This is a genomic window from Neorhizobium petrolearium (assembly GCF_017873175.1).
Classification (GTDB): domain Bacteria; phylum Pseudomonadota; class Alphaproteobacteria; order Rhizobiales; family Rhizobiaceae; genus Neorhizobium; species Neorhizobium petrolearium.
In genome coordinates, this window is sequence record NZ_JAGGJW010000018.1 from 56606 (window position 1) to 114276 (window position 57671).

Annotated in this window: 44 protein-coding genes and 2 pseudogenes (2 of these 46 running past the window's edge); 16 read left to right on the forward strand and 30 right to left on the reverse strand. The window is 60.3% G+C overall.

Annotation, left to right across the window (positions count from 1 at the left end; all coding sequences use genetic code 11):
* The 5 genes from galE to J2046_RS28215 all read left to right on the forward strand — a co-directional run.
* Positions 1-739, forward strand: partial view of a UDP-glucose 4-epimerase GalE gene (galE, locus tag J2046_RS28195; RefSeq protein ID WP_210057448.1) — the 3' portion only. Its footprint begins 248 nt before the window's first position; the window shows 739 of its 987 coding nt (coding positions 249-987); the start codon falls outside the window, past its left edge; its stop codon occupies positions 737-739.
* Complete coding sequence (locus tag J2046_RS28200; RefSeq protein WP_210057450.1) at positions 736-2646, forward strand: glycosyltransferase family 2 protein; 1911 nt, start codon at positions 736-738, stop codon at positions 2644-2646. Before galE ends, J2046_RS28200 begins: the two co-directional genes overlap by 4 nt.
* Positions 2639-3604 (forward strand): glycoside hydrolase family 26 protein, encoded by a 966-nt coding sequence (locus J2046_RS28205; RefSeq protein ID WP_210057452.1) that lies wholly within the window; start codon positions 2639-2641, stop codon positions 3602-3604. Before J2046_RS28200 ends, J2046_RS28205 begins: the two co-directional genes overlap by 8 nt.
* Positions 3605-3622: 18 nt before the next feature.
* Positions 3623-4132 (forward strand): DUF995 domain-containing protein, encoded by a 510-nt coding sequence (locus J2046_RS28210; RefSeq protein ID WP_210057454.1) that lies wholly within the window; start codon positions 3623-3625, stop codon positions 4130-4132.
* A 144-nt stretch (positions 4133-4276) separates the two neighbouring features.
* Entirely contained in the window at positions 4277-4492 is a 216-nt protein-coding gene (locus J2046_RS28215) for a hypothetical protein (RefSeq protein WP_210057456.1), read from the forward strand.
* Between the two features lie 95 nt (positions 4493-4587).
* On the opposite strand, the gene J2046_RS28220 is transcribed toward J2046_RS28215, so the two are convergent.
* Entirely contained in the window at positions 4588-5205 is a 618-nt protein-coding gene (locus J2046_RS28220) for a TetR/AcrR family transcriptional regulator (protein ID WP_233470349.1), read from the reverse strand.
* A gap of 80 nt (positions 5206-5285) precedes the next feature.
* Between J2046_RS28220 and J2046_RS28225 the strand changes: the two genes are divergently transcribed.
* Positions 5286-5993, forward strand: coding sequence for an NIPSNAP family protein (locus J2046_RS28225; RefSeq protein ID WP_210057460.1), 708 nt, complete (start codon positions 5286-5288; stop codon positions 5991-5993).
* Positions 5994-6169: 176 nt separating this feature from the next.
* On the opposite strand, the gene J2046_RS28230 is transcribed toward J2046_RS28225, so the two are convergent.
* From J2046_RS28230 to J2046_RS28255, 6 genes are all read right to left on the reverse strand, one after another.
* Positions 6170-7840 carry a ShlB/FhaC/HecB family hemolysin secretion/activation protein gene (locus J2046_RS28230; protein WP_210057461.1) on the reverse strand — a complete coding sequence of 557 codons (1671 nt, stop codon included), beginning with the start codon at positions 7838-7840 and terminating at the stop codon, positions 6170-6172.
* Between the two features lie 85 nt (positions 7841-7925).
* Positions 7926-13469, reverse strand: coding sequence for a beta strand repeat-containing protein (locus J2046_RS28235; RefSeq protein ID WP_325169796.1), 5544 nt, complete (start codon positions 13467-13469; stop codon positions 7926-7928).
* Between the two features lie 245 nt (positions 13470-13714).
* On the reverse strand, positions 13715-14554 hold the full coding sequence (locus J2046_RS28240) for a MarR family transcriptional regulator (protein ID WP_210057465.1): 840 nt from the start codon (positions 14552-14554) through the stop codon (positions 13715-13717).
* Positions 14555-15760: 1206 nt separating this feature from the next.
* Positions 15761-16618, reverse strand: coding sequence for a helix-turn-helix transcriptional regulator (locus J2046_RS28245; protein ID WP_210057467.1), 858 nt, complete (start codon positions 16616-16618; stop codon positions 15761-15763).
* Between the two features lie 329 nt (positions 16619-16947).
* Positions 16948-20724, reverse strand: coding sequence for a TonB-dependent receptor (locus J2046_RS28250; protein WP_210057468.1), 3777 nt, complete (start codon positions 20722-20724; stop codon positions 16948-16950).
* Entirely contained in the window at positions 20721-28199 is a 7479-nt protein-coding gene (locus tag J2046_RS28255; RefSeq protein WP_210057471.1) for a DUF11 domain-containing protein, read from the reverse strand. Before J2046_RS28255 ends, J2046_RS28250 begins: the two co-directional genes overlap by 4 nt.
* A gap of 731 nt (positions 28200-28930) precedes the next feature.
* On the opposite strand from J2046_RS28255, the pseudogene J2046_RS33995 reads away from it, so the two are divergent.
* Positions 28931-29104 (forward strand): annotated as a pseudogene (locus J2046_RS33995) (phospholipid methyltransferase); the annotation flags it as partial.
* Here J2046_RS33995 and J2046_RS28260 read toward each other — a convergent pair.
* Entirely contained in the window at positions 29100-29744 is a 645-nt protein-coding gene (locus tag J2046_RS28260) for a TetR/AcrR family transcriptional regulator (RefSeq protein ID WP_210057472.1), read from the reverse strand. The pseudogene J2046_RS33995 and the gene J2046_RS28260 overlap by 5 nt on opposite strands.
* A gap of 116 nt (positions 29745-29860) precedes the next feature.
* On the opposite strand from J2046_RS28260, the gene J2046_RS28265 reads away from it, so the two are divergent.
* On the forward strand, positions 29861-30601 hold the full coding sequence (locus J2046_RS28265) for an SDR family NAD(P)-dependent oxidoreductase (RefSeq protein ID WP_210057560.1): 741 nt from the start codon (positions 29861-29863) through the stop codon (positions 30599-30601).
* Between the two features lie 133 nt (positions 30602-30734).
* On the opposite strand, the gene J2046_RS28270 is transcribed toward J2046_RS28265, so the two are convergent.
* Genes J2046_RS28270 through J2046_RS28280 form a run of 3 tightly spaced genes read right to left on the reverse strand, consistent with a single transcriptional unit; the run spans position 30735 to position 33482 of the window.
* Positions 30735-31319: a dioxygenase family protein gene (locus J2046_RS28270; protein WP_210057474.1), complete on the reverse strand. Its 585-nt coding sequence runs from the start codon at positions 31317-31319 to the stop codon at positions 30735-30737.
* Positions 31320-31370: 51 nt separating this feature from the next.
* The gene (locus J2046_RS28275) at positions 31371-32459 is read right to left on the reverse strand and encodes an aldo/keto reductase (protein ID WP_210057476.1); all 1089 of its coding nucleotides are present in this window, start codon (positions 32457-32459) and stop codon (positions 31371-31373) included.
* Positions 32460-32489: 30 nt separating this feature from the next.
* Complete coding sequence (locus tag J2046_RS28280) at positions 32490-33482, reverse strand: MBL fold metallo-hydrolase (RefSeq protein WP_210057478.1); 993 nt, start codon at positions 33480-33482, stop codon at positions 32490-32492.
* A gap of 176 nt (positions 33483-33658) precedes the next feature.
* On the opposite strand from J2046_RS28280, the gene J2046_RS28285 reads away from it, so the two are divergent.
* Complete coding sequence (locus tag J2046_RS28285; RefSeq protein WP_210057480.1) at positions 33659-34564, forward strand: LysR family transcriptional regulator; 906 nt, start codon at positions 33659-33661, stop codon at positions 34562-34564.
* Between the two features lie 42 nt (positions 34565-34606).
* Here J2046_RS28285 and J2046_RS28290 read toward each other — a convergent pair.
* From J2046_RS28290 to J2046_RS28300, 3 genes and pseudogenes are all read right to left on the reverse strand, one after another.
* Positions 34607-35584: pseudogene (locus J2046_RS28290) on the reverse strand (MBL fold metallo-hydrolase).
* Between the two features lie 106 nt (positions 35585-35690).
* The gene (locus tag J2046_RS28295; protein ID WP_210057482.1) at positions 35691-36188 is read right to left on the reverse strand and encodes a lipocalin-like domain-containing protein; all 498 of its coding nucleotides are present in this window, start codon (positions 36186-36188) and stop codon (positions 35691-35693) included.
* A 48-nt stretch (positions 36189-36236) separates the two neighbouring features.
* A complete protein-coding gene (locus J2046_RS28300) occupies positions 36237-37070 on the reverse strand; it encodes an SDR family oxidoreductase (protein WP_210057484.1) in 834 nt (277 codons plus the stop codon).
* 94 nt (positions 37071-37164) lie between these two features.
* On the opposite strand from J2046_RS28300, the gene J2046_RS28305 reads away from it, so the two are divergent.
* The gene (locus J2046_RS28305; protein WP_210057486.1) at positions 37165-38076 is read left to right on the forward strand and encodes a LysR family transcriptional regulator; all 912 of its coding nucleotides are present in this window, start codon (positions 37165-37167) and stop codon (positions 38074-38076) included.
* An 86-nt stretch (positions 38077-38162) separates the two neighbouring features.
* On the opposite strand, the gene J2046_RS28310 is transcribed toward J2046_RS28305, so the two are convergent.
* The 3 genes from J2046_RS28310 to J2046_RS28320 form a co-directional block, all read right to left on the reverse strand.
* Positions 38163-38489, reverse strand: coding sequence for an Atu4866 domain-containing protein (locus J2046_RS28310; protein WP_210057487.1), 327 nt, complete (start codon positions 38487-38489; stop codon positions 38163-38165).
* 104 nt (positions 38490-38593) lie between these two features.
* Complete coding sequence (locus tag J2046_RS28315; RefSeq protein ID WP_210057489.1) at positions 38594-39148, reverse strand: nuclear transport factor 2 family protein; 555 nt, start codon at positions 39146-39148, stop codon at positions 38594-38596.
* A 98-nt stretch (positions 39149-39246) separates the two neighbouring features.
* Complete coding sequence (locus J2046_RS28320; protein ID WP_210057490.1) at positions 39247-40305, reverse strand: aldo/keto reductase; 1059 nt, start codon at positions 40303-40305, stop codon at positions 39247-39249.
* 96 nt (positions 40306-40401) lie between these two features.
* Here J2046_RS28320 and J2046_RS28325 point away from each other — a divergent pair, with 96 nt between their 5' ends.
* Positions 40402-41292, forward strand: coding sequence for a LysR family transcriptional regulator (locus J2046_RS28325; protein WP_210057491.1), 891 nt, complete (start codon positions 40402-40404; stop codon positions 41290-41292).
* Between the two features lie 77 nt (positions 41293-41369).
* Here J2046_RS28325 and J2046_RS28330 read toward each other — a convergent pair whose 3' ends face one another.
* A complete protein-coding gene (locus J2046_RS28330; RefSeq protein ID WP_210057492.1) occupies positions 41370-41549 on the reverse strand; it encodes a hypothetical protein in 180 nt (59 codons plus the stop codon).
* Between the two features lie 123 nt (positions 41550-41672).
* Here J2046_RS28330 and J2046_RS28335 point away from each other — a divergent pair, with 123 nt between their 5' ends.
* Entirely contained in the window at positions 41673-42119 is a 447-nt protein-coding gene (locus tag J2046_RS28335; protein WP_210057493.1) for a MarR family winged helix-turn-helix transcriptional regulator, read from the forward strand.
* A gap of 4 nt (positions 42120-42123) precedes the next feature.
* Entirely contained in the window at positions 42124-42933 is an 810-nt protein-coding gene (locus tag J2046_RS28340; RefSeq protein WP_210057494.1) for an NAD-dependent epimerase/dehydratase family protein, read from the forward strand.
* A gap of 271 nt (positions 42934-43204) precedes the next feature.
* Here J2046_RS28340 and J2046_RS28345 read toward each other — a convergent pair whose 3' ends face one another.
* The 9 genes from J2046_RS28345 to J2046_RS28385 all read right to left on the reverse strand — a co-directional run bounded on the left by J2046_RS28345 (position 43205) and on the right by J2046_RS28385 (position 52321).
* Entirely contained in the window at positions 43205-44044 is an 840-nt protein-coding gene (locus tag J2046_RS28345; protein ID WP_210057562.1) for an inositol monophosphatase family protein, read from the reverse strand.
* Position 44045: 1 nt separating this feature from the next.
* On the reverse strand, positions 44046-44846 hold the full coding sequence (locus tag J2046_RS28350; RefSeq protein WP_210057495.1) for a glycerophosphodiester phosphodiesterase: 801 nt from the start codon (positions 44844-44846) through the stop codon (positions 44046-44048).
* A 15-nt stretch (positions 44847-44861) separates the two neighbouring features.
* A complete protein-coding gene (locus J2046_RS28355) occupies positions 44862-45728 on the reverse strand; it encodes an ABC transporter permease (RefSeq protein ID WP_210057496.1) in 867 nt (288 codons plus the stop codon).
* A 1-nt stretch (position 45729) separates the two neighbouring features.
* Positions 45730-46647, reverse strand: coding sequence for an ABC transporter permease (locus J2046_RS28360; protein ID WP_210057497.1), 918 nt, complete (start codon positions 46645-46647; stop codon positions 45730-45732).
* The gene (locus J2046_RS28365; RefSeq protein WP_210057498.1) at positions 46644-47693 is read right to left on the reverse strand and encodes an oligopeptide/dipeptide ABC transporter ATP-binding protein; all 1050 of its coding nucleotides are present in this window, start codon (positions 47691-47693) and stop codon (positions 46644-46646) included. Before J2046_RS28365 ends, J2046_RS28360 begins: the two co-directional genes overlap by 4 nt.
* Positions 47690-48637, reverse strand: coding sequence for an ABC transporter ATP-binding protein (locus J2046_RS28370; RefSeq protein WP_210057500.1), 948 nt, complete (start codon positions 48635-48637; stop codon positions 47690-47692). Before J2046_RS28370 ends, J2046_RS28365 begins: the two co-directional genes overlap by 4 nt.
* A 57-nt stretch (positions 48638-48694) precedes the next feature.
* Positions 48695-50260: an ABC transporter substrate-binding protein gene (locus J2046_RS28375; protein WP_210057503.1), complete on the reverse strand. Its 1566-nt coding sequence runs from the start codon at positions 50258-50260 to the stop codon at positions 48695-48697.
* A gap of 48 nt (positions 50261-50308) precedes the next feature.
* Positions 50309-51082: a DeoR/GlpR family DNA-binding transcription regulator gene (locus tag J2046_RS28380; protein ID WP_210057504.1), complete on the reverse strand. Its 774-nt coding sequence runs from the start codon at positions 51080-51082 to the stop codon at positions 50309-50311.
* Positions 51083-51361: 279 nt separating this feature from the next.
* Entirely contained in the window at positions 51362-52321 is a 960-nt protein-coding gene (locus J2046_RS28385) for a LysR family transcriptional regulator (RefSeq protein WP_210057507.1), read from the reverse strand.
* 97 nt (positions 52322-52418) lie between these two features.
* Here J2046_RS28385 and J2046_RS28390 point away from each other — a divergent pair, with 97 nt between their 5' ends.
* The 3 genes from J2046_RS28390 (at position 52419) to J2046_RS28400 (ending at position 55605) form a co-directional block, all read left to right on the forward strand.
* Positions 52419-53834: an aldehyde dehydrogenase family protein gene (locus J2046_RS28390; RefSeq protein WP_210057509.1), complete on the forward strand. Its 1416-nt coding sequence runs from the start codon at positions 52419-52421 to the stop codon at positions 53832-53834.
* Between the two features lie 185 nt (positions 53835-54019).
* On the forward strand, positions 54020-54586 hold the full coding sequence (locus J2046_RS28395; RefSeq protein ID WP_210057511.1) for a TetR/AcrR family transcriptional regulator: 567 nt from the start codon (positions 54020-54022) through the stop codon (positions 54584-54586).
* A 50-nt stretch (positions 54587-54636) separates the two neighbouring features.
* Positions 54637-55605 carry a quinone oxidoreductase family protein gene (locus J2046_RS28400; RefSeq protein WP_210057513.1) on the forward strand — a complete coding sequence of 323 codons (969 nt, stop codon included), beginning with the start codon at positions 54637-54639 and terminating at the stop codon, positions 55603-55605.
* Between the two features lie 147 nt (positions 55606-55752).
* On the opposite strand, the gene J2046_RS28405 is transcribed toward J2046_RS28400, so the two are convergent.
* From J2046_RS28405 to J2046_RS28415, 3 genes are all read right to left on the reverse strand, one after another.
* Positions 55753-55893 (reverse strand): hypothetical protein, encoded by a 141-nt coding sequence (locus tag J2046_RS28405; RefSeq protein WP_210057515.1) that lies wholly within the window; start codon positions 55891-55893, stop codon positions 55753-55755.
* Between the two features lie 28 nt (positions 55894-55921).
* Positions 55922-56338 (reverse strand): organic hydroperoxide resistance protein, encoded by a 417-nt coding sequence (locus J2046_RS28410; RefSeq protein ID WP_210057517.1) that lies wholly within the window; start codon positions 56336-56338, stop codon positions 55922-55924.
* A 157-nt stretch (positions 56339-56495) separates the two neighbouring features.
* Positions 56496-57671 carry the 3' portion of an ATP-binding protein gene (locus J2046_RS28415; RefSeq protein ID WP_210057519.1) on the reverse strand. It continues 144 nt past the right edge of the window, so only the last 1176 of its 1320 coding nucleotides appear in the window; its start codon lies off the right edge, out of view — the gene reads right to left on this strand; its stop codon occupies positions 56496-56498.

Sequence of the window (57671 nt, forward strand, 5' to 3'; positions counted from 1 at the left end):
GTCGGTGCAAAATCCTGCAAAATACTACAACAACAATGTCTGCGGCGCATTGTCGCTTGCCGATGCCTGCCGGCAGACCGGGCTTCAGAACATCATATTTTCATCGAGTTGCGCCGTCTATGGGATCCCTCTCACACTGCCGATTGATGAGGCGATGCCAAAGGCTCCGATCAATCCTTACGGCAAGACCAAGCTGATCGGTGAGAATGTGCTCGCCGACTACGCGGTTGCTTTCGGCCTGCGTTACGTCGCGCTGCGCTACTTCAACGCCTGCGGAGCCGATCCGGAAGGCGAGCTTGGTGAATGGCATTTTCCAGAAACCCACCTCATTCCACGGGCAATGCAGGCTGCAGCCGGCCAGATCCCGCACCTGGAGATCTTCGGTGACGACTACGACACGCCGGATGGTACCTGCATAAGGGACTATATCCACGTCGCCGATCTCGCACGCGCCCACGTCCTCGCTTTTGATCATCTCGTGAGAGGCGGGGCAAACATCGCTCTCAATCTCGGTACCGGACGCGGTTTTTCCATCAAAGAAGTCTTGCTCATGATCGAGGAAACGACCGGACGCGAGGTTCCGATCGTGATCCGTCCGCGCCGGCCCGGCGATCCGCCCAGCCTTTACGCGGACCCCGGCTTAGCTCGTGAGACGCTGGGCTTCCAGCCTCAACACTCCGACCTGAAGACCATCGTGCGGACGGCCGCTCCGTTCTTTGGATTGGAGGTGCGTTCGTGAGCGAACTTTCAATCGTCAGAGCGACGGATGTCTCGGAGCGCGCCCAGGAGCCGCTGCTCGTGCCGGTTCTGACTGGGTATCGCCGAGTGGAATATCTTTCCGGGGCGGGCGTGTGGGCCGTTGCTTTCATTTATTTCTGGGCCTGGTGGCTGGAGTCACGCCATCACATAGACGCGTTCGGCTCCATTATCGTGAGCCTCGTACTGGCCTGGATCACCGTTCTGCCGGCCTATTTCATCATCGTCTTCTACCGGGCAGCAAAACCAAACGGCCCCTTGCGCCTACCGGCCGGCAGTCGCGTGGCCATGGTCGTGACCAAGGCACCGTCGGAGCCCTTCTCCGTCGTCAGGGAGACATTGCAGGCGATGCTTGCCCAGGATGTGCCGCATGATACCTGGATTGCCGACGAGGACCCTTCCGCCGAAACCCTCGATTGGTGCAGCAGGCACGGCGTCTTCGTTTCGACCCGCAAAGGACGACCCGACTACCACAGGACCTCCTGGCCCAGGCGCACGCGTTGCAAGGAAGGCAATCTCGCCTTCTTCTACGACCATTACGGTTACGACCGCTATGACTTCGTGGCACAGCTTGATGCGGATCATGTTCCTGAGCCCGGCTATCTTTTCCAGATGCTGCGCCCCTTCGCCGATCCGAAAGTCGGCTATGTCTCGGCGCCCAGCATCTGCGATAAGAACGCGTCCGAAAGCTGGTCGGCACGCGGAAGGCTCTACGCCGAAGCCAGCATGCACGGCTCGCTGCAAGCCGGCTACAATGGGGGGCTGGCGCCGCTGTGCATAGGATCGCATTATGCGGTTCGCACGGCGGCGCTCGGGGAGATCGGTGGCCTCGGCCCGGAACTGGCGGAAGACCACTCGACGACATTGATGATGAATGCTGCCGGCTGGCGGGGCGTACACGCCCTCGACGCGATCGCTCATGGCGACGGCCCCAGCACCTTCAGCGATCTTGTGACACAGGAATTTCAGTGGTCACGAAGCCTCGTCATGCTCCTGTTGCGGTACTCACCCCGCCTTGTCGGCCGGTTGCCGCTCAGGCTCAAGTTCCAGTTCCTCTTTTCACAGCTCTGGTACCCGCTTTTCGCATTCTTCATGCTGCTCATGTTTGCGATGCCGATCATCGCCCTCGCGCGTGGCGAAAACTTCGTAACCGTGACCTATCCGGATTTTCTGGCGCATTTCGCACCGCTCTCGGTCATTCTCGTGCTGATGGCTTACCGCTGGCGGGCCAGCGGTTCGTTCCGGCCCTACGACGCGAAGATCCTGAGCTGGGAATGCATGCTCTTTCTTTTCGCACGCTGGCCCTGGGCAGTCGCCGGCACCTTGGCGGCGGTCTATGACTGGTTCACCGGATCGTTCGTCGATTTCCGGGTCACCCCGAAAGGTCGATCGGAAGTCGATCCGTTGCCGCTGCGCGTTCTGGGGCCTTACGTCTTCCTCGCAGTCGCAGCCGTGCTGCCCGCCCTGGCGATCAATAGCGCCGGAGCGCCCAAGGGGTTCTATCTCTTCACCATCCTGAACGCGGCAATCTACACGCTGCTGCTGGTGGTCATCGTCGTCCGGCATGCGCGGGAAAACACGATCGCAGCAGCCCCCCGTTTCTACCGTCCGGCAATGGTGACGGCACTCCTGGCGCTTATCGCACTGCCGGGGGTTGCAACGACCATACACGGGAAAGACGGGGCCGAGGCGCTCGCCTGGGGAAGTGGGCGCCTGCAGATTTTCGAAGAGCGTTACGCGGTTGCCGGCGCCGGCAAGGGTGGAGCCGCATTACGCAGGACCATACTGAAGCCACGTTGGATTTCCGTTCCGGCGGAAATCGAAATGAGAACGGAGGCCGCTCATCCGGATTGGCGGCGTCTAAGCCTGAAGGAGGTTGACAATGCATAGCCTGTCAAAAGTAGTAGCCTTGTCGCTAACCAGCCTGTTGCTGTCCGGAGCCGTGCTCACGGCAACCGCCCCGCGCGGGATTCCCAAAGCGCAGTCACTTGCGATGACCGCGCCATCAAGTACGCCGTCGATCAAGAGGCCGATCGTAACCCCTGAATCGATAACCCTCGGCGCCTATGATCCGCATGGCGATTTCGCCGAAGCATCCAGTTCGAAGATTGAACATCTCTTTCTGCCATGGGAAGACGTCGACCTCTCCACGCTGGCCTTTGCCGATGACTATGCGCAAGCTCGCGGTCGCACCTTACTGATCTCCGTCGAACCCTGGTCCTGGTCGCCCGACTGGCGCCAGACGTCGCAAGAACTGCTGCACAGCATCTTAAACGGTTCGCGCGACGGCAACATGGCCGCCGTTTGCTCGGCCGCCGCTACGCTGAAAAGTCCTGTCATCATAAGGTGGGGCCAGGAAATGGACGAGACGGACAATCAGTTCTCCTGGTCGCACTGGCGTGGTGCGGATTATGTGGAAGCTTTTCGCCGGGTGGTTCGTGTCTGCAAGGCTCATCTGAAGACGGCCAAATACATGTGGTCGCCCAAGGGCAACGAAGGACTCGAAGCCTTTTATCCTGGCGACGATGTCGTTGACCTTGTCGGCCTCTCGGTCTTTGGCCTGCAGCAGTACGACAGGGATAAAACCGGCCGTGACCAGACGTTTTCCGAGCGCCTCTCGCCCGGATATGCTCGTGTCGCGCGCTATGGCAAGCCGGTCATGGTTGCCGAACTCGGCTACGAGGGCGACGACTCGTATGTGCGAAACTGGGCCGAAAGCGTGACGAAGCGATATGCCGAGTTCCCTGCGCTGAGCGCCGTCATCTACTTCAACGACCGTGAAGTCTACCCGTGGCCAGACGGCTATGGCCGGCCTGACTGGCGGATTGCCCGCCAGACCATCAATTGACCAAGAAGGAACCCAATCATGTCGACAGTTCAAAAAGTGCTTCTTGCAGTCGCATTAGCCGGCGGCGTCGCCACGGCCGCGTCTGCGGCTGGAACTCGGGAACCCGCCGGGATCGAAACCTCGAAGCCTCTGAGCAATGCGGAAATCTACAAACTCTACGGCCAGAATTCTTGGATCTGGAAAGCTGGCGCAGGCTATTTTTCAGTAAAGGCGCGCACCTTCACCGCCTGGTCGCGGGAAAATGGGGCAGCGTCCTACGGCATAGGCCGCTGGTTCATCACCGCGCCGGGTAAACTCTGTTTCAACGCCGATTGGCACGCCAAAAACGGGACGGTAGCGGCAATCACCTGCTTCAGCCACCGCAAGAGGGGAGGCCTGATCTATCAGAAGCGTGAGCCCGATGGCCAGTGGTACGTTTTCAAAAATGCGCCGGCACAAACGACCGACGAATTCGCAAAGCTTCGGCATGGCGATTACGTGAGCTCGCGACTGCGGAGCATTGAGGCAATCGTCGGTCAAGGCAAGTGACGGCGAAGCGAGGATTGCGCGTATTTGAGGCACTATCTGTATCGGTTTGTTTGAGGCTGATGATTGCGCGCAACTCTCGCCATTCCACTGATTTTACGAACTTTCATATCAAGCAGCCCTCTCATGTGGCAAACGGAGGCTAGGATGATTACCAGTTGCAAAGGGAACCTCATCGAACTGAAACTGATTTCGAACTGCAGAAGAGAGGTCGAAATCGCAATGATGGAAATGCTCAATAAACTGGAGAGACGCGGATGGTCTGCAGCGGAATTGGCACTGGCGCTTGCGGATGCCTCCGAGGATCATGTTATGCTGACCGCGAGGAAAGAACCTGCATCGCATTATGCAGAGCGTCTTTAGCTTGTGAAAGCCAGGCGGCGTGAGCAGTAGCGTCGACCGGGAAACGGTCGCGTCGGTAGATTGAAGCGCGATACCAGGTCATTGGCCTACTGCTCTTAATATTCGCTAAGGCGGGTATAATGCGGGCTCATAAGGTCCTCGATTTGGTTACCGCAGGATTCCAATTGCTCGACGCTCTGCGAAGCCTTGGCCATGGACATGGCGCCCGAAAAACTGGCCACAATCAAGGTGGCCATTTTTCCAGGGTCAGGGAATTGTGCGAGACCAAGCTCGACATCCTTGCCGATACGCTCGGCAATCGCTTCTCGCCATTTCTGAAACAGCCTATCGAGTTCCTCTCGGGCCTCAACATCAAGCGTGGAAAGCTCAAGCGCAAGATTGTTCAAAGGGCAACCGGTTATCACTTCGGCATCCCTTAATTCCGATCGAACGACGCCGAACATGGCACGCACCCCCTGGAGTGCGTCAGGCGCTGCGAGAAACGGCTCGATGCACGTGCGATAGACGGCGCGGCCAAGCTGGGTGCGAATGACTTCCAGGAGTAAGTCCCGTTTTGCAGGAAAATGGTGCGCCAGCGCGCCTCCGGACACGCCGGTGATTTGCCTGATGTCCTGCATGCCAGTGGAGGCATAGCCGTGCTGCATGAAAGCAGCAAACGCATCTTCCGAGATCCGCTCTCTCATTCGAATGGGGTCGTTCCTGCGTTTGGTCATCGCGCTCAAGCCAAAAATATCGACACCCTGATCTAGACGCTTGACAATAACAGGTCAATTAACCTGTTTTGGAGAACCGAATGTCGGAAGGTCCTGTTTTTGAATTATGCCACTACCGCCTGAAGCGCGGCAGGCGCGATGACCTCATCGAATTGTTTGAACGCGAATTTATCGAAAGCCAGATTGCCACCGGCATGAGCCTGCACGGCATGTATCGTGATTGCGACGATCCCGACGCTTTCGTCTGGGTCCGGTCATTCCCTGACATGCCCTCCCGGGCCAGGTCGCTTGCAGAGTTCTACGGCGGCCCCGTATGGAAGGCGTTCGGAGCGGCCGCCAATGATACCATGATCAACTCCGACAACGTGCTTCTGCTCCGCTCTGCCGGACAACCGCCGTTCACCGCGGCGCGTTCGGCCAATGGCGGCAAACCGCTAGTAACGGTGACGACCTACTCTCTGGCGCCTCGGCGCGAAGACGAATTTGTGACGTTTTTCGGCAACTATGTCGCCCCCCTCATGCAGCGAGCTGGTGCACGCAGCGATGCGCGCTTCGTAACCGAACGGAGCGAAAACACCTTCTCCAGATTGCCGGTTCGCGAGGGAGAAACGGTCTGTGTGCAGGTCAACGCTTTTGAATCGGCACATGCCTATGCGGCATTCGAAGCAGAGCTGGCCGACATCACTGAATGGATCAGCGATGTCCAACCCCGCCTGGACCAGTTCGTCTGGCGACAACCGGAGACGATGCGGCTCTTGCCCACACGCAGATCCGCTCATGTCTGGTAAAGCGTAACCCGCTTCTGGAGCGGCTGAAGCTGCAACATTCAGCTTATCTGCCGTTTCGCCGGAGCCCTCTTACGGTGCGGCCGGCATATCGGTCTCGGAGCTTGAGTGACACAGTTCACCGGTATCGATTTTGCATTTAGCGCGAGATAGTTGTTGTCGCGCCGCTGTGCCTCAAGTCAAAAGCTCCCCACGAAGCGCAGATTGATGCGATCTTCCCGCCCGCCGTCACTGTCGCTGCCATGTGCATATTCAAGCGAGAAGCTTGCAGCGCCGGGGCCTGCTGTCTGCCCCAAGGCGGCCCGGAACCCCACTCCGAAAGCCGCAGCCCGAACGATCTCCGACTCCAGTGCAGTGGGTTTGTGCAAAACCGCAGACCCGCCGGATGCAAAAACGTAGGGTGTGAAGGCCCCCCCGAGAGCGGTCTTGTCGGCAAGGGGAGAGAAGGCAAATGGAAACGCCAATTCGGCTCGCGAAACAATGCCGCTGTCGCCCTCAAGCGTGCCGGAATCGTAAGCGGAAAGCCCGTCCGGCCCGCCAAGGCCGAGCTGTTCGGAAGCCGCCAGCGCCTGCCCGAAGGAAGTCTGCGCGCGACCGTTGATACTCAAAAGCAGCCGGTCATCCATCACCGATTGGCTGTAGCTCCATCGGACATCCATCTTCTGGAAATCGGGTTCTGCGCCGTAACGCGTCATGGGCAGGTCAAGCGTCGCCCGGCGCGCGCCCCATGTATCCAAGCCGAAGGATGCGGTAACCACCCCCCGCAAAGAGGCGCCCCAGGGCGCTTCTGCATCAATCGACTGGCCAAGGCGCAAAACACGCAACCGATCCTCGTTAAAAGGAGACTCGCTCGAACCGAGAACGATCGTCTGTCGTTCGTTTGCCACATCCAGTGCCAGACTGCTCGAAAGATTGAGATCGCGCGAGCGGAGCCAGTCATAATTCAACCGCAGCGATAAGCGTTCGTAATGGTCGCGCATGCGATAGCCCACTTCGGAGTCCGGATTGGTTTTCGTATCCGTCGCCTCGACATTCAGCGACAGCCCGTCAAACCCCAACGGAAGAATGAAGCCTGCTGACATCTGCCGGTTGCGCGGATCGGCGCCGAAGAGATCATCGTCCGGGTAACCGCCAATACGGAGATATATCTGTTCACCGAGGCCAAACAGGCTGTTGAACTGCGTTCCGACGCCAAAGACATAGCGCCCGAGATCCTCCGACAGACTGTTGTCCAGCGAGAAATCGGTCGTCACCGGATCGTAGCGACCGCCTATGACCAGTAATGTCGAACCCGGCTTCGCTCCCGGCTTGAGTGTTGAGTTCAACACGACGCCCGGCGTGTCGTCCGCCAGAAGGAGCCGCTTTTCCAGTTCCTGCCTTTTTACGCGCCGCGCACCGACAAGCGGAGCAAGAAGGTTTCGAATGCGCGTGCGCGCATTGGAGGGGAGTGCCGAAACGTCGAGTGCTTCGACGTAACCGTCTGTAACCACCATCCTCAAGCGCGCTCCATCCCGGATTGTCTGAGGGGGAAGGCTCACACGCACCAGCAGGTAACCAGCTCGTGCATATGCCGCCTCCAGGTCGCGCGCCGCGGCAAAGAGGTCCGAACCGGAAACCTTCCGCCCCTTTAGCCTGGCTTCGACCTCTTTGCCGGTGGCGGCCAGTTCGGGAAAGCCGTTCTCAACGTCAATACCGTCCAACGTCACAAAAAGCTGCTCGGCACCCGCGGGTGTGTCGAGGCCGGTTGTGGCGGGCAGGTAGATGCCGCCCGGCTGCCGCGTCTGCGGCGGCGCGTAGGAGGGCTGTGTGATCTGGCTCGCAGTCTGCCCGAAAGCTGGACTGCAGGCCAAGCAAATTGAGAGCACCGCCGCAGCGGGAACGTAAACGATTGGAAACGCTCGAGCCGCCCGGACGGAGAGCCTTTCTGCCCGGCTCTCAGAGCAGATCATTCAGTTCTTCCTCCAGAGTGCTGTTACCGCTGTCTCCGTTTCTGCCACCGCTGATGCCGGATGATTGCACACTCGGCTTGCTCGTCGGCTTCTCCAACGCGTTATCATCCGTGCCGTCCATTATGCCGGAAAGAGCCTGCTGCTGCCGGATGAACTGTTCGACGATTCCCGCAGGACTTTGAATGGTCGGCCCGCGTGTAACCGGCGGGAGCGTGGCAGACCCCTGTTCGACCACGGTCAAGGTTCCCGGCCGGAAAGTCATGGCGTAATTGGCAGAGCTGCTGAGACTGCCTTGCATGATGTCGTAGCGTCCTGCGACCGATCCGATACCGGCTGCCGTTGCAAGGCTGCCGGTCAGAACGTCGCCGTTGGCCAGACCATGCCCGCCAATGGAGTAGGTCAGCGCAGGATTGGCGCTGCCGCCCCTTCTGACGATATCATCGGCCGTGACCGTGATCTCTCGCGGCAGTACCGTCAGCACGTTGCCCTGATAGCTGATCGCATAATTGTCGTTATCCAGCGTGCCTTGCGTAATAAGATAGCTGCCGGCGTCGGACTGTGCCGTCGCCTCCGTCGCGAGCATGCCGCTGAGGCTGTCGCCGTTCACCAGCCCCTGACCACCGATGCTATAGGCGAATGCCGGATTCTCGTTGCCATAGATCCGGCTCGCTCCGCTTGCGGTCACCGTGATTGCCCGGGGCGTCACCGTCAGAGTGCCGCCCTGATACGTGACGTTGTAATTAGAGGAAGCGGCGAGGCTGCCCTGGCCGATCGCGTAGGAGCCAACGCCCGAGGTGGCAGTGGCTGCCGTCGAAAGCGCACCGGAAAGCATGTCGCCGTTGACGAGCCCTTCGCCGCTAACCGTATAATCGAGGACGGGATTGTTGTCGCCATAGGTGCGGCTCATGTTGCCGGCGATGACGGTGATGGCGCGCGGGATGATCGTTAACGTCCCTCCCTGATACGTGACGTCGTAATTGGAGGAGGCGGCGAGACTACCTTTGTCGATCGTGTAGGAACCAACACCCGAGGCGGCACTGGCCGCCGTCGACAGAGCGCCGGAAAGCGTGTCACCATTGACGAGACTTTTGCCGCCGACCACATAGCCAAGAACCGGATTGGCATCGCCATAGGTTCTGCTCGTATCGCCGGCGACGACCGTGATGGCGCGCGGCGTGATCGCTAGCGTCCCGGGCGTGAAGCTGATGTCGTAATTGCGGTTATCGAGCGTGCCCTTGGAAATCATGTAGCTGCCAACTCCCGACGCCCCCGTCGCCGTGGTTGAAAGAGCACCGGAGAGCATGTCTCCGTCCAGCAGCCCGCCGGCGGTATAGGTGAATGCTGGATTCCCGTCGCCGTAGTCCCGTGTCAGATCGTTGGCCGTAACCGTGATCGACCGCGGCACGATGGCGAGTGTTCCACCGACATATGCAAGCGCGTAGTTCGATGAAGCCGCCAGGCTTCCCTGTCCGATGGCGTAGGAGCCGACATTGGATCTTGCCGTAGCATCGGTTGAGAGTGTCCCGCCGAGACTGTCGCCATTCACCAGTCCCTGGCCGCCCACCGAATAGCTGAAAACGGGGTTGTCGTCGCCATAGATGCGGTTCGCGGCATGCGCCCTGACGGTGATAGCCCGCGGCGTCACCGTTAGCGTTCCTTCCTGAAAAGTGACGTCGTAATTCGACGAGGCCGCGAGATTGCCTTGTCCGATCGCATAGGAGCCGACACCGGAGGAAGTGGTTGCCGCGGTCGAGAGAACCCCCGAAAGCGTGTCGCCTTCGACGAGACCTGCGCCGCCCACCGTGTAGCCGAGTGCCGGATTGGCATCGCCATAGGTCCGGCTCGTGTCCCCGACGATGACGGTGATGGCGCGTGGTGTGATCGTCAGCGTGCCAGAGGCATAGCTGATGTCGCTGCCCTGCTGGCTGGAATAAAGACCGGAAACGGTCAGCTCGTGACTGCCGACATTCCTGCCGGATCCGGCATATGAGGCGGTGCCGAAAAGCTCTGCGCCGTCAACCGAAACGCTGTAGCCGGATTCGCCGCCCTGATCCGTGCCGTCATAGACCTTGCTGGCATCATTGGCCTTGACGGTGACCGGCGTCAGGAAGCTGCGCAGCAGGGGCGAGGTGTATCCGTCGTAGATTCGCCAGACGGAACCGGTGCCCCCCGCATCCTCTATATCCCAGCCGGCCGTTTCAAAGCTCGCCAGCTGCATCATCTGCGCGTCATCAAGGCCCGCCGCTCCGGCGATGGTGCCCTTGCCAAACCCATTGGTGAGGCCCGAGGAAGTGGTGTTCCAGAAGCTGCCGACCACGGTTCCGAGATTGTTTCCGACAAGCCCCCCGAGATCGAGCTGCCCACTCACGGCGCCTGTCGAATAGGAGCCCCTGACCGTAGCGTCCTGGTTCAGTCCGACCAGCCCGCCGATCAGGCTGAATCCCGTAACATCGCCGGTTGCGTAGGAACTGCTGACAGCGCCGCCGGTGCCGTTGACCCCGACAAGCCCGCCTGTACCATATCCGCCATTCACATTACCCGTTGCATAGGCATTGGAAATCGTCGCCTCAACATCGCTCGTCGATGTAATATTCAGACCGACAAGCCCCCCGGTCCCGTACCCCATCTGCCCACCGTCCGCACCACCGGTGTTGGTATCCACATCTCCGGTCGCAAATACGTTGCTGATGGCACCGCCGTTCTCACCGATCAATCCGCCGACAAACTGGTAGATCACGCCCTGAAACCCGGTCACCGTGCCGGTAACGTCGCCGGTGGCATAGGCGTCGGTGACCACTCCGCTGTTGAAACCAACCAGGCCGCCGACCTTCTGTATGCCTCGCAGGTCGGTATTTTGTGGGTAGGAACCGTGAACGTTATCCCCGAAGATGGGCATCAGAACATCAGGAATAGGGTCATTCATGATGTCGCCGCCGAGATCCTGAGACGCTCCTACGTTCCCCGTCGCGTAGACATCGTGGATCTGGCCGGAATTGGAGCCGATCAGTCCTCCGGCGGCCGCGACACCTGTGCCACCGCCCACTCCGACACCGCCGGTCGCATATGCGCTGGAGATCGCCCCCTTGTTGTCGCCAACCAGTCCGCCGACATTGTTTGCTCCGTTGGTCGCGCCTGTGGCATAGGAATTGGTGATTGTTCCGTTGTTTGTGCCGGCAAGTCCGCCAACGGAGATAACACCGCTAACGCTCGATCCTGCATAAGACGAGGTTATCGTCCCGTTGTTTTCGCCGACAAGTCCGCCGATCGACGTTCTTCCGGAAATAGTGATTTCGGCATGACTCTTTTCAATCGTGCCGTCGTTGCGTCCAACCAGACCGCCATTGCCAAATCCGGTCTGGGTGTTGGAGAGCATTGCTTCAGTGTATGACCCATAAATCGTGCCGGTGTTGAGGCCGACAAGCCCTCCCGAATACAGGCTACCACCCCCGAACACGCCGCGGGAGGAAGCGTTCTTGACGATGCCGCTGTTGACGCCCACGAGAGAGCCGACATATTTCGCACCGCTGGCGATGCCCAGATAAAGATTCACGTCGCGAATGGTGCCTGATGAAACGCCGAAGAGACCGGCGGCCTCCCGGTCGGGCTTCATCAAAAGGAGCCATTCGATGCTATTGCCCATTCCGGTAAACGTACCTGTAAACGGGTCGGCATAATCGCCGATTGGGACCATGCCGGTCTCATCGTTCCACGTCATGGCGGGTTCGAGGTCGAGCGTGCCGGCCAAGGCATAATTGCCGCCAAGGTTGCCATTCATCGCCTGCAACTGTTCGGCGCTGCGGATGATCGTATAGGCCTGCCCGTTGATCGTCAGACCGGCATTGGCGCCTGAAAGAGTGACCGGCCGGTGGACAAAATAGTCGCTGCCGGTCGACGCGCTGCCGCTCGTGGCGAAGTCGCCATAGTTCAGCACCAGGCCTGCATTGGCGCCGGTGGCGACGATGGGGGAATCGATATGAATGTCGCCATAGGCTGAAAGAGTGAGAATCGAGTCGCTCGACCAGAAAAGGTTGCCGGCAACCGCCACGGTAATGTCGCCTGCCTGACTGCCGGGCGACCCCGAGCCACCAGTTGCAATCGTAACATTTGCGGTTGCCAGTGCGTTCTGGAGCGTAAGGACGTCTATTACACTGTCGTTACCCGTGGGGGTCATGCCGTTGGAATTGCTGGACGGCCTAAGGGCAATGGTGACGTTGTAGGGATCGAGAAGCAAATTGCCGAAGCGGCCGTTCTCAGCGGTCAGGTCCACCGCGCCGGTAAAGTCGAGCTTCGCCTTGCCCGAGACCTCCACTTCTCCGCCGGATCCGAGGCCGGTGCCCCTTGCCGTAATCAACCCGTCAAAGACAGTCATCTCGTCGGACCAGATGACGACGTCTCCGCCTGCACCGCCTTCGGTCGCATCCGCACGGATAACGCTTTTCCGATCCACCGCAGTGGTTTCAGCTCGCTGCAACGGTCCCTTCCCCTGACGGTTGCCACCGACCTCCACCGTGCCGCCTCCCGCCGCGCCGGATGCATCGACCACGGCACCATTCAGCTTCACGGATTTGCCGGTGATCTTCACCTTTCCGCCCTTGCCGCCGCCGCTGGCGGTCACATTCAAACGGCCGGATACGGAGACGCTCCCCCCTGCTCCCCCGCCGATGACGATCTCGCCCTGCCTGCCGCTGATCGTTCTGGCCTCGACCGTTCCGGGAAGGTTGATGGCGTTTCTCGCCGCCTCTCGCGCAGTAGCGGCCGAAATGACGACTCGGCCCCCATCGGCGGAGATCCGGCCTCCGTTCTTGACAAGCGCATCCGCACCGCTCGCTTTGGTCGGCACAGCGACCTGCAGAAAGCCGTCGCCCGACAGGTCGAGCGTGGCCTCTTCGCCTGACCCCAGTCCCACCTTGCCCATCGGCACGCTGATCAACCCGTCATTACTGACCCGCCCACCTATCAAGGCTGCATATCCGCCCCGACCGATAGTGATCACGCCGCTGTTCTCAACTGCCGCGGAAGTCCCCTTGCCGGCAAATGTCCTCTTTCCCTTCAGGAACTCCTCGTCGCTGGTATCCAGCGTCGAGGCCACGAAGCCTCCGCCGACCTTGACATTGCCGGTCTTGGTGATCGCGATCCCGTTGGGATTGATCAGATAGACATGGCCGTTGCCGGTGAGCGATCCCGCAATCGTCGATGTGGTCGATCCGGTGACGCGGTTGAGGATTGCGGAGGAGCTTCCGGGCTGAGCGAAGTTGACGGTATGCCCCTGGCCGACCGAAAAGCTGTTCCAGTTGACGATGGCATTCTGCGAGCCTTGCGTGATCGTCATCGACTTTCCTGCGGAGCCGACCGATACCTGCCCCGCCGCAACGCTCGCCCCAGTGGGAAGCGGATCGGCCAGGGCCGGCCGTAAGAGGCCGGCGCCTGCGGCAAGCGCTAGCGCCAATCCGGTCGTTGACAACAGTTGCGCCTTCAAGCCTGCAAAGCAGAATGGAATCATGATCCCTGCCCCCGGTGGCCGCCAGCCCATGAACAGTCCAGGGAAAAAATTCCCCGTGTTGCCTTTGGTGCAAGTGTACAGGGTTCTTCGCCGCAAAAGCGTTCACACCTTTCTACTCTTGCCCGTCGGTCAGTCCGCGGACGACATGAGTTGAGTTCTTTTTAGCCCCGCGTCTTATAGGAGACAGGCACGTTGGGGGGCAGTCCAAACTTTGCATCGATCCATAACGCGATGCGGCAGTGTTAATGACAAGCGATATCGCAGGTTTGATCTGCTCAGAGGTGTGCGGAAATTGTCTCGGTCTCGGCCAAATCACGCATTTCTTCCGCAAGCAGCCGATAGTGAGCCATCTGCCCAACAGACCATGTTTCGAACTCATCGACGAGCGCCGGACTGATTTCGGAAAGCTGGCCGCTGCTGACAGCAAACACACCGTTTTCTTTTGCTTCCGAAAAAAGATTGCGGACGTGCTGGCGCGACACCCCGAAACGCCCGGCAAGGTTCTCCGGCGCCAAGTCGCCGTGCCACGGTTCGTCTTGATGTATTTTGCTGTAATAAGATCCGATCACTGCCGTGAGTATGAGGTAGCCGGCATCGCGCGTGCTAAACTGCACGACATTGGGGAACGGCCGGAAGACGATATCGAGCTTCTTGAACTCCTCTATGGATCGGGCGATCCAAAGAGCAAGGAGATCTGAGTTTCCCACAAGAAGATCGGCGAGCGACCGATCGGCAGGCCGAATACTTTCCGATATTTTCAGGAAAGACAGCGGTGAGCGTGCCACTTCGAGCAGAAGCTTCGGCGACGGGATGAGATAAATCGAACGACGGTCCGTCGCCTGCCGTTGGGCGGTGACGTGGCCGCTGTCCCGCAAGGCCGCAATCAGATCGGCGACATGCCGAGGGCTGGCGGAAACGGTTTCCTGTAGCGCCTTCAAGGTTGGTGGCTTTCCTTCGCCCCGTTTCCAGCTCATATAATTGCTGATCAGATTAAAGCAGGTCATATAGCGGAACTGCTGAGCGAAGATCTTATTCGAAGACTTTCGTGGTGACGGCTCCTGGTTCATCGTCGCGCAATATTGCAGAATATGACTCCCCATTTGCTCATGCTGCAAGAATTCCGTCCCAAGCCGCCAGACAGGCCGCTGCTCGTATTGCCGGACGGTATGATAAGGCTCTTTGCGTGCCAGAGGGGCGGGCGATGAATTTGTCGTCAAGTGCTTCTGCAGACAGTGATTCTGATCAGGAATTGATATTCATCATCTCATTCATAAGAGATTTTCTCAATGGATGCGGCATTGAATGAAAGCCCTGCCCTATGGACGGTCGGTCTTGAGGCTAGCTTCCTGCAAAAGTTGGATCGCTGCCACCGCCCCCCATTCCGTCGGATTTGCATATTGGAGCAGCCGGCAGGCGCAGTCCGGACAAAGCTCATACTTGTCGTTGGCAAGTTGTGCCCCTGACGCCGACGTGACGCTGATAGTGGTCCATCGGAATTCGTCGATCTTGCGAAGTCGCCTCTTTTCGCCACATCCGTCACAGCGCCAAAACAATTGCTTCTCCAAATTTCAGGACGAACGAAGCTAATTAAGACGGAGCTAATGCAGCAAAAAAGCAATTCAAGAGGCGTCAGAATCGCCTGGAAACGTCAACAAAAGATCGCAACCTCTTTCGAAGAGGAAGCATTTCTCAACATCGGTATGCGATGGAGGAGATTCCGATTGGCCAGATCATCGAGATAACCCGACCTCGGACCTGGGCCATTTACGGGGATCGGCCATATTAACGAGACGATTTTGGCAGTCCGGACAAAGCTCGAAGGTCTCGCTCAGGCGTGGAGGACCTCGCCTTGACGAAATCTCCACGTGCAACATTCTCCACTGATCGATCTTTCTTAATTCGAACTGAACATCACATCCAGCGCATATCCATGTTAATTTTGCCATACCCCTCCTCCTTCTTTGTTTTTTTTTGGGTATTTTTTACGAAAGCAGGCATCACGTGATGCATATTTCCATTGGCATTCGCGACTTCGACTGGAGAGTGAATACGCTCTCCCAATTGGCAAGAATAACTTTACCAGAGAAATCCAGAGGCTGGCAAATCATATTGTATATTAATATTAATACCTAAGAATATTTTGATATATACGCTGACAACGGATTTCCGCCAAGCATAAACCGCTGCCGTTTAGTATTTTGAATCGTAGATGAAGTGCTTTTTGGGTGAGCTGGTTCAATAATGAGGAGTCGCCGCTGTCCCGCCGCATCGACCAATGCGTGCTCAGTTATACTTGCATGACCCGCCGCCTGCGATCCGGTTCAGCGCAGCTGACTTGGCGTCTTGCCCCTATATGTCTTCATCATGTTGGTGAGATGGCTTTGGCTGGAGAACCCACTCAGGAACGCCACTTCGGAGATGGGAAAAGCAGTTTGCGTAAGAAGACCCTCAGCAAATTCCAAACGTCGTTCAATAAGATAGCGATGCGGTGTGGTCCCGAACGTTTTCACGAAAGCGTGAGCGAAATGCCCCGGAGAAAGTCCGCAGATGTTGGCAAGCTCGGCAATCGTCAATTTTCGTCTAAAATGAACATCCAAATATTCACGCACCCGACCGGCGGCGATTGCGGAAAGTCCCGTTCTCACCGGACGCTGAAACTTTGCGGTGCAGGAATAGTTGCGAAGAATATGAATGCCGAAGGCCGTGATCAGGGAATCGAGATAAAGCTCATTGACATAATCGGGATGCTTGAGTTCCGCTTTCATCAACTTCGCGAAATGCAGAGCAGTATGATCGGCGGCCTGGTTCGCTAGCCTGATCTCGAAGTCCATGCCATCCAGCGCATGCCCCGCGAGATCAAGCATGCTTTCTTGCGAAATCGCTACGACAATGTTTTCCCGCCGCGAGTTCCAACTCGTCCTGCTAGCCACCCCAGCGGGGATTACGACGGTCTGGCCCGCCGTCGCGTCAAAATTCTGCACCCGATCGGCCCCGAACGTCACCCTGATACCCGCGCAAGGAGCCAGCATGACGACGAAAACGTGGCCTTCGGATACGAATTCCTGCGATCCAGGAGCCCGCACAGAGTGCATCGCACCGCCTCGAAAAGTCATTTTCCGTGGCCCCGCGTCCTCCGGCAAAGATCCGAACAGGCGCGCGTCTGCAAGTTTTTTCAGCATTTAATTCGATAACCCGCCACCCCGCGAACGCGCATCCCACCACACAGGATGTCAGTAGAAAAGGATGCAGTTCGCCGACAATTACAATTTAGACGACATGGTTTCTTGTACTCATAGTTGTGTATCGATGTGGCACTGGCGCATCAAAACGACCAATGAACGCAGAGGTGGAATCAGCCGATGTATGGACTGTGTCGCGTTCGATAGTGCGGATGATGAGGCACAGCAGGCGCCGCTGCCTGAGGATCACAGATCAAGCAGGCAGGCTTCGCCCGGACGACTCCGAGGGGACCGTTGGAGCCGTCGCTGCCACAGACATGTCCCGCAGATCAGAACTTTCCTACGACGTTTAGGAAGACGCCCTCATCGTCAAAGGTAAGATCACGCAGATCGTCGGAGAACCTGCCAAAGTTGTAGCCTACGCCGACCTTGAAGTTGTCTCCCACATGGCGGTAGACCGCTGCGAGCGCACCAAAGTCGGTCGTCTCAGCTTCGGGCATATGCATGACGCGGCCTTCAACCAACAAATCCCAGCTCTTGATGACGTGAAGATCGGCCCGGACGATGCCAAGATGGGCGGTCGACTTTTGCCACTCCTCCTCAAAACCGGAACCTGAGCCATTGCTGGTCCGGTAGCGGACCTCGCTCAGGCGAAACCCGTATTTGCCTCCGATGGTAAGCCACGGCGTCAGGTCGTAATTGACATCCGCCGAGAGGATATGACTGCGCTGCGCCGGGGCGAACTGGTCACCCGTGGCGCCGCTGATCAGCTGGTTGTTGCCCGGCAGGTCATAAAGCCAGGTGTATTTGAAAAGGGCGTTGAGACGTTCATTGTCCACCGGCCGATAGGCATATCCGATCGATGCCTCCACGTAGTCGGTATCTGCAAACGACGCATCGGATGACTGGCTGTCGGAAAGGACAGCATCCAGATGGGTGACCAGCCGCCAGTCGGGATTGGTCTTCCAGCCAAGCCCTGCCGCGAAGAGATAGGTGTTCTGGTCACGGGTACCATTGTCGGAACGTTCGATGCGCACTTCCCCTCGCACCCGAGCGTTGATGCCCCTCTCCTCGTCCTTGTAGCCGACGGAGAGCGACGGCGCATAACGCTCGAAGTCTTCATATTGCAGATCGGTATCGGCATTGACCGTCTCGTCGCGCACTTGGCCGATTTCCAGCCCGCCGTCCAGGGTCCACATGGCATCCGGTGTGTACATGACGCCATAGGTCTGGGTGAGCGAGTTGCGATTGCCGAACATATCGTAAGTGCTCTCGCTGTAGGCAGAGAGCAGATCATTCATCTTGCGGCGCATGCCGAGAACAACGGTCCCCTTGTCGTCGCCGAACAGGTCATGGGTATTGTGGAGATCGAACGCGCGGTCGGGATCGAGCTTATAGCCTAGGTAATAGTGACTGTCGGCATTCGGATCATAGGTAAGGCCGGCAAGACCGCCCAGGCCATTCGTGCCATAAGAGACCTCACCTTCCGCCCCGATCGTGTCGGTAAGCTGAACCTTGGCACCCACGCCGGCCCTGTCGTTGCGGTCGATGTCACCGGAGCGATCAAGGGTCCCCTGTGCGAAGGCATAAATCAGCCGGTCGTCATCTATCCGGTAGTCCAGACGCATGCCAGCATCCAGACGTGAACCGTCATAACCGGATTTGCCGGATGCTATGGCCAAGGGAGACATCAGTTCAGTGTAGTCGAGGCCGAGCGACAGCTTCCAATGTTCGTCGAATTTATAGCTGACACTGCCGGTACCGTCGCGGCGCACCTGACCGCGATCGTCAGTCAGATCGTCATAGGTGAACTTGAGACCGGTTTTCGGGGTAAGATCGAGATCGGCATGCGCTCCCCAGATACGCTGATCGACGGTCACATCGTCAAAGAGCGTTGAGAACCCTGCCTCTTTCTTCTCGTAATACCCGCCGATCTTGCCCTTTATGCTTGTCCCAAGCTCCTCGAGATCGACCTGACCTTCCACGCGATAGGCCGATCCTTCATCGTCGTTTGGATCGCCATAATAGCTCGTTTCATCGTTGCCCCAGGTCAGGCCGCCATCGCTCGAGTGTGACAGGTCGAAGCCCCGCCCTTTTGAATGGGCGATCTCGGCCTTCAGAAAGGTATTGTCGGAGTGCCGGAGAGTGACATCGGCACCATAGGCCTTCTGATCAGCCAGTTCGGTACTGTCATTCATGCCAGTCACGCCGACACGTATCTTATCGTTTATCCAGTGCTGCGCACGGCCACCATAGACATAGCCGTCGACGTCGCTCACGATGGGTTCGAACTCGTACTGCACGGCTAGATAAAGCTTGCCGCCGCCAAGCGCTCCATTGCGGACCGGTTCGGAAGTCCCGGTCATGGAGGACATCGGCCGCCGCAGGATGATGACGCCTTGCATGTAGTCGAACGAGTAATCCTCGCCATAGGTAAGCACGCGTCGTTCGAGGACTCGGCCGGTCACCGCATCACGAGTCTCGACGGTTACCGTCTCGGAGCCTTCGACAATGTCCTGGCGCTTCAGGAAATAGGCAGAACCGCCGGTGCCCAGGAACTCCTCGCGCTGCGGCAGCGTGTCAGGTTGGGCGGCATAGGCGGTAATCTCCGTCCGACGCTCGCCGAAGGACGTCGTCTCTTCCGATCGGTGGACGGCGGAGGCCCCATAAAGCGCACGGTCGGAAGGAAGGAACTCGGTGCCGGTAATCTGGGTCTTGTAGTTACCCCACATTACGTGGCTGTCTCCGCGCTCCAGCCGAACATAGAACTTGCCCTTGGTGGGTGCATCTTCCGTGAAGGTGGAATCGTCGCCATAGACGGGGTAATAGTCATCGGGATCAAGCCGGCGCAGAATCTGCCTGGGATCCTGGCTGCCGAGATTGCGGAAGAGCTTGTTAAGGTCGTCCTCCCCCGTGTCGGCGGCGGCCGTAAGCAGGTACTTCCCCTTGACCTTGCCCTTGAGATAGAAAGCCAATCTTCCCTTCGAATAAACCTCGTCATATTCACCGGGGCGGACTTCCTCGATATGAGCATCGCCCGTGCGCTTTCCGATCGTGAGATCGGCGAGTGCCACGTAGAACCAATCGTTGTCAGGGATGTTGACATCACGGCTGAAGGACAGCCCACCGGTTTTTGACACGCCTTTGATGGCGACATCAACGGCGTGATCCCCGGGCGGCAAGATCCGCTGGACCACGAAGGCCTGTTTCGGATCGACGGGGATCTCCTCGCCCAGCACGCGTACCGCATGTCCGGGCGGGACTTGCTTCCCATAGACCGTCACCGCCCCTCCCACAACGGGAATGTTGCGGAAGGCCGTCCGGTCCTCGCCTGTTCCCGGTGCCTTGGCTTTGTCCTGCTTCCTATCGGGAGCAAACCCGCGATCGGTTCTGGCGATGGTCAGCGGTACCGTCTCGTCGTAACGGCCTTTGGCGTCGTAGACGCGTAGCACATACGCAAAGTCCGCCTCCTTCGCCTCGGGCATGATCCAGGCTGCCTCACCGTTGACCGCAACGGAAATCGTGGCGATTGGCCGATCTTTATCGCGCCCCTTCGTTTCAAAGATGCGGACTTCCGCTCGTTCGATGAAGGCCGGATAGTTGGAGGTTGCAAGAAAGCGGACCTGCTCTCCGGCCCGATATGTCCGTTTCACGGGCACGGTCGAGACATTGAGCAGAGGATCGGTATCGAGCCCATCGAACTTCACCTGAATATCAACCGCGGACAAATCGAGATCCGTCTGCCGCTGCCGGTCCACCGGACGATCGCTCGGCTTTGCTTCGCCAGAGGTCAAGCGGCTGGTTTTGGCAACCGGCCGGCTGGTTGTCTCCGGCTCGGCGCTCTTGTCTACAGTCTCCCCATCGACCTTGATCATGAAGGGAATGGCGGGAGCATCGGCAGGTGTTTCGGCTTCCGTATTTTCGCCGATCGCCAGACGATGCACCGAACTGTCTGCAGAAATTCTGCCGCCCTTTTCGGCCTTCTCCTGCGCTGCCGCCGGTGGCGACATGGCAAGCAGACCTGCCATCGCGGTGCAGCGGAGGAGACCGAGCCTGCGGTTCAGGAGCAGCTGGGAAAGATCGATGTTCGTGACAAGAAGCCTCATTGTCCCGCCTCCACGCGCGTCTCGATGTTGAGCGGATAGACCCGCTTCCGCTGCCGCCATCGGTCGGCGACCAGCTCCTTGATGTGACGCACGCGCGCCTCGGCGAGTTCGGGATCAGTGGCCGCATCGATGTAGGAGAGACGGAGCACCGACTGCTCTTGAGCCAGGACGGTTATCAGTTGGTCGATGCCATCCGCCCAGCGCTTGTCGAGTTCGGCCTTTCCTGACACGAAGGCTTCGCCCTTGAGGTCGAGCCGGACCACGCGGCCGATCGAAGCCCCAAAGTTGAGCTCGGTCATCTTGCCGGCCGTCAGGCGTACGACACGCGGGTTTTCCGTCGTCAGGCGGTAGCCGGTCGGCAGGGTTCTGGGATCGAGCTTCATGATGAAGTTCGACCCTATGCGTGCCTCGGGAAGATCCGCGCAGGCGACATGGAAACGGCCATACAGGTCGGTGGTGATCAACCAACCCTTGACTGTCGCGATCCTTACGCCGGGAAGTCCCGGCTCGCCCTCATCCTGATAGCCGTTGCGGTTGGTATCATCGAACACCTTGCCGATGATGTCGCCGCAGTCGAAGACCGGTTCGACGATGATCTCGACGACCGCGCGAGCTTCATTGCCGACTTGACCGCCGCTGGGATCCACGACATGGGCAAGGTTCACATGCTCGCCCGGCCCGGCCGTGCTCAGCGCCAACAGCCTGATCTGAATCTCGACCGTGGATTTGCTGCCGACGGACACGTCGCGGAAGCGGATTTGTCGGCCGACCACTTCAGGCGTCACCTTGGTGCCGTCGACGGTCGCCGAGCCTTCCACATAGCGGAAGCCTGCCGGCATCGTGTCGATGACCGTCAGAGCATCCACCCGCGCGCCCGAGTTGTTGGTGACGCGGATGGTGAACGGTGCCTTTTCACCACGACGGATGAACCTGAGGTTGGCAATCTTCGTAACGGAAATGTCACCTGGAACGGCTGCGGGCGGTGTGACAACGGACGTGGAATTGTCCGAACTGACTTCGCCGTCGGGGGTGCGACCGCTTGCTGTGGCAGAGTTGGCGATGCCATCCGGGATGCCCGCCGCGTTTTCGACATCTCCCTGCGTCAGCGTGTAGACTGCAGTGAAGTCCTGACTTTCGCCGGGAGCCAATGTGACAGGTTCCGGTGTGAACCTGGACAGGGAAGCTCCGGCTGGTCGGCCATTGAAGGTAGGCCCTGCATCTACCGGCCAGACATTGGTGATCGTCTGCCCGCCGTCGTTGGTGACCGTGAAGGTATAGGTCACCGTATCACCAGCGTTCGTATAGCTGTTTCGATCAGTATCGGTGAACCGGCCGGTCTTCTGCAGTTTCAGGCTGGCGGGCTGAGGCGGCACGACAACGGTGTCGGGCGGGCTCTCCGTCGGCGGGCCGGACGGCGGCGTGCCGGTGCCGGTCGCGGTGTTCTCAACACGGCCCGCGTCGATATCGGCCTGGGTCGGCGTATAGGTCGCCGTAAACGTCGCGCTGCCGCCGGGCGCCAGCGTCTGGGGTCCCGGCGTGACCGATATGCCGGCATTGGCGAGCAGCGGATCGTTGACCGTGACGTTGGTCAGCGTCACGACACCGGTATTGCGGACCAGGAACGAGTAGCTGATCGTTTCTCCGGCATCGAGAAGACCGTCGCCATCGGCATCGTTGAGAGTGCCTGTCTTCTCGATCGTCAGTCCCTGCGTCTGCTCAGGAGGCACGACAACGGTATCCGGCGGGCTTTCGATCGGCGGCCCGGACGGCGGCGTGCCCGTGCCGGTCGCGGTGTTTTCAACACGACCCGCGTCGATATCGGCCTGGGTCGGTGTATAGGTCGCCGTAAACGTCGCCGTTCCGCCGGGTCCAAGTGTCTGCGGGCCGGGCGTTACCGAAATCCCAGCATTGGCGAGCAGCGGATCGTTGACCGTAACATTGGTCATCGTCACCGCCCCGGTATTGCGCACCAGGAACGAGTAGCTGATCGTTTCCCCGGCATCGAGAAGGCCGTCGCCATCGGCATCGTTCAGCGTGCCGGTCTTTTCGATCACGAGATCCGATGCCGGATCGGGCGGCACAACCACGGTGTCGGGCGGGCTGTCGATCGGCGGCCCGGACGGCGGCGTTCCGGTACCGGTCGCGGTGTTCTCGACACGGCCCGCGTCGATGTCGGCCTGGGTCGGCGTATAGGTCGCCGTGAAGGTCGCCGTACCGCCAGGCGCCAGCGTCTGGGGTCCCGGCGTTACCGAAATCCCGGCATCGGTGAGCAGCGGGTCATCGATGGTGACATTCGTCATCGTCACCGCACCGGTGTTGGTGACGAGGAAGGAGTAGCTGATCGTCTCTCCTAGATCGATGAACCCGTCGCCATCGACATCATTGAGCGTGCCTGTCTTTTCGATCGTCAGTGCAGGCGTCTGGTCCGGAGGTACCACGACGGTATCCGGTGGGCTCTCCGTCGGCGGGCCGGACGGCGGCGTGCCGGTGCCGGTCGCGGTGTTCTCGACCTGGCCCGCATCGATCTCTGCCTGGGTCGGCGTATAGGTGGCAGTAAACGTCACCGTTCCACCAGGCGCCACCGTCTGCGGGCCAGGTGACACCGAGATCCCGGCATTGGCAAGCAACGGATCGTTGACCGTGACATTCGTCATCGTCACCGTGCCGGTGTTGCGGACCAGGAACGAGTAGCTGATCGTTTCTCCGGCATCGAGAAGACCGTCACCGTCGGCATCGTTCAGCGTGCCGGTTTTTTCGATCGTCAGTCCGGACGTCTGGTCCGGCGGCACGACTACGGTGTCGGGCGGGCTTTCGATCGGTGGCCCGGACGGCGGCGTGCCGGTGCCGGTCGCGGTGTTCTCCACGCGGCCCGCGTCGATATCGGCCTGCGTCGGCGTATAGGTCGCCGTGAAGGTGACACTCCCCCGCGGAGCCAGCGTCTGCGGTCCCGGCGTTACCGAAATCCCGGCATTGGTTAGCAGCGGGTCATCGATGGTGACATTGGTGAGCGTCACGGTGCCGGTATTGCGGGCGAGGAAGGAGTAGCTGATCGTCTCGCCGAGATCGATGAGCCCGTCGCCATCGGCATCATTGAGTCTGCCGGTCTTTTCGATCGTCAATCCGGGCGTCTGGTCCGGAGGCACGACAACGGTGTCAGGCGGGCTCTCCGTCGGCGGGCCGGACGGCGGCGTGCCGGTACCGGTCGCGGTGTTCTCGACCTGGCCCGCGTCGATATCGGCCTGGGTCGGTGTATAGGTCGCGGTAAAGGTCGCCGTTCCGCCGGGCGCCAGCGTCTGCGGACCTGGGGACACGGAAACGCCGGCATTGGTGAGCAGCGGATCATCCACCGTCACGCCTGTCATCGTCACGGTGCCGGTGTTGCGGACCAGGAACGAGTAGCTGATCGTTTCTCCGAGATCGATGAGCCCGTCGCCATCGGCATCGTTCAGCGTGCCAGTCTTGTCGATCGTCAGTCCGGGCGTCTGGTCCGGCGGCACGACAACGGTGTCCGGCGGGCTGTCGATCGGCGGGCCGGACGGCGGCGTGCCGGTACCCGTCGCCGTGTTCTCGACCTGGCCCGCATCGATATCGGCCTGCGTCGGCGTATAGGTCGCCGTGAAGGTGACACTCCCCCGCGGAGCCAGCGTCTGCGGACCGGGCGTTACCGAAATCCCGGCATTGGCAAGCAGCGGATCGTCGACGGTCACGCCCGTCATCGTCACCGCCCCGGTATTGCGGACCAGGAACGAATAGCTGATCGTCTCGCCGAGATCGATGAGCCCGTCGCCATCGGCATCGTTCAGCGTGCCGGTCTTGTTGATCGTCAGTCCGGGCGTCTGGTCCGGAGGCACCACGACGGTATCCGGCGGGCTGTCGATCGGCGGGCCGGACGGCGGCGTGCCGGTGCCAGTCGCAGTGTTTTCCACCCGCCCCGCATCGATGTCGGCCTGGGTCGGCGTATAAGTCGCAGTGAAGGTGAAGGTCGCCCCCGGTGCCAGCGTCTGCGGCCCCTGATCCAGCGCGATGCCGGCATCGGTGAGTAGCGGATCGTTCACCGTCACATCGGTGAGCGTCACGGCGCCGGTGTTGCGGGCCTGGAACGAGTAGCTGATCGTCTCGCCGAGATCGATGAGGCCGTCACCGTCGAGATCATTCAGCGTGCCGGTCTTGTCGATAACCAGGCCGGTCGACTGATCCGGAGGGACCACGACGGTGTCCGGCGGGCTTTCGATCGGCGGCCCGGATGGCGGCGTGCCGGTGCCGGTCGCCGTGTTCTCGACCTGACCCGCGTCGATGTCGGCCTGGGTCGGCGTATAGGTCGCCGTAAAGGTCGCCGTCCCGCCGGGCGCCAGCGTCTGGGGCCCTGGCGTTACCGAGATTCCAGCGCCGGCCAGCAGCGGATCGTCCACCGTCACGCCGGTCAGCGTCACCGAACCGGTGTTGCGCGCCAGGAAGGAGTAGCTGATCGTCTCGCCGAGATCGATGAGCCCGTCACCGTCGGCATCATTGAGCGTACCCGTCTTGTCGATCGTCAGCCCCGGCGTCTGGTCCGGCGGGACGACAACAGTGTCCGGCGGGCTGTCGATCGGCGGACCGGATGGCGGCGTGCCGGTGCCGGTCGCGGTGTTCTCGACCTGACCCGCGTCGATATCCGCCTGCGTCGGCGTATAGGTCGCGGTAAAGGTCGCGGTTCCACCTGGTCCAAGCGTCTGCGGCCCGGGCGTCACCGATATGCCTGCATTGGCAAGCAGTGGGTCGTCGACGGTGACATTGGTCAGCGTCACGGTGCCGGTGTTACGGGCGAGGAACGAGTAGCTGATCGTCTCGCCGAGATCGATAAGCCCGTCGCCATCGGCATCGTTCAGCGTGCCGGTCTTCTCAATCGTCAGGCCCGGAGTCTGGTCCGGAGGGACGACGACGGTGTCCGGCGGGCTGTCGATCGGCGTACCGGAGGGCGGCGTACCGGTACCCGTCGCCGTGTTCTCGACTTGGCCCGCGTCGATGTCGGCCTGCGTCGGCGTATAGGTCGCCGTAAACGTCGCCGTCCCGCCGGGCGCCAAAGTCTGCGGGCCTGGGGACACGGAAACGCCGGCATTGGTCAGCAGCGGATCATCGACCGTGACATCCGTCAGCGTCACATTGCCGGTATTCTCCACGACGAAGCTGTAGCTGATTGTCTCGCCGGCATCGATCAGCCCGTCACCGTCGAGGTCATTGAGCGTGCCGGTCTTCTCGACCGTCAGCGCCGGAGCGGCCGCGACGTCGATGTCCGTCGCCGAATTGTTGCTCGTATCGGGATCAGGCACGGCAGATGAATTGGCCACCGTGGCCGCGTTCACCAGATCGCCGGCAAAATCTGCGGGAACAGTCAGCGTCAACTGGAAGGTGACGGAGCTGCCCGCGGGCAGGTTCACCTTGACATCGTTGATGGCGCCTGCGCCGCTCGCCGTCCCACAGGTGCCCCCGTTTGTCGCGCCGCCGCACGTCCAGCTCGCCTCAGTGATACCGGCAGGCAGCGGATCGTTTACCGATGCGTTCTGAACGCCGAACGGACCATTGTTGGAGACCACCATTGTGTAGGTGATGCTGGTGCCCGGCGCGTAGGTCTCGCTGCCGTCGGTCTTGGTGATCTGCGTGTCGGCCGGAAGACTGACAGCCGTGACAGGGCATTTGGCGCCGTCGCCGGTACCCGCTGGCGCGTCCGAGATGAGCGTCGCCATACCCGTCGCAAGGTCGAACTGATAGAATCCGCCGTTATTGTAACGGCCGAAGACCCCGTTCGAGGCGCTGATCAGCGACCCGAAGCCGGCAGTTGCGGACAAACCAGATTGCCCGATGGCAGTCACTGCTCCCGTGTTCGGATTGATCGAATAGACGAAATCGGAAGCCTGGTCATGCGTGTAGATAAGCCCGTTGTGCCAGGCCAGGTCCGCGTTCGAGATCGTGCGGTTGAGCGGAATGCTGGTGGCCGTCCGGGTGGTCAGATCCACGCGGTAGATGACGTTGGTCGCGCTGTTGCTCTTGAGATAATAGTAGCCGTCCGGGCCCACCACACCCGAAGCTATGCCCGTGTCGCCATTGATGCCGCCGCCGACGATGGGACCCTGGTCGCTGACGGATCCATTACTGCCGATCCGCAACAGGCGGTATCTGCTCGTGGCACTGTCAAAGCGCGTCGCATAAATGTAGTTGCTGGAGACGTCGTAGCCCATCGCATTGTAGCCGGAGCTGTACACTGCGCCGATGCCGGGAAAGGTGAACGGGTTGGTGCTTGTATCGGCCCGGTGAAGCCGCGTCGGCACGTCGATTCCGAAATACATCGTCGAATCGCACACGAAATTCGGCTGGGTGCCGAAGGTGACCGAGGTACTGCCCGGCGGATTGACGCCGACGGCCGACGTGATGTTCGACGCGTCGTTGGTATAGGTTCCGGCGGAACTGGACGTTACCGGTATGGTCGCCGTGCACGAGGCCATGCCGGCGGTGAGATTTCCCGAGACGTCTATGGTTGATCCACCGACGGGTGCCGTCACGACACCCGAAGGGCAGGTCGTGCTGATCTCATCGGATGCCACCCTGAGGCCGACCGGAAGAGCATCCGTGAACGACCACCCGGTCTTTGCCCCCAACTCGCTGGTGTTGGTGATCGTGAATGTCAGGGTCGACACACCCCCGACGGCCACGCTGGTCGGGCCGAACTCCTTGTCGAGCTGCGGCGTTGCATCGAGGATGCTGACATTGTCGAACGCGTGGTCGTTGCCTGTGCCGCTGCCGTTGTTGTTCACCATGCGCACGCCGAAGGAGGAGCCGCTGATCAGGACAGCTCCGTTTGACGTGTAGGTGCCTGTGTTCACCGCACCCGCAGGCGCAACCCCAAGCGCCGGTACGCTCTGAGTCGTCCCACTCGCGCAGGCATTGATCTGTGACCCCGACGGAGTGGCGACACCGCCGTCATCGACCAATGAGAACTGCAGCAAGGGAGCAGAAACGTTGCAGTTGACCGCCGCCACGTCGACACTGAAGGACAGAAAGCGATTGCTTGTCGGAAAGGGGATGTTCGTCGCGGTCCGGAACTCCACCAGACCGGCGCCAGGGTTACCTGCGGTGAATGCCGAGACCGCATAATTGCCCTGCGCTGCGGCCTGGCTCTGGCCGGCATGAAGGCCAAGAGCCCAGGACAGGCGCTGAGTCTGGTTCCATACGCCTTGGTTGCCGCATTCGGTGACCTGCGCCGCGCTGGTCGTCGATTGGTTGGCCGACGCGATCCAGCCGTTGCAATTCGTCAGCCATGCGGGATCAGCCGAATATGTCTGGCCGGAAGTGCTGGTATAGGCATTCAGCTTGACGATCGGGGTGGGGCCGGGCCGGTTCTGGAAGTTATCCGCATAGATCGCAACGGGAGCCTGCGGAACGCCGGGCGTTCCCGGATCTGCCGATGCATCGAACGGAAGCGCGACACCGCCGAGCAGGACCAATGCCGGAAAACCGAAAGCCGAAAGCTTCGTTGATAGCGACGGCGACGCGCCGGGTCGCGATCCCGCGCCCGAAAAACTTTCTTTTCGACTGTACGTTTTTGCATCCGCGACATGCCTTGGGCGTCTACGTCGATCATCAGATGCGATCTCCGCTATGCTGCACGAATGACGCGCGATATCGCGCAGCGAAATTGGCTTCCGCATGCAAAGTCCCCTCGTCGAATTAAGCTATCCTCAACCAGGGGTCCCGATATCGCTCGCGGCTATAAAGTTAGGTCCGCCAAGTGCCGCGATTGATTCCCCAGAACGGATAGCGCCGCATCGATAGGGGTGCATAGGCCGGAGTGATTTGTCTTTCAGGAAACCAATATCTTTTGCAGAATCTTCCGATATCGATGAAAAAAATCTCCGCTGCCATCCCTTTAGTTGCCAACGCGTTAAGCGCCGCAAGCCGTTTCTCCCGGAACGAAACAGAGAAGGAGCGATCTAACAGTTGCCAAATGCCACGCCTTGGAGATCGGCTGTAAGGGCGTCGGCGCGACCGCCGCGTTTCCTTTCTCCATCGCCATTGATCATCCGGCAACTTTCGCTTCCGTTACGGCAACAAGCGCTGAAGAGAGGATAAAGTCCGAACGGCCTTTCGCGTATTCTTGCGCCGACCATTCAGTTGCGGCCGCCGGTCTTGGCGCCGGACCTCCTCGGAGGATCAAGCATGCTGAAGAGGTCATCCAGAGACCCTCCAGTTCTTCCACGCCTGGCTATCCGAACCGCTCAGGGTTGCGGCCGCGACGCCATCCGGACGGGCGCTGGCGGCTTTGATCGTATCGGAGGTTTCTGCGGAAACCGGGTCAACCCTCGAACTCGGTCCCGGAACAGGGGGGTTCACACGCGCGCTGAGGATCAGGCCTTACCCCTTGTCCCATGATCGATGTTGGCAATGATGCTGTCCCATCCGGCCAGGGCAATCTCGGCAACGGCTTCGAGTTCAGTACGATCCGCTCCATCACGGGCGCGGATCGCCATGCCGCTTTGTACGGTCTGCACGAACCTCGCCAGCTTGGTCGTGTCTGCCGTGGCCTGGAGGTCCCCGTCGCCTTTTGCTTTGTCGAAGCGGGCCTTGAGGAGATCGAAGCCACCTGCGCGGGTGGTTCGCATGAGTTCGCCGAGTTCGGAATGTCCTTCGCGGCCCACCGTGGCGAGCGTCGCCATGCATCCATGCGGCAGGTCGCAATCTCCACCCGTCATGGCAATGGCGGAATCCTGTAGAAATGCCAGAGCCGCCTCCCGCGCGGTCGCGGCCTTCCGGAAGCGGGTCCAGACCAATCCCTCGTAGGTCGTGTAATAATATCGGAGCGCTTCCGCGTAGAGCGCGTCCTTCGAGCCGAAGGCCGCATAGAGGCTCTTTGTTCCGATCCCCATCGCATCCGTCAGATCAGCGATTGAGGTCGCCTCGTATCCCCTGATCCAGAACAGCCTTGTCGCGGCTGCGAGCGCAGCCAGGCGATCAAATTCCCGCGGCCGACCGCGGGTGGGGCGTGTCGGCATCGGGAGATCCGGGGGGGGTGGAGCTTTATTATGCATCGACCACTGCATAAATCCGTTGACGATGCTTTGCAATGGATTTACCGATTTATGCATCGATTGCTGCATAAAAGGAAATGATCATGGAGTTGCTTGGAAAACGCGCCCTGGTGAACGGGGGCTCGCGGGGAATAGGGGCTGCGATCGCGATTGCGCTTGCCGAGAATGGGGCCGATGTCGCCTTTACCTATCGGCGCTCCGCCGATCGGGCCGCGACGGTGACCCGAACAATCGAGGAGAAAGGGCGACGCGGGCTTGCCATCAAGGCGAATAGCGCAGACCCGGAAGCCATCAGCCGTGCCGTCACCGAAACTGTCGCTACACTTGGAGGTCTTGATATTCTGGTCAACAGCGCCGGCATCGGAACGGCTGGGATGACAGCTGACCTACCATTGGCCGACTTACAAGCCATGCTTGATGTCAACGTTCGCGCGCCAGTCCTCTTCGCCCAGGCAGCGATCCCGCACCTCTCATCAGGAGGTCGCATCGTCTCCATCGGCTCCTCGCTTGCCGAGCGTGTCCCATTCCCAGGGGTGACGGCCTACGCCATGTCGAAATCGGCGCTTCTGTCGTTCACACGCGGCCTTTCGCGTGAACTTGGCCCTCAAGGTATCACGGTCAATCTCGTTCTGCCGGGATCGACCGACACGGAGATGAACCCTGCCAATGGCGAGAATGCCGATTATCAGCGCAGCCTCACCTCGCTCGGTCGATTTGGCGAGCCCCGTGAAGTCGCCAGCGCGGTCGCGTTTCTGGCAGGCCCCGCTGCGAGCCTGATTACGGGTGCGGTCCTCAATGTAGACGCCGGCTTCAACGCCTGAGCTACTACCCCCACCATTCGCCAGTCGCTGGGTGATCTGCAATCATGCAGACTGCACTCCTCAACTGGCCCACTTGCTGCAATGGAGGATGCCGATCCTATCGGTACCTTCCGGTCAAACGGACTTGGTTCATTCAAACGACGAAATCGAACCGGCCGAACCGGCCGTCGCCGGTTTGCTTCATGTCGAGGAGGAGTGCCTCGTGAAAGAGCCGATCTCCGGCGTTTCCGGGCTCACCGGGAAAATACAGCTGTGTAGTGAGGACGCGCCCACCCGGTCGCTGGACCTTGAAATGGAAATGGCGCGTTCGGCCGGGATAAAGCGCGGGCACGATGGTGTTGAACCACCAGCGCCCCTGCGCGTCGGTGAACTGGTGTCCGCGAAGGCGGAAGCCGACGCTGTCATAGTCGCCGTTTTCGTCCGCATGCCAGATCTCGACAATGCTTCCGGCGAGCGGCCGGCAGCGCTTGTCGAGGACAAATCCGGCAACCGTTATCCGTTCGCCGTCGAGGGCGTCTGCATGGAGTTCGCGATTGCGCGGCGAATTCGGCCTGAAGAACGGACCAGCTTCCCGCTCCAGAGTGAGGGCGTCTCCGTCGCGACATTCCAGGGTCAGAGGAAGTTCAGGGCCGGCTTGCGCGAATGCCTTGGTCCTGGCGGCGTGGATCAGAGGCAGTGTTAGAAATGCGATCAATAGGGATCTTCGGCTTGAGGGCAAGGTCAGTCTCCAGGTCCTGAATTCACGGGCATCTCGGATGGATGTGATCGGTCATTGCAGTCGTCGCACGGCGTTGGCCTGCGCCTCGCGGATTAGACCGGAATACATATTCTCCTTGCCGGGATACCACGGCATGGAACCGATGGAGCCGAAGCCGGGGATCGTTTCCATATACGCGACCATGCGGGCGCGCATGCGTTCGTCGGGAAGCGGGCCGGTCATCGCCTGGACATTGTCGCTCATATGGTCGGGGTTGGAGGTGCCGCACAGCACGCTGGTGACGGCTGGATGCGCTATGACCCACTTGAGGAAGAACTGGGCCCAGCTCGTCGCGCCAAACTCCTGCGCGAAATCCGGCAGCGGCTGTCCCTCGACCACCTTCATCAGCCGCGCCTTTTCAAGCGGCAGGTTGATCAGCACGCCGACGCCCTTGTCGGCGGCGGCCGGAAGCAGGCGGCGCTCGGCGTCGCGATTGAAGATCGAGTAGTTGGTCTGGATGAAGTCGACGTCGTCGCGTTCGACGATCGCCAGCAATTGCTCCTGCGCGGCCGATTCGTGATGGGTGACGCCGACATGGCGGATCAGGCCATCCTTCTTCCAGGATTTCATCAGCGGGATGATAACAGGCGCATTGGTGATGCTGTGGCATTGCATGAGATTGATCGTGTCGCGCCAGGTGCGCATCTGCGACTGCCTGAAGCTTTCCACCGCGTGGCTTTCGTCGCCGAGATATTCGCCCGTTGCCCAGACCTTGTTGGCGAGGAACATCTCGTCGGAGCCTTCGAATTCGCCCATGAACTGGCCGACGCTGACCTCGGCCGAGCCGTAGAGCGGCGAGGTATCGACCACGCGCCCGCCGGCGGCGACATAGCGTTCGAAAACCTGACGAAGCGCGTCGCGACGATCGCCGGGCTTCAGGTCAAAGGTGAGGAAGGTGCCGAGGCCGAGCGTGGTCACCCGTTCACCGGTGCGGGGCAGGGTTCGGGTCAGCACATCCGGGTTTAGTCCCGACGGGGGTTGCGCAGACGTCGTATCCTGGGCGTGCGCGACGGCAGTGGCGGACGCGGCCAGAGCCAGCCCCGTTGCCGCCGCCCCCACTGTTCCGAGAAAGCCTCGTCGGTTGATCTTCGACTCGTCCATGAAGTATCTCCTGTCTCTCGATCGTCGGCGTCAAAACTGCCAGTTGGCCGGCACCCAGGCGTAGGCACCATCCGTCTTGAGCATCCGGCCGAGGCCGGGGAACGGAAAGTGGAAGCCGAGTACGGGAATGCGCTCAGCGGTCGCCCTGTCGAAGATGCGCCGACGGGAGGCAAGGGCCGTCTCCTTGTCGCGGTCCGGGCCCGGAAGCCAGGGCCTATCGACATTGACGACCGGATGATAGGCAAGATCGGCTGTCAGCAGCAATTGGTCGTTCCCGGAATGGACAAGGAAGGTCGCCATGCCTGGCGTGTGGCCGGATGCGACGATCGTCGTCAGGCCAGGCACGATCTCGGCACCGGCTTCGTAGAGCTCGACATCGTTCATGACCGGCTCGAGGCTGCTTTTGATGGCTGCAGCGAAACGCAGACGGAATTCCCCCGGCACGGGCATGTAAGAGAGATCCGGATCAGTGCGGACGAAGAAATCCCAGTCCGCCTTCGGGACGAAAACCGTAGCACGGGGGAAGGCCTTGCCGCCGTCTGCGGTTCTCAGGTTGCCGACATGATCGGGATGGGTGTGCGAGATGACGATCGCATCGATGTCAGCGGGACCGAGGCCGATCGTCGCCAGGTTTTCAAAGATGCGGCCGCCGTTCGGACCCATCGTCTTGCCGGCGCCAGCCTCGATCAGAATCCGCCGTCCGCCGGTTTCGATCAAAAGCGTATTCAGGTTGAGCGTCATGTGGTCGGTCGAAAGAAATGCTTGCCGCAGAACCTCCTGAAGCTCCGCCTCGGGCGCGTCGCTCGCATAGACGCGAGGCGGGCCGCCGATAACGCCGTCGCTCAAGACGGTCGCGCTGATCTCGCCGAGGCGGAAGCGGTAGTGACCGGCGTTGCCGCTCAACGAGGACGCGGCCTGGGCATTGGCGCTGCCGGAGCCGCCCAGGCTTGGGATGAGCATGCTTGATGCGCCTGCGACAGCGGACAGCATGATAGCGCGTCTGTTGAGGTTGAAGGCATTCATCGGTCTTCCCTTCTTCGTTAGGCACTCTCTCGCTTCGTTCAGTTGTACGGGGCCGGAAATGACCGGTGAAAGGAAGCAGGCAGAGTGCGGCGTTTAGCTTTCCACCAACCATGACACGGGCGCATTGATCTGATAATCTGTGCAAAGTTTATCAAGTTGATTAGAAATACTTCGCAATGGACCCGGTGCGCCTAGACAGCTTCGATGTATTCGTCGCGATCGTCCGATGTGGCGGCTTCCGCGCGGCAGCACTCGAGCGAGGCGTGTCTTCATCAGCCTTGAGCCAAACGATGAATACCCTGGAAGAGGCTCTGGGTATCCGGCTCCTCAATCGAACGACGAGGAGCGTATTCCCGACGGAGGCAGGACAGCGCCTTCTTGAACGTCTAGCACCTGCGTTAAGCGACATCAGGCTCGCGATCGCAGAGGTCGACGAATTGCGGGATAGCCCATCCGGAACTCTCAGGATCAACGCGCCGGCACCGGCCGTCGATCATTTTATCTGCCCGCTGGTATTCGACTTTATGGATACCTATCGCGAGGTGAAGATCGAGGTCATCAGTGATGCGGCAGTCATCGATATCGTGGAACAGGGTTTCGATGCCGGCGTCAGGTTCGGCAGGCAGCTGGCCCAGGACATGATTGCGCTCCCGCTTGGACCCGCGCTTCGTTATGCAATCGTAGCTTCACCGGATTACATCAAAAGGCACGGCCAGCCGCAGGTACCGCACGATCTCGTAAGTCATGACTGTATCAAGCGCAGATTTCCTGGCGGTACTCTCGTCACCTGGCGGTTTGCCGATGGAAACGGAGAGATAGAAATCTCACCCACAGGTCGCCTGACGGTCAGCTCGGCGCACAATGAACTGCAAGCGGCACTGGCCGGCAGAGGAATCGCCCATGTCTTCGATGACTATGCCAAACCGTATGTTCAAGGCGGTCAGCTGGTGGAGCTTCTCTCCGACTGGAGTCCAGTTTTGCCGCACTGGTTTCTCTATTACCCCAATCGCCGCCTTCCGAGTGCTGCCATGCGTGCGTTTCTCGATTACATGAGGAGCTACGACTGGCAGACCAGAACGTGACGGCGCCCGGTCGCGCGGGCTGATCCGCCACCCCAACCCACGTCAGAGCAGAAATTGATAGCTCACCGGCACGAAGCGGAACCCTGCGCCGAGCGGCTCGACATAGCCGATCGATGGATGGGGCATGTGATAGCCGATAAACGGGATTTTCTCTGCAGCCAGCATACCAAAGATCCTTTTGCGACTGCTGGCAGCAGCGCCTTTGTCCATGTCGAAAGAAACTTCCCAATCCGGCTTCTGCAGGGAAGCAACGAAATGGTTTACCGTGTCGCCGGTCAGCAGCAGGTTGCGGCCTGCCGAATCCAGTAGGAACGCCATATGCCCGGGGGTGTGTCCAACGGCCATCACGCTTGTGACACCCGGCGCTATTGTCGCGTTGTCGCCAATGAAGGTCATTTTCTCTCTGAGTGGTACGATCTTCCTTTGAACGGCCGTCGCATGCATGGCAGCCGGAGTTTCTGAAAAATCAGCCGAGGTCCAGAAGTCCCATTCCGCCTGCCCGACCACATATCGTGCCTGGTCGAACGTTGGACGATCGCCTTCCATGAGCCCGTTGATGTGATCGGCATGCAGATGAGATATCGCCACGATCGTCACATCGGAGGGTGAATAGCCTGACTCCTAGATGCGGCTCGCCAGCTGCCCGGTGCCAAACTCCCTGCCTTCAGGCCCGTTACCGGTGTCGAACAGGATGAGGTCGGTGCCCGTGTTCACAAGGACCGGATTGAATTGCCCGATCATCCGATCCGACGGCAGGAAGTTCGCCTCCATCAGAGACTGGACCTCGCCGGCGTCCCGATCGGCACCGAAGGTCGGATGAGGTCCGTCGAATGTCCGCATGCCATCGAGAATGACGGTGATCTCGAACTCACCCAGCATGAATCGGTAGAAACCGCCGTTGGTGATTTCCGGTCTCGGCGGAGCGGCCGCGAACGCGGCCCGTGTCATGATCTGAGGCGTGGGGAACGCCAAGACGGCGGCGGCTCCCGCCTTGAACATGGAACGACGATTGAAGAGCATGGGATTGTCCTCCGGATAGCTCAGCTTCGTTTTTAGTCATGGGCGAAGGGCGGAAGCTCGTCGGCGCAAGGTCGAGACCTTGTCCGAACCATCCACCGTTCGTGCCTCATTTGACGCGCTGCCATTCGATCCTGATTTCAGTCCCCTCCGGCCGCCGAAAATTTTCAGTCATGCGGTCGCCGGCAACGACCAGCGTCAGATCATCACGGGTCCGGACGCTGCCGACCCAGTTCGGAAATGTCGCTCCTTCGACACGGTTTCCGCTGAATTCGCCGTTATCATCAACGGTATAGGTGCCGAAGAACCCGATATTGCGTGATACGGCCATGCGGTTTTCGCCGTCTGTTCCTTCACCGCGAGCATCGGAGGCAAAGCGCGGGGTATCGGCATCGGTGATGACTGCCGAAAAGTGCATGTCCGGAGTGAAGACAAGGAGACCATTGGGGTTCTCGCCATAGGCCGGAATGTCTTGCCCGCCTGGATCAATCGTTGCCGACATCAACTTCCACGTGCCTATCACCTGGTTTCCTGCGGCGGTCTCAGCAAAGGCGGGCGAAGACGAAATGCCGAGGGCGAGAACCAATAGTGCTGATCGAATGGACATGCTTGTCTCCATTGTTTTTGATGTCTGCGCTTATGGGCCTGCCGCGGTTCACAGATCCTGCCGGTCGGCGGAATTCGCCACCTCCTTCTGCGCCTCGAGGGCAGTCAGGCGCGCGGAAAGCGCCTGTGAGATGGAGGAATAGGCCGTGCTACCCAGCGCCAACCGCAATGGCGGCGCCGCGCTCTCGGAGGCCGAAATGATTGCGGCCACGGTGCGCGTCGCATCGCCCTTGATCTCGAAGCTTCCATCGCTGATCGCACGGCGAACGGCGCCGACGGGGGTTTCCTCGTAGGCATCCATGGATTCTGCACTGACGAGATTGGCTCCGAAATTCGTGCCAGTCGGCCCCGGCTCGGCGATAATGAAGTCGATACCGAAGGGAGCCACTTCCTGTGCGACGGATTCGACGAAGCCTTCGATACCCCACTTGGTCGCGTGATAGAGGCTGAAGCCCGGATAAGCGATCTGCCCGCCTTCGGAAGAAACCTGGACGATGCGTCCACCGCCTTGCCTTCGGAGAAGGGGCAGTGCGGCACGGATCAAATGGATGGATCCAGCAAGGTTGGTGGCAATCTGCCGATCGATCTCTTCGTCCGTCAACTCTTCCGCCGCACCGAAGAGGCCATAGCCTGCGTTGCTGACAACCACGTCTATCCAATCGTGACGCTCGAATGCGCCTTCGACGGCCGATGTAATGCTCTCCGGTTCAATCAGATCCAGTTGAACGACATCCAGGCGTTCGCGGTATGCCTGCTCGAGTTGCGTCAGCGTCCCTGGGCGACGGATCGTTGCGACCACCTTGTGTCCCTGCGCGAGCAACTGTTGCGTCATCTCGAGACCGAGCCCCGAGGAAGCGCCGGTGATGAACCATGTCTTGGGCATATGAACTCCTCATCTGTTATCTCCGAATGTAAATCAGCGACATTGGTGATATAAGATCTTCAATATGAGATGACGTGGTGAGGATTAATCACGAATGACGCGTCCCAGTCTGAATGATCTGGCCGCTTTCGCGGCGGTCGCCAGCCACCGCAGTTTCCGCAGGGCTGCGGACGTCATGGGCGTTTCGCGCTCTGCACTCAGCCACGCAATCATCGGGCTGGAGGGAAAATTGGGCGTCCGGCTTTTCAACCGGACAACACGCAGCGTCTCCCTGACCCAGGCTGGCGCACGCCTGCTCGCGCGCCTCGACCCGGTTCTTCAGGATCTCGATCAGGCGCTCGATACCCTCTCGGAGGAACGCGGCACCCCAAGCGGCATACTGCGCATTAATGCGAACAAGAGCGGTGCCCGCATCCTGCTCACCGACGTCGTGCCGCGATTTCTCGATCTCTATCCCGATGTCGAGCTTGATCTGGTTTCGGAAGGTCGGCTCATCGATATCGTGGAGCAGGGTTTCGATGCTGGCGTGCGCCTACTGGAGGCCGTCCCGCGAGACATGGTCGCGGTGAAGTTCGGAGGCGACGTGCGCTTTATCGCTGTGGCAGCGCCGTCCTATATGGACGGGAAAGCGACACCGAACACGCCGGATGACCTGCATGCGCATTGCTGCATCCGCCAACGCCTGCCCGGCGGAAAGCGCTATCGCTGGGAGTTTTCCAGACGCGGCGCTGAAATCGCGGTCGACGTCCCGGGCAATCTCACCCTTGATGACAATGATCTTCTCGTGCAGGCAGCGGTAGACGGGCGCGGCATCGCCTATGTCCCCGAGCACTTCGCTCAGCCGTTTCTAAGATCCGGTCAACTCGTGACCGTGCTCCATGACTGGTGCCCAGCGACACCGGGGCTGGCGCTCTATTACCCGCGCAGCCGGCACGTCCCATCCCCGCTCCGGGCCTTCATCGATATATTGAGACAAGTGGACAGAACCGATACGTCGCGATGGTGAATGGTGCGGCCGACCCTCTTGCATGGATTCAAGAAGACCTGCGGCACCGGAAGCCGTTGCCGCATCGCGGACGCTCGCCCGGTACGTCAGGGCCTCGCTGGCCTGCGTCGCAAGATCATGCCGCCATGGTGCAATGTGTTGGCATCGACGAAATCGCCGTCGGCAGTGAAACCCGTGTCGTCCCAGTACTCGATATGCGTCCCGTCGACTTCGTAGCGGCCTTCATAGGCTCGCTCGCGCTGTCCGCGGGCCTCGACATAGCGTCCGTTCGGCAGAAGTTCATGGCGAACACGGTTGTCGTCGGTGACCCACATGCCGACGTATGGATGGTTCGGCTGCAAATTGGTCTCCTGTGCTTCTGTGGGTTGAAACGAAAGGGTGGCGGCCACGAGTGCTGCAAATGCCGGTCGCATGGTTTGGCTCCATTAAACGTTGAAACTGTCGGTCTGGAGAGGTCGCGCATGGATGCGCGCTGGCGGCTCGGCAGACGTGCCTGCCTGCCGAAGCCGGGCGCCTGTCATTGGGTACGCGGGGCGTTGTTGTCGACGACCTGCTGATAGGCAACGAGGTCCAGGAAGGCTTCCGCATTGACGACGAGGCCTCCCTTCATCTCGAATATCCAGACAAACTGGTTGCGATAAGGCGCGCCCGACGTCGTAGTCGCCGTTCCGTCGAAGCGGATGATGACGGTGTCGCCGTCGGCAAAGATGTCGTGCACCTCCGGCAGGACAGGCGTCGCGAGGCGGCTCGTCAGAGGAAGCGATGCCTGTTCGATGAAGTCCTTCTGGTTGCGATAGGTTCCGGCGACCGGCCCGGAGCCATGGATCGTCCAGACGACGTCAGGAGCGAGAAGTTCCGCGAAGACATAGGTGCCCCCACGCCATTTTTCGAAGGCGGCTTCGACGATACCCTTGTTCCGTTGCTCAATTGCGGCATGATCCGAAACCTGCACCTGCGTCGCCGCGGTGTTGGCAAGCGTTGTGCCCGGCAGGCCGAGCGACAGCAACGCCAGTGTGATCAGAGCTGCACGGCTCCGGCCGGCGACCCGGTCGTATGTCGGGAGAATGGTCATGGTATCGGTCCTTTCCTGTTGCTGAGGGTTTGCTGGGGGCCTATCGACCGGCAATGAAGCTGAGTGCACCGTCGACAGGCCTCATGTCGTTTCCACGGTCAGTCGCGGCGTTCGACTGCGGCGCCGCCGAAGATCAGTTGCTGGACGAGGGGACGTTGCGTGAAGCGAGCGGGAAAGACGGGGCTCGGTGCGCTGACCCGGTTCAGACGATCCAGTTGTTCCGGTGTAAGCACCAGATCCAGAGCTCCGAGATTGTCCTCGGCCTGGGCAAGCGTGCGGGCGCCGATGATGGGGGAGACGACGGTCGGATTGGTCAGTGTCCAGGCAAGCGCCACGCGCGATGGTGTGGAGTTGGCCTCTTCGGCGATGGCTCGAACCTCGTCCGCAATTTCGATCGCACGTCCGTTCAGATGCCCGGACGAAGCGATGACACCCTTCCGGCTGGCAGACACGGTCGCCTCTTGCGAATCCTCGACGTCGGCAAGGGAATATTTGCCCGTGAGCACGCCACCGCCGAGCGGCGACCATGGAAGCACCCCGAGGCCCAAAGCCGCAGCCGCAGGCAGAAGCTCGTGCTCGACGGTCCGCTCCACGAGGCTGTATTCGATCTGCAGCCCCACGAAAGGAGACCAGCCGCGAAAGTCGGCGAGCGTCTGCAACTGTGCAACCCGCCATGCGGGTGCGTTGCAGATGCCGAGATAGAGGACTTTCCCGGACCGGACGAGGTCGTCGAGCGCCCGCATGACCTCATCCGGCTGGGTCGTCATGTCCCATGCATGGAGATAAAGGAGGTCGATGCGATCGGTGCCGAGCTGCGTCAGGCTCTGCTCGACGGACCGCACCATATTCAGGCGGTGGTTGCCTCCGGAGTTCGGGTTGCCCGGTTCGCGCGACATCGTAAATTTCGTCGCTAGAACGATCCGCTCGCGCTTGTCGCCGATGAAGGTCCCGAGCAGGCGCTCCGCGCGGCCGTCGGTGTAATTTACCGACGTGTCCATGAAGTTGCCGCCCCGATCGAGATAGAGATCGAAGATGCGGCGGGCCTCGTCGCCGTCCGCCCCCCATCCCCATTCGGAACCGAAGGTCATCGTACCGAGGCTCAACGGCGAAACGCGCAAGCCCGACCGTCCAAGAAGTTTGTAATGATCAAGCGTCATGTCGACTGTCCCCTAGTTGTAAGACCCAAGGTAGACGCGTCGATGAGAACGAACAACTTGCCCAATGATGACCACCATGGTAACTAATTCTAACCAATGACAATCGACCTGAATGGCATTTCTGTTTTCCTGGCAGTCGCCGAAGCGCGGAGCTTTCGCGTGGCCGCGGAGAATTTGGGCGTCACACGGCCAGCGGTCAGCCAGGCCATCCGCCGTCTCGAAGATCGGCTGGGTGTCGCGCTCGTGCAGCGCACCACGCGCAGTGTCAGCCTCACAGAGGCCGGCGAACGACTGTATCAGCGGGTGGCGCCAGCTATTTCCGAAGTCGGACTGGCGCTCGACGCGACGGCGGACCGCGACAGCGCACCAAGCGGACTGTTGAGGCTGGCGGTGTCATCCATCGCCGAGCAGTTCATCTCAGGGCCGCTTCTGGCGCGTTTCGCGGACACATTTCCCGCCGTTCAGATCGACGTGACCGTCACGGACGAGGAATTCGACATTGTCGCGGAAGGCTATGACGCGGGGGTACGTTTGGGCGAAGTCATTGATCAGGATATGATTGCCGTTCCGGTGTCGGGCGAGCAGCGTCAGAGCGCCTTCGCCGCCCCGTCCTACATTGAACGTTTCGGCAAGCCCGAGCATCCTTCGGAACTCTCTGCCCATCGGTGTATCGGCTGGCGTCCAGCTCCCCACAGCGCACCTTATCGCTGGGAGTTCGGCCAGCATGGGCGCGAGTTCGACGTGGCTGTCGACCCTCAGATCACCACCAACGACATGTGGCTTATGATCCGCATAGCCTGTGCTGGCGGCGGCATCACCTTTGGGATGGAGGACACCTTCAAACCCTATGTCGAATCCGGTCAGTTGGTCCCTCTCCTTCAGGAGTATTGCCCTCCCTTTGCCGGCTTTTTTCTTTACTATCCCAGCCGGCGCAATCTCGCTCCGAAACTTCGGGCACTCGTCGACCATGTGAAGCGGTGGCGATAGCGCCCGCCCATGACATCGCTGTCGTGACAGGCACTACCGGGCGCGGCCAAGTCGATGCGGCCCCTCGAGGGCCACCGTTACCTTAAGGCCGTTGCCGCATCGCGGATGGTCGCCTGGATTGCCCGCTCCATCGCATCGCTTTCGTCGAAGACGGCCGTCATCAAGGTGGCGCCCCTCGGTCCGCACCAGCACGTCTGTCGCGAGTAGCGCGGCCATTTCGCGCTGGAAACACATGCGACCGAGATCGCAGCCATCATCCGCACTTTCCTTGGCGAGCATCTCTAGAGCCGGCACCGGGGGCCGGCGCACATTCAGTCTTGACATTCGTTTGCTACCTTGCGATTGTTGTATGGTAGCAAACAAAATAAAGAGGCGTTCATATGCGGGATGAGGCCGATGCCAACCTTTCCGTGGCAGCATGGACGAAGCGGTGTTACTTCGCGGGCCGCGCCCTCATGGACGCGACCTTGCGGCCTTACGATTTGGGATCCACGCAATGGTACGTGCTCTGGCATCTTGCGCATAAAGGCCCGTCCGTTCAGCGTGATCTCGGGGGCGCCCTCGAACTCGAACGCGCAACCTTAAGCGGGATCATCGCCACTCTGGTTCGTAAAGACCTGGTCGAGCAGACCTCGAGCGGCGAAGATCAGCGCCAGCGTCTGCTGACGTTGACAGCCGCAGGCGAGGCGCTGTGGCGCAAGCTTCCCGATCTTTCTTTCATTCACGAAGCTGCTTTCGGCGGCGTCGATGAGGCCGAGCTGGCCACGACCATCCGTGTCCTGCAATCGGCGACCGAACGGCTGCAAAATCTGTTGCGAAAGGACTGAGCAAATGACCATATTGATCACCGGAGCCACCGGGCTCGTTGGCAAACGACTTCTTCCCCGGCTGGTGGAGGCGGGCTTTGCCTGCCGTGTCTTGTTCCGGGCGGGCAAAACCTGCCCTGAGGGTGTAGAGGCCGCGACGGGCGACATTCTCGACCCTTCAACCCTCCCCAACGCCGTCCGCAGCGTTTCCGCCATTGTGCACCTGGCCGCCGTCTTTCGTACCCAGGACACCGATCTCATCTGGAAAAGCAACCTCGATGGGACGCGCAACCTGATTGCCGCTGCAAAGGCTCACGCTCCCGACGCCCGGTTCATCATGTCGAGCACCAGCCATGTCTACAACAACGACAATCCGCATCCGGGACGAGAAGACGACCCGGTCGATCCACAGCACGCCTATCCGGCGAGCAAGGTGGCCGCAGAGAAGGAACTGCGCGAAAGCGGTTTGAAGTGGTCCATCGTCCGGTTTCCATTCGTGTATGGCGACGGCGACGGACATCTCGAATCTCTTCCCAAATACGTCGGCACCTGGCATCCTGCGCAACGAATGAGCACGATTCACCATCGCGACATCGCCAAGGCGATCAAGCTTGCGCTGGACGGTGCGTTTGATCGGCGCGTCGTGAACGTTGCGGACGAGGCGCCCTCCTCCATCTACGAGCTCGCGGGCCTGCTGGGTAACCGGTTGGAATCAATGTCCGAGCCTCTACCAAATCCGTGGTACTTGCACGTAGACAGTTCTCTTGCCCGTAGCCTGGGTTTTCGACCCAGCGTGAGGACTGTGTATTTCGCGCAGCAAGAGGGCATCCTGTGACAAGTATCGCAGGACCGCGTCCCAAGCCCGAGCCGATCATTTCCGCCGTCGGCGGTGTTTGGTCTGGCTCCGCGATGGATGTAATGGGACCCCAGACCTTATCAATCGGTCGTCTGCCACCCCTCTGGCACCAGCCTACGTCCTAGGTTACGCAGCCGCGGGAGAGATGGTGGCCGGCTGCGGCCGCCTTGCCCATTTCCTTCGATGTCGCCGCGATCAAAGCATCGGCCTCGTCGCAGCGATCAGGGATACGTAGGTGGTGCAGCGCCTTTTAGGCCCCCTGTTCCATAGCTTCGAGCGATTTTGCGGGCAGCGGGACGCGCTCTAGCAGCGGATGCACCTTGTTCAAGAACTCAGGGCTTCCACATGCGAAACGAAGCTTCGATGACAGGTCGATCCCATCCCAATCGATCGTGTGCGAGATACCGAGATTGTCCAGGATCGGCAGTGCTGCCATCACATCCCAGGTCGAATCCCCAAGCGACAGATAGCCATCCGTTTCGCCCATCGCCACTTCGACCAGCGAAATCGTGGCCGCCCCTCCGACGCGGAAGCTGATGCCAAGGTCGTCCGAGATGAAGCGTATGACTTCAAGCCGGTCAGCCGTCGATACCGAGGGATGGAAGCTCAACCCGATCGAGGCTCGCGACAAGTCGAGGGCGGGAAGCGGCTTGACCGGTTTGTCGTTGAGCCGTATCGGCACCGTCTTGCCGCCGACGAGGGTCAGGCCCCGTGCGGGCGCATGGATCACTCCGAATACCGGCCGACGGCTTTCGTAAAGACCGACGGAAACCGCCCAGTTCTGGCCGCCCCGGACGAAGTTGAATGTCCCGTCGATTGGATCGATAACCCAGATACGACCGGAGGTTCCGGGGATTTCTCCGCCCTCCTCACCGAAGATGCCGTCATCGGGAAAGGCTTCCTGCAGTCTGGCGATCAGCAGTTCCTCGACCTGCTTGTCGGCCTCGGTCACAAGATCGAGGTGACCTTTTTTCTCGACTGGAAGGCTCGCCAGCGATTGAAAGTAGGTCAGGGCCAGCTTTCCGGCCTCCCTTGCGATGTCCTCGACGACAGCCTTGACCGCGCAAGCGGCCGAGGCCGAGTTATGCATGTCAGCCACGGGCTCTATCCCTGAGCCTCGTCACTTGCGCCACGTCGTCGCCGAGAAGCTGGTCCAGCTGGCCCTCGCGAACCCATTGCACGACCTGGGCTTCGATATCGGTGCCGTATTGCATGAGCTTCTCGTGATACTGGGCCGGCAGGTAGGTGAATACGGCGAAACCATCCTCATGAAGCTGGTGTGCCTCGCCGCTGGCGAAGTGGTAGACCTCGATGTTCATCGCATCGAGATTCGCCTGCCGAGCAATGGCGGCGGGGTCGATCAGTCGGGAGTGCATCAGGCCAACGGTTGGCACTTCAGGGATCGCTTCCTTCACCGCCTTCAACTGAACGTAGTCGAACGAGGAAAACTGCAGAAGGTCGGCGCAGCCCAATTCATCGATAAGTGCCCTCAGCTTCGGGAAGAAGACGTCATTGCGGTCGTAGATCTTCAGCTCGAGCTGATAGATGATGCCCAGCTCGCGGGCGAGCTGCAGCGCATCCCTGAGAAGCGGCACCCGTTCTCCGGCGAATTCCTCGCTGAACCAACTCCCGGCATCAAGCCTGGATATCTCCGAATAGGTCATCTTTTGCACGATACCGTGACCGTTGGTGGTCCGGTCGACGGTCTTGTCGTGCATCAGCACCAGTTCACCATCGCTCGTGATGCTGAGATCGGTCTCGCACGTGACGAGGCGGCCGGCGTATTCGAAAGCCTTTCGAAACGCGGCGAGCGTGTTTTCCGGAGCGCCTGCGCTATGACCGCGATGGCCGCCAAGGCGCATCGTCTCGATGGTCATTCTAAGCGGATTCATCATATTTTCCTTTCGTTAGCGGAGCCGCGCATCGAGACGATCGCGCAGGTAGTCGCCGAGCAGACTGATGGAGAGGGTCGTGAGGACGATGACGGCGCCGGGGAAAGCTGCGAGCCACCAGGTGATCGCCAGATAATTCCGGCCGTCGGCCACCATCAGTCCCAGGCTCGTTTCCGGCGGCTGGATGCCGAGCCCAAGGAAACTCAAGCCGCTTTCCAGCAGGATGATTTCAGGGAAGTTCACGGTGAACTGCACGATGAGCGGGCCGGCGATGTTCGGCAGCATGTGACGGAAGTAAATGCGCATCGACGGGACGCCGACAATGCGAGCCGCTTCCGCATAGCCCTCTTCCTTGGCGCTGATGACCAGGCCGCGGGTCAATCGCGCATAACGTTCCCAGCTCGCGAAACCGACGAGAAAGACAAACAGCAGCGGGCTGGTCCCGAACAGGGCGAGCACGCTGAGGGCGACGATGATGAAAGGCACCGCCGCCATCGCATCGGCGAAGCCCATGATGGCGTTGTCGACCCAGCCGCCGAAATGGGCGGAGAGCAGGCCGAGGCTTATTCCGATCAACGCGCAGATCACCGATCCCACCAGCGCGATCATCAAGGTCGTCTGGGTGGCGACCAGCAGATTGCTGACGACATCCCGCCCCAGATAGTCGGTCCCAAGCAGATGCGCAGCAGATATGAATGGGCGCGCGAACCGTGCCAGAGGATCCTGATGCGCATAGTCGTAAGGTGCCGACCAGTGGGCCGTAATGCCGATGATCACCGCGATGGCGATCCATGCGCAGCACAGGGCGATACTGGCCGGCATGCGGTGGAAAGGCGCCCACACCGTGCTCCTGAACGAGCGGGATGATGTCGCAACCGCCATGTCAATGCTTCCTGATTTTCGGATTGAGGACTGCGTAAAGGACGTCGACGATCAGATTGATGGCAACCATGAAGACTGTGAACAGCACGATCATCGCTTGTACCACGGGCAGGTCGCCGGTGTTCGTCGCATTCACGAAACCACTGCCGAGGCCGGGCCAGGCGAACACGGGCTCGATGAGCGCAGAACCGCCGAGCAGGCCACCGGCAACGAAGCCGAGCGTGGTCACCATCGGGATCGCCGCGTTCGGAAGCGCGTGACGGAAAATGATCTCCCAGCGCGGAATGCCGTCGGCGCGGGCGGCTGCGATATAGGGCTGGCCCAGCACGTCGATCAGGGTCGAGCGCATGAAGCGCGCCAACGCAGCTGCATTGAATAGGGCGAAAGTCGCGACGGGCAGGATTGCATGGTTCCAGGTCGAACTGCCGGAACTCGGTAGCACCCGAAGCCAGACGGCGAAGACGAAGATGAAGGTCAGGCCGAGCAGGAAGTTGGGAACGCTGTAGCCCAGCACGGCGCCGGCCATGACGCCTTTGTCGAGCGCGGACTCTCGGCGCATCGCCGCAAGGATTCCGGCAGGTATGCCGATCAGCATGCTGACGATGAAGGCCGACACCGTTACGATCAGGGTTTTCGGAATACGCTCGCCGACGACCGTGAAAACCTCGCGGCCGTCCGCGAACGAGACCCCGAAATCGCCACGAAGGACGTTGGCGACATAGTACAGGTATTGTTCGGGGATCGACCGATCCAGGCCCCATTTGGCGTTGAAGGCAGCCAGGGCTTCGGGACCCGCATTGTCGGACAGCATCTGCTGGGCAGGATCTCCGCTCAGGCGCAGAACGATGAAGACCAGCGTGACGGTGAACACGAGCACCGCAATCGCTCGAACCAGGCGAACCAGGATAAAGGCCGTCACAGTGCCATCTCCTCCCGTGATGCCGTCCCCCTCTCCGTCACCATGCCGATTTGCGGTACTATCGATCGCGGGAATTCCTCGGCGCGATGACATGCAGCATGCTGGCTGGCGCCATGTGCTGGAATTGGACGGAGTTCGGGTGTTTCAACAGCGCACCTGTCGGTCGCGAAGGGACAGCGCGACCGGAAAGAGCAGCCCTGCGATACCATCGAAGCGTCGAGTTCCCCCTTGATGGGCGGCTCGATATTGCGAACTGTCGAATCCATGGTCGGTACCGAGGCGAGGAGAGCCCGCGTATAGGGATGGCGTGGCCATTCGTAGACGGATCTGATGTCGCCGGTCTCGACGACGCGGCCGAGATACATGACGGCGATGCGGTCGACGAGATGACGAACAATGCGCAGGTCGTGGGTGATGAAGACATAGGCAAGATCGAGCTCCTGCCAGAGCGATCGTAGAAGCGCGACGACCTGGGCCTGAACCGATACGTCGAGAGCGGACACCGCCTCATCGAAGACGACCAGTCTCGGGTCAAGGACCAGAGCTCGGGCAATCACGACACGCTGTCGCTGGCCACCCGACATCTGGTGGGGGTAACGGGTCATCATCGCGCTCGACAGGCCGACGCGCTCAAGCATTGCGGCGACATGTTCGTAAGCGCCCGACCGGCCAGCGATACGATGGACCAGAAGTCCTTCCGCGACCTGCTGTCCGATGGTCATCTGCGGGTTGAGAGCGGAGAGCGGGTTCTGTTGCACCAGGGAGGTGCGAACCCGAAACTCTTTCCAGTCCCGCGCGCGGCGCTGCTTGTGGTTGATGCCTTCAAACCACACATCGCCCTGCGTGGGCTCCGTCAATCCGAGCAGAAGCCGGCCGAGTGTCGACTTACCGCTTCCGGATTCGCCAACGACGCCGATGCGTTCACGAACTGCAAGTTCAAAGCCGATAGAGTTCACCGCGAGCTGGGTGGTCGGCCGTGCGAAGAGCCCGGTCTTGTGGCGGAATGCCTTGGTCAGGCCGCTGGCTTGAAGAAGAGGAGTGCTCATGCCGCCACCGGATGGTAACAGGAGACCTCGTGGGCAAAGCCGATATTGGCGGGCGCCGGGAAGCGGGCGGAGCATTCGCCGCTCGCACGCAAACAGCGCGGGTGAAAATGGCATCCTTCCGGAAGGCTGTCGAGAAGCGGGACGGAGCCAGGGATCGGAACCGGCGGTGCGAGGTCATCTGGATCGATGCTCAGCATGCAGTCGATTAGCGCGCGTGCATAAGGGTGCGACGGTCGCTCAAGCAGTTCGGCGACGGATGCGGTCTCGACGATCTTGCCGCAATACATCACGGCCGCCCTGTCGGCGAGGCGGGCGATGACACCGAGATCGTGTGATACGATCATCAGGGACATACCGGTTTCCGCCTTCAATTCTTCCAGCAGATGCAGGATCTGGGCCTGCATGGTAACGTCGAGCGCCGTTGTCGGCTCATCGGCAATCAGCAACTGGGGCTTGGCTGCAAGCGCGTGGGCAATCATGACGCGCTGGTTCATGCCGCCGGAGAACTGGTGCGGATAGGCGCGCAGCCGGCTCCTGGCGCGGTCGATGCCGACGCGCTCCAGAAGTCGCATAGCCTCCATCCGGGCATCACTGCCCTTCAGGCCCTGGTGCCGGTAGAGTGCCGATTCCAGATAATAGCCGATTGTATGGACGGGATTGAGGCTGCTGGTGGGGTCCTGAAAGATCATCGCGATTTTCGGTACAGCCGGCTTGCGGGTGCTCGGGCCACCGGGTTCGAAGGTCACGCTGCCGCCGCTACGTACGATGCCGCGCGGAAGCATATTGGCCACCGCATAGCAGGTCACGCTCTTGCCGCAGCCGGATTCGCCGACGAGACCGAGCGTCTGGCCTGCCTCCAGTGAGAAGTTGATGCCGTCGAGGATTTTTATGTTCCGCGCCGGGACCTCGACGACGAGGTCGCGAACGGTCAAGAGTTTGGACATGGCGAATCTCCAGGCGCGGTGCGCACGGATGCGCACCGCCGGTTCGACAGGTTAGGCTCAGCCGAAGGTAAGATTGTTGCGGAATTCCATCATCTCGAAGCTGATCGGCTTCCAGTGAACGTCCTTGCGGACCGCGTAGACATCGAAGGGCTGGTAGAGGATCACGGCCGGCGCTTCTTCTTCAAAGATGTCGCGGAGGCGGTTGAAGGCGTCGAAACGCTCCTTGCCGTCAGGCATCTGCGATACCTTCGTGCACAGTTCGTTGAATTCCGCTGGAGCCTTCCAGCCCCACCGCTTCTGAACCTGGCCTTTGGGTCCGAATTCGCAGATCATCGTGGCCCAGGCATCTGTCATCCACTGGCCGTTGGACCAGTTGCGCATATAGCTGTCCTGATCCTTCGGTGCTCCGCCCGGTGCATAGACTTTCGGCACCACGGTAACGCCGATCTGCTTCCACATCTCGATCATCATCATTAAGGCGGGAATGGCGTTGGCGTAATAGTTGCCCATCGTGTGATAGGTGATCGGCGTGCCGTCGTAGCCGCTTTCCTTTACCATGCGCTTGGCTTCCTCGACGTTGTAATCCATGGCGCGGCGGTTCGGATCGAAGGTCTTGCCATAGTTCGGGAAGTTGAAGCCGTGTGGGATCGTCGCCTTGTTCTTCCAGAGGGATTCGACGATCAACGGACGATTGACCGCAAGCGCCAGTGCGCGACGAAGGGTCTTCGACTGGAAGACGGACTGGTTCATATTGAAGGTGAACATGTGGAAGTTTTCGACGATATTTCCACGCGTCTCCAGGTCAGGGTAGCTGTTGATCATCGCCATATCGTCCGGCGTCAGCGTCGTAACGATATCGTATTCGCCGCTGATCAGTCCGGCGACCCGCGTAGCCGGCTCCGCAACGAGCTGGTAGGTGATTTTCGATGCGGTCGGCTTCAGCCCCCAGTAGGCGTCGTTGGCTTCCACGACGACACGGTCGTTGGCGACGAATTCGACGAACTTATACGGACCCGTGCCGATCGGCTTGTTGCCAAAGGCAACCGTTCCGAGCTTCTTGTAATATTCCTTGGGAACGATGCGTCCCATCCAGGATGCCACGTAGGATTCGGTCAGAGGGGTGGGAGTCTTGGTGCGCAGTACGACGGTGTACTTGTCCTCGACAACCGGCTCGTCGAAATCGAGCGAGTAGGAACCGCCGAGCGGGATCGTCTTGATCGCTTCCGGACCCCATAACCGTTCCGAGGAGAAGGTGTAGGCGACATCGTCTGCCGTCATCTCGATGCCATCGTGGAACATGACCTTCTGGCGCAGCTTGAAACGCACCGACTTGTCATCGATCCGCTCCCAGCTTTCGGCCAGCGAAGGCATCAGATCAATGCCATTGCCCGGCGCGCCCTTGCCGAAAAAGTCGCGCACGAGGAGCGTGTCGAAAATCTGGTTGACGATGCGAGGGCCGACATTGCTGATGGCGTTGATCGGCTCCAGCGTAACCGGGATCCCGTTGACGCCGATCTTCAGCGCGCGGCGCTCGGCAGCAAAGGAGAACCTGGCACCCGCTGTCGAGGCGAGTGCCGCGACGCTTGCGCCGATCATGAACTTTCTACGGTTGGTCTTGAGCATCTGCTCTCTCCTGGTTGGAAGATGCTGTTGATGGAAACTTGGATTTGCCTAGTTCGCGATGACGAACTTCTTCCGCAGCTTCTCAGGCGCGGCATCGATGATGGATTTCGTGCCGGAGTCGGTTACGATGACGCCGACGTCTTCGATCTTCGCGACGACTGAAAGGCTGGATTTTGTGAACTTGGAATGATCCGCCACGACGATCACCCGCCTCGATACCTCGATCATGGCGCGAGCCACACTCGCGTTCACTGGTGAGACCGTGCAGATCAATCCGCGATCGACATCGATCGACGCGGCATTGAGGATGAGCTTGTCGACATTGAACTGGCGAATGAACTGCTCCGCCAACGGTCCTCGGAAGGACCGGTTCGTTTCGGTATATTCGCCTCCGACCGAATAGATGCTCTGCCCGTCGACACGCGTCAGTTCGGCGACGATGTCGAGACCGTTCGAGATGAACGTGAGTCTGCTTCGTCCGGTTAACTTCTTGGCGACTTCCAGCGCGGTGGTGCCGGCATCGAGGAGCACCGTGTCGCCATCGACGACCATTCCGGCAACGACCGCAGCGATGGCGGCTTTCTCCGTCTGTTTCCAGACCAGACGCGCGGCATTCGTCGCATCGAGCGCAACCTGGTTGAGATTGACGGCGCCGCCATGCGTCCTGCGCAGAAGGCCGGCCTCCTCGAGCTCACCCAGGTCGCGGCGAACGGTCGCCACCGAAATATCGAAGCGCTCCGTCAGAGTACGAATGTCGACGAAGTTCCGTTCACGCAACAGCTCGACAATTTTCGCCTGACGATCTTCCGCTTGAGTCAGCACCGGCTTGCTCCATGTCACTGAATTGACGCATATCGCTCATTCATGTGAGCGATATCTATCTTCCTTGAATGACATTCAAATGACGGAACGGCCGAAATTGAAAGGGCTGATCATGGAAAGCTATTCGCGCATGGGGAATGATCGAAAACGATCATTTTTGTTGGATGAGAGCCTTCGCGCGGAATACTGGTCGTTCAAACAACACGAAGATATCGGTACGATAAGGCTTGAGAGCAGCGCCAGTCGCAAAAAACTGGAGGAACCAACCTCGGGATCTTGCTAATCCCGCGTCCTTGCACTTTTGCAAAATCGACGACCAGGAACCGAGTCGCTGTCGGCCCCCATCTTTTTCCTCTTTTGTTCGTTGATGAGATCAACGAAAGCGCGCAACTTGGCGGGCATGTGTCGGCCTTGAGGATAGTAGAGATGAAGCCCGGGGTAAGCTGGGCACCAGTCTTCCAGCACCGGCAAAAGTCGACCAGCGGCGATATGCAGGCCCACGGAATGCTCGCCGAGATAGGCGAGCCCGGCACCCGAAAGAGCCGCGTCCAGAATCAGGCCGGTCTCGTCCAGAGTGAGATTTCCCGGAACATCGACCATCTGCGCCTCGCCGCGCCGTTCGAACTCCCAGCGGTAAAGCCGGCCGCTTGTCATGCGCATCTGGATACAGCGATGATGCGACAGGTCGCTCGGAACCGCCGGCTTGGACCGCCCCTCGAAATATTCGGGTGCCGCGACGACGAGGGAACGGAGCGTCGGGATAATCGGGACGGCCACCATGTCGGGCGAAATCGACTCGGCAAGTCGGATACCGGCATCGAACCCCTTGCCGATAACGTCGACAAGCGCATTCTCGGTTACCACCTCGAGTTCGACCTCCGGATAGCGGCGGTTATATTCGAGAATGAGGGGCTGAAGCAGCATTCGCGCAGCGCCGGGCGCCATGTTGAGCCGAAGCCTGCCCGAAGGGCGAGCGGAGTGTTCGCCCGCCTGTTCGATCGCGTTTTCGATTGAGCGCAATGCCGGCGCGATCTCCAAGAGGAACTGCTCGCCCGCTGCCGACAGCGCGACACTGCGCGTGGTTCGATTGAAGAAGCGAACCGAGAGGCGTTCTTCCAGAGCGGCGATCGCATGGCTAAGGGCCGATGACGACATGCCGAGTTCCCGTGCGGCGGCACGAAAACCTCCATGGCGCGCCACCGCGGCAACCGCTTGAAGTTCAATCAGGCTCGCTCTCATTGCTCGATATAGCTCATCAGTCTGTCAAACTTTATCCTGCTACAAACAACAGATAACGCACGCCATTTCTTTCGTGAAGGCAACATGGGAGAATGAAATGCGTATAATCGACAAGATCTATATCGACGGGGCGTTCGTCGAACCTCACGGCCAGGAATGGGCGCCGCTCTTCAATCCGGCGACCGAGGAGCAGATCGGCACCGTTCGTCTCGCCGACGCGCAAGACGCCGAACGCGCCGTGACTGCGGCAAAGCGCGCTTTCCCGGCATTCTCCACAACGACGAAGGCGGAGCGGATCGACATGCTGAAGCGGCTGCATGCCGCGGTCTCGGCGCGGGCAGGCGATCTTGTCGACGCCATGCGCGAGGAATATGGCGCACCGTCCACATTCATTGACTTCGCAGCGCCGCGGGCAGGCAACGTCTTTCTCGACATGGCGAACACGCTGGAGAGCTATGATTTCCGGCGCCATATCGGTCGCGCCGAGGTGGAGATGCGTCCCTCCGGTGTCGCCGTGGCAATCACGCCGTGGAACAGCAACTACAGCTTCATCTGCGGCAAGCTTTCGGCGGCAATCGCTGCGGGAGCAACCATGGTCATCAAGCCCTCGGAAATGAGTGCGATCCAGACGCAGGTGGTGACTGAATGCTTGCACCAGGCGGGCTTGTCGAAAGGGGTGCTCAACATCGTGACCGGCTACGGCAATGTCGTCGGGTCAGCCCTGACCGCGCATCGTGACGTTTCCAAGGTTACGTTTACCGGCTCGACCGCCACCGGCCGCGCAATCATCCAGTCGGCAGCGGCGACGATAAAACGGGTGACCATGGAACTCGGCGGCAAGAGCCCGAGCATCATTCTGGATGATGCCGATCTGGATGTGGCGATACCCCAAGTTCTTTCCGCCGGCTTTCTGAACAGCGGCCAGGCATGTATCGCCGGAACCCGCATCCTCGTTCCCGAGCCTATGCAGGGCGAGATCGAAGGCCGCCTCAAGAGAGCGGCCATGGCCTTCAAGGTCGGCGATCCCGCCGACAGAGAAGTCCGGATCGGGCCGATGGTCAGCCGCAAACAGTGGGAGCGCGTCCAGAGCTATCTGCGCCTCGGCCAGGAAGAAGGCGCCGTCCTGCTGACTGGTGGCGAAGGACGCCCCGAAGGTGTCGATCGTGGCTGGTTCGTGCGGCCGACAATCTTTTCCGGTGTCAGAAACGACATGCGTATCGCCCGCGAGGAAATCTTCGGGCCGGTTCTCTCCGTCATTTCCTATCGCGACGAGGACGAGGCGATCAGGATCGCCAATGACACCGACTACGGTTTGCAGGCGCATGTCTTCTCCTCCGATCCCGATCGGGCGAAACGGGTCGCGGATCAGATCGAAGCCGGGCGGGTCATCATCAACGGCGCACCGCACGAGCCGCTTGCGCCCTTCGGCGGCTTCAAGCAATCCGGCTTCGGCCGCGAATTCGGAGTCTTCGGTCTCGAAGCCTTCCTCGAGCCTCGCGCGGTGATTAGGTAAGCGGCGGTCGCAGGGTCGAAGGAGCAGGCCTGCCTACGACCCGACGCCACGAGTAAGACGGGGCATCGCCGCTGCGGATGCTGTCGGTCCCGACGGAGGCAACGATGATACCTCAACGATAAAGAACAGGCGTATGGTGACGATGGTTTCTTGACAGATCATTCCAATATAGCTACATGGCGGCTATGGCACGAACCAAGGAATTCGACAAAGATCAGGCACTGGACGCCGCAATCGACGTGTTTCGCGAGCATGGCTTCGAGGGCACATCGACGGAGATGCTGGTGCGCGCGATGAAGATCGGCAGGCAAAGTCTCTATGATACGTTCGGCGACAAGTGGACGCTTTATTGCCTCGCCGTGGAACGCTATTCGGCCGCGGAGACCGATGCCCATATCGCGATGGTGCGCGGCGGACCGCGTGCCCTCGATGGTATCCGGGCGATGATGGAGCGGGTCGTGGAGAATGCCGGCCAAGCCTGTCTCGGTGTGAGTTCGATCTGCGAGTTCGGCCAGAGCCAGCCGGAACTGACAGCATTGCATCGCGCAGCCGATCTTCGTCTCAAGAAAGTCGCCACCGAACACATCAGGCAAGCGCAGGCCGCAGGTGACGTCGACACCTCATTACCCGCGGACGCCGCGGCCGATTTCCTCTTCGCCAGCATTGCCGGAATTCGAATTGCAGCTCGCGGGGGCGCAAGCCGAGAGCAATTGCATTCCCTCGCGGGGCTGGCGCTTCGGGCCCTCACCTAAAGAAAAAAATTTGGACAATTCTGGAATAAACGATCAAGAAAGGGAATCCGATGAAAGCCGTGGTTATGAATAAGGTCGGCGGGACCGAGGTGATGGAATTTGTCGAGCGTCCGGATCCCGCGGCAGCACCCGGGCATGTTCTGGTCGAGATCGCCGCCGCCGGCGTGAACTTCATGGATATCGGCGTGCGTCAAGGCATGGCCTGGCGCGAGATCCCCAACCCGAAGGTCCTGGGCGTCGAGGGCGTCGGTCGTGTGCTCACCGTCGGCGAGGGAGTGAACGATTTGGGGGCCGGCGACCGCGTCGCCTGGGTCTATGCGCCGGGAAGTTATGCAAAGTACCACTCGATTCCGGCGACTTCCCTTGTGAAGGTTCCCGATGCCATTGACGACAGGACAGCCGCGTCCGTGATGATGCAGGGGCTGACGGCCAGCCACTTCGCTACCGATTTCTATCCCGTACAGCCAGGCGACACGGCTCTCATTCACGCCGCGGCAGGCGGAGTGGGTCTTCTGCTGACCCAGATCATCAGGCTGAGAGGCGGTCGTGTGATCGGTCGCGTTTCGTCCGATGACAAGATCGCAATCGCCAAAGAGGCGGGCGCCGAGCACGTCATCGTCGATACCGAAGGACGCTTCGCCGATGAGGTTCTGCGCCTCACCGACGGCAGGGGTGTCGATGTCGTTTATGATGGCTCAGGTCCGGCGACCTTCAAAGGTTCGCTAGAGGCGCTGCGTCGTTCCGGTACGTTCTGTTGGTACGGTCCGGTGCTTGGCGGCCCGGGACCGCTCGACATTATGAGCCTGCCGAAAAGCATCAAGATCGGCTATGCGACCTTCTTCGATCATATCCACACGCCCGAACTCCTTCGGGTCCGCACGCATCAGCTTTTCCGCTGGATCGAGGACGGATCACTCAAAGTGAGCATCGGCGGAACGTATCCCCTCGCTGACGCGGCCCGCGCCCATGCCGACATGGAAAGCCGCGTGACCACTGGTAAACTGCTTTTGATCCCGTAGCCGCTGGACAATTTTCAAAGCAGCCATGAACGCCATTCCCGGCGACAAACCATGATAAGGCCAAACGAGGCGGCTATCCGCAATATCGCCTCGTTCAACATCATACCCGTTTGCGGACGCATTTTCCGCAAACGGTGGCGGCCGCGGTTATCGAAGTAAATTGCCGGAAATCACCGACATCGCCACGAGACCTGCGAACGGCGAGGGTTCCGGTGAGAACACGTCATAAGCGCAAGTCGCCGCGAAAATGGCCGTCGCCAGCATGCCGACAAGGATGATGCGCCTCATCGAACGCTCCTTGGATGCGACATGAAGGTCACGCGACATTCAGCTCGACATGAATGTTGCCGCGCGTCGCCTTGGAATACGGGCAGGTCTCATGGGCTTCCTCGACGAGCGCCCGGGCGAGTTCCGCATCGAGGCCCGGCAAGCTGACATTCAGGCGGGCTTGCAGGAAATAGGCGCCGTCCGTCGTGCCGAGATCGACTTCCGCGTCGACTGCCGTATCGGCAGGGAGCCTGAGCTTGCGCTTGCCTGCGGCCAGCCCCATCGCACCGATGAAGCAGGCCGACCAGCCGGCTGCAAAGAGTTGTTCGGGATTGGTGCCCGGCTGGGCTGTGCCCGGAGGAGACAGCTTGACGTCGAGTTCAGCATCATCGCTGCGCGCAAAGCCGTCGCGCCCGCCGGTCGTGTGGGTCTTGCCGGTGTAGAGAACCTTTTCGATCTTCGTCATGGAACACTCCTTCGTTTGTCGCTCACCGCGACATTTGTTGACGAAAGGTGATTTGAAGGATTGACGTATCCGGCATGTTTCACAGAACGGCCGAAGTGTATCGAAGCATGGCAACGGGCCAGAGGGACATCTTCTCATACAAGGTGTCGAATGTCCGTCAGCGGAGTGTCACTTCCGCCGCCAGTCCCCCGCAGGAGCGATTGTAAAGCTTGACCGAACCGCCGATGGTCCCGGCGAGCTGCTGGGTGATGGCAAGCCCAAGCCCCGCACCACCAGTCTCGCGGCTGCGGGATTGCTCTAACCGGAAAAAGGGTTGCATCGCTGCATCCAGCATGTCCTCCGGAATGCCCGGCCCGCGATCCAGCACCGTGATGACGGTGCTGCCGTCCTCTTTTTTCTCGACTCCGACCTCGGCGCCACCGGCAAACTTCAGGGCATTGTCGATGAAATTCGTCAGGATACGCCGCAGCGCGTGCGGTTTGGTCGAGGCCGTGCCCTGGACGATGCCGACGACGGTGACCGCTTTTCCGGTGTCCTGATAGTCGTAGGCGATACTGTCGATGAATGAGGCAAGATCGATGCGGGCGGTCTTTTCACCATTGCCGTGGGAGCTGCGGGCATAGGCTATCCCATCCTGCACCAGTCTTTCGATCTCACGTAGGTCGTTGACGAGCTTGTCCTTCTCCGGCGAATCTTCGGCCATGTCCGCACGCAGTCGCATGCGGGTAATGGGCGTCTGGAGATCGTGGGAAATCGCCGCGAGAATCTGCACCCGCTCTTCGAGATAGTGCGCGATGCGCTCGCGCATGGCGTTGAAGGCGCGCGCCGCATGCGCGACCTCGCGTGGCCCCGCTTCGCCGAGAGCCGGCCCCGGCCGCTTCGGATCGAGTGCATCGGCGGCATCCGCAAGCGCACCCAGTGGCCGGATCGCCTGCCGGACGGCGAACCAGGCGCACAGAACGAGCAGCACCATCTGCAGGGCGAAGACGTAAGGCAGCCAGTCCGCAACGGGCATGACGCCGCGCGGCGTGATATCGATCGTCAGCGGGCTTCCGTCGGTGAGCGCCAGATGCGCCTGAAGCCGCATCACATCACCGGGAATGGCCTCAACCCGCAGCGGAAAACGATGACCGACCGCATCCTCGATCCGGGCGGCGATTTCGGCGCTCCGAGGCGATGCGTCTGGGACGCCCTTGAGTCCTTCGCCCAGCACGAACCGGTAGTTGCCGCGGCTGAGCCAGTTGGTGAACTTTCCTCTCTCGGTCGCCGGCAGCCGGTCGAGAACAGCGATCGACGTGGCGACGTCATTCTCGAGCGTGCCGAGCATCACCGC

What these genes read in the sequence shown, in the direction of transcription:
- J2046_RS28205 (WP_210057452.1), top strand. Translation starts at nt 2,639, where the DNA reads ATGCATAGCCTGTCAAAAGTAGTAGCCTTGTCGCTAACCAGCCTGTTG.
- J2046_RS28210 (WP_210057454.1), top strand. Translation starts at nt 3,623, where the DNA reads ATGTCGACAGTTCAAAAAGTGCTTCTTGCAGTCGCATTAGCCGGCGGC.
- J2046_RS28215 (WP_210057456.1), top strand. Translation starts at nt 4,277, where the DNA reads ATGATTACCAGTTGCAAAGGGAACCTCATCGAACTGAAACTGATTTCG.
- J2046_RS28220 (WP_233470349.1), bottom strand. Translation starts at nt 5,205, where the DNA reads ATGACCAAACGCAGGAACGACCCCATTCGAATGAGAGAGCGGATCTCG.
- J2046_RS28225 (WP_210057460.1), top strand. Translation starts at nt 5,286, where the DNA reads ATGTCGGAAGGTCCTGTTTTTGAATTATGCCACTACCGCCTGAAGCGC.
- J2046_RS28235 (WP_325169796.1), bottom strand. Translation starts at nt 13,469, where the DNA reads ATGGGCTGGCGGCCACCGGGGGCAGGGATCATGATTCCATTCTGCTTT.
- J2046_RS28245 (WP_210057467.1), bottom strand. Translation starts at nt 16,618, where the DNA reads ATGCTGAAAAAACTTGCAGACGCGCGCCTGTTCGGATCTTTGCCGGAG.
- J2046_RS28250 (WP_210057468.1), bottom strand. Translation starts at nt 20,724, where the DNA reads ATGAGGCTTCTTGTCACGAACATCGATCTTTCCCAGCTGCTCCTGAAC.
- J2046_RS28260 (WP_210057472.1), bottom strand. Translation starts at nt 29,744, where the DNA reads ATGCCGACACGCCCCACCCGCGGTCGGCCGCGGGAATTTGATCGCCTG.
- J2046_RS28275 (WP_210057476.1), bottom strand. Translation starts at nt 32,459, where the DNA reads ATGGACGAGTCGAAGATCAACCGACGAGGCTTTCTCGGAACAGTGGGG.
- J2046_RS28280 (WP_210057478.1), bottom strand. Translation starts at nt 33,482, where the DNA reads ATGAATGCCTTCAACCTCAACAGACGCGCTATCATGCTGTCCGCTGTC.
- J2046_RS28285 (WP_210057480.1), top strand. Translation starts at nt 33,659, where the DNA reads ATGGACCCGGTGCGCCTAGACAGCTTCGATGTATTCGTCGCGATCGTC.
- J2046_RS28295 (WP_210057482.1), bottom strand. Translation starts at nt 36,188, where the DNA reads ATGTCCATTCGATCAGCACTATTGGTTCTCGCCCTCGGCATTTCGTCT.
- J2046_RS28300 (WP_210057484.1), bottom strand. Translation starts at nt 37,070, where the DNA reads ATGCCCAAGACATGGTTCATCACCGGCGCTTCCTCGGGGCTCGGTCTC.
- J2046_RS28305 (WP_210057486.1), top strand. Translation starts at nt 37,165, where the DNA reads ATGACGCGTCCCAGTCTGAATGATCTGGCCGCTTTCGCGGCGGTCGCC.
- J2046_RS28310 (WP_210057487.1), bottom strand. Translation starts at nt 38,489, where the DNA reads ATGCGACCGGCATTTGCAGCACTCGTGGCCGCCACCCTTTCGTTTCAA.
- J2046_RS28315 (WP_210057489.1), bottom strand. Translation starts at nt 39,148, where the DNA reads ATGACCATTCTCCCGACATACGACCGGGTCGCCGGCCGGAGCCGTGCA.
- J2046_RS28320 (WP_210057490.1), bottom strand. Translation starts at nt 40,305, where the DNA reads ATGACGCTTGATCATTACAAACTTCTTGGACGGTCGGGCTTGCGCGTT.
- J2046_RS28325 (WP_210057491.1), top strand. Translation starts at nt 40,402, where the DNA reads ATGACAATCGACCTGAATGGCATTTCTGTTTTCCTGGCAGTCGCCGAA.
- J2046_RS28330 (WP_210057492.1), bottom strand. Translation starts at nt 41,549, where the DNA reads ATGATGGCTGCGATCTCGGTCGCATGTGTTTCCAGCGCGAAATGGCCG.
- J2046_RS28335 (WP_210057493.1), top strand. Translation starts at nt 41,673, where the DNA reads ATGCGGGATGAGGCCGATGCCAACCTTTCCGTGGCAGCATGGACGAAG.
- J2046_RS28340 (WP_210057494.1), top strand. Translation starts at nt 42,124, where the DNA reads ATGACCATATTGATCACCGGAGCCACCGGGCTCGTTGGCAAACGACTT.
- J2046_RS28345 (WP_210057562.1), bottom strand. Translation starts at nt 44,044, where the DNA reads ATGCATAACTCGGCCTCGGCCGCTTGCGCGGTCAAGGCTGTCGTCGAG.
- J2046_RS28350 (WP_210057495.1), bottom strand. Translation starts at nt 44,846, where the DNA reads ATGAATCCGCTTAGAATGACCATCGAGACGATGCGCCTTGGCGGCCAT.
- J2046_RS28355 (WP_210057496.1), bottom strand. Translation starts at nt 45,728, where the DNA reads ATGGCGGTTGCGACATCATCCCGCTCGTTCAGGAGCACGGTGTGGGCG.
- J2046_RS28365 (WP_210057498.1), bottom strand. Translation starts at nt 47,693, where the DNA reads ATGAGCACTCCTCTTCTTCAAGCCAGCGGCCTGACCAAGGCATTCCGC.
- J2046_RS28370 (WP_210057500.1), bottom strand. Translation starts at nt 48,637, where the DNA reads ATGTCCAAACTCTTGACCGTTCGCGACCTCGTCGTCGAGGTCCCGGCG.
- J2046_RS28375 (WP_210057503.1), bottom strand. Translation starts at nt 50,260, where the DNA reads ATGCTCAAGACCAACCGTAGAAAGTTCATGATCGGCGCAAGCGTCGCG.
- J2046_RS28385 (WP_210057507.1), bottom strand. Translation starts at nt 52,321, where the DNA reads ATGAGAGCGAGCCTGATTGAACTTCAAGCGGTTGCCGCGGTGGCGCGC.
- J2046_RS28390 (WP_210057509.1), top strand. Translation starts at nt 52,419, where the DNA reads ATGCGTATAATCGACAAGATCTATATCGACGGGGCGTTCGTCGAACCT.
- J2046_RS28395 (WP_210057511.1), top strand. Translation starts at nt 54,020, where the DNA reads ATGGCACGAACCAAGGAATTCGACAAAGATCAGGCACTGGACGCCGCA.
- J2046_RS28400 (WP_210057513.1), top strand. Translation starts at nt 54,637, where the DNA reads ATGAAAGCCGTGGTTATGAATAAGGTCGGCGGGACCGAGGTGATGGAA.
- J2046_RS28405 (WP_210057515.1), bottom strand. Translation starts at nt 55,893, where the DNA reads ATGAGGCGCATCATCCTTGTCGGCATGCTGGCGACGGCCATTTTCGCG.
- J2046_RS28410 (WP_210057517.1), bottom strand. Translation starts at nt 56,338, where the DNA reads ATGACGAAGATCGAAAAGGTTCTCTACACCGGCAAGACCCACACGACC.